We start from the raw sequence: 56,507 nt of genomic DNA, 5'->3' as shown, positions 1-56,507 counted from the left end.
TGAAAGCCTCATTGATGTCATGGGTTATGAACACAATGGTCTTTCCCAGCTTCCTCTGTATGGAGATGAGCTCGAACTGCATGTCCTTCTTTACCAGAGGGTCAAGGGCAGAGAACGGCTCATCCATCAGGATCACCTCTGTATCGCTGGCAAGTGCCCTCGCAATTCCGACCCTCTGCTTCATCCCTCCTGAAAGACTTTCTATGGGCTGGTTTTCAAGACCCTCAAGCCCAACCATGGCAATCATCTCCCTGGCCTTCTTGTCCCTCATCTCCTTTGGAACGTCCTTCATCTCAAGGCCCAGCTCAACGTTTCCGAGAACATCCCGGTGTGAGAGTAGGCCGAAGTTCTGGAATACCATGGACATCTTGCTTCGCCTAAACTCCCTGAGCTCATTTTTTTCAAACTTCGAGATATCCGCGCCTTCATACTTCACCGTACCCTTAGTGGGTCTGTTGAGCAGGTTGAAGCATCTAACCAGTGTCGATTTCCCTGAGCCTGAAAGTCCGATGATCACAAAAATCTCACCTTTCCGGATCTCCATGGATACATCGACAAGGGCCGCTGTCACGCCTGTCTTCTTATATACATCATCCTTCGAGATGCCGTCCTGGAGCATCTTCATTGCCTCAGTCTTGCCTCCGCCATAGAGCTTGTAGAGGTTCTTGACCTCCATCAGTACATCATTCATGCTTCTCGCCTCCCTTTCTCTTTGCCAGTCCCTGTGAGAACCTGTCCAGTATCACCGCGAGGATTACAACAGATGCACCCGAAACGAGACCACGGCCCATTTCGATCCTGTTGACGCTCGTAAGCACTTCCATACCCAGTCCGCTGGCACCGATCATCGATGTCGTTACAACCATTGATACTGCCATCATGATGGTCTGGTTCACTCCGGTCATGATCGCAGGCATTGCCTGAGGTATCTTGACCTTGACGAGGGCCTGCATGTATGTGGCTCCGTAGGCTTTCGCTGCCTCGAGGATCTCTTTGTCTATCTGGTTTATGCCAAGGGTTGTCATCCTTATTATCGGGACGATGGCGTAAATCGTCGTTGCGATTACTGCAGGTGCTTTCCCCAGACCGAAGAACAGCAGTGCCGGAATCAGGTATACGAACACAGGCATGGTCTGCATGGTATCCAGCACAGGCTTTACAAACCGCTCTACCGTCTCGCTGGTTGACACCAGGATTCCTATGGGAAATCCTAGGGCAAGAGATACGATCACTGAGGTTATTACGATGGACAGTGTCTCATTCATCATCTCCCACAGCCCCACAGCACCGATGAACGAGAGCAGAAGTACATAGAGTATCCCCTTGCCAATGCTGCCCGATGACCTCCAGCCAAGGAAGAATACTAGTGTTAGCATGATGAACCATGGAATTGCATCAAGAACGAACTCGATCCCCGATATTACAGAGTTGAGAAAGTTCCTGATCGCTCCGAAGAATCCTTCGGTTGAAGAGGCGAATTGCCTCACAGAGCTGTCGAACTTATCCACATCAAGCGGGAGTCTGAAAGGGAAACCTGCAAAGAAACTCTTTTTTTCTTCTTCCTGATCCTCACCTTCAAGCTTCGCGATGCCGTCGTCGCCTACCCACTCTCGCACAAGCTCTTTGTTCTCTTCGATGAACCAAAGTGCGGCAGTCCTGTAATCAGGCCCTGTGTCCTGCATGTAAGCGAGGGCTTCCGAAGTAAGCTTGCTGGATGTCCTGTACTTCGAAAGGAATGTGATAAGCTCCTTGTTCGCCGGGTCTTTTCCGAAATCATTGCTTGCTGCAATAGTTACATTTACGGCAGGCAGCGCAGTGAGCCCTTGTTCATAGGTGTCAGGATTGAACGGTTCATCCTCTAGAAGGACAAAGTCATATTTCCCCATGAGCCACGTAGGCTCCCAGTAGTATCCAACAACAGGCTCCCCCTTCTCATACGCGCTTGAAAGGGCTGCAGACAGGGCAGCATCAGAGCCAGGCCTGAAGTATATGAAATCCTGGTCGAACCCATATGCTAAAAATTTGTTGTGCATGATCGTGTCTATGGCCCACCCCGGGATCGCTCCATAGATCCTTCCTTTTGAAGGATTCTCCGGATCACGGAAGAGGTCCTTATACTTCAAAAGGTCCTTCACAGTCCTAAGGTCCGGAGCCAGGGGCTCAATCCCTCTTTCCTTGTCACCCTCAATGACGTATCGGGGTACGTAGAAGCCCTGATCATCATCATCAAAATTTGTTCCAAGCTCCATAAGCTTGCCTTTAGCAAGGTCATTCTTGTAGGTGGCGATATTATCTGTCCACACTTCCATATGGACATCGATCTCACCTTTAAGCAATCCTTCATGCAGTATGGGGGTGCTGCCAGCCATCTCAGTCCAGGTATAGCCATATACCTTCTCCGCTATGGTTCCTGCAACAGCATTATGGAATCTGTTGCTGTCCCACCCGGCATCGGCGAAGACAACTTCACCCTTCCTAACCTCATCTGCAGCTGCCACTTTTCCAGAACCCGGCAGTAAAAATCCTGCCAGGAGCACAAAAGCCAGCAGCGCTCCAATTTTTCTTTTCATCATATCCTCCTCATTTTGCGGGGTGTGAAGGCCGAAGCCGCACTGCCCAGTTTACGTTCTCTACCTCCTGCATATAAAAATAGAATGTTGCCATTTAAGCAATCATTCTACCTTTTTCAAGCTATTTTTGCCATTTCATCAATAAATAGAATCAATAATAATATTTTATCATATTTTGTGTCATTAAATGAATTTTCATCAAAATGTTCAACATATGTTTACCTTTCGTTCACCTCATGTTTACATAATGTCCTGGGAAACTGCATTGAAAAAACCCGCCAAAGCACCATCACTCTGCTCAAGCAGGCTCATTTACTCAATCATTATCTGGCTTTCCCTTCCATGCTCATGTACAAATCGCCCTTCTTAAATTCATCAATCAGGAAAAAAGACTCCCACTTGTCATAGTGGAAGTCTTGGAAAGGAAAAAGAGATACTGGCTTTGAGACCAGTATCTCTTTTCTTATTGTGTTGGTGCAGCGGAAGGGATTCGAACCCCCGACCGATCGGTTCGTAGCCGATTACTCTATCCAGCTGAGCTACCGCTGCAAGCCTAATCATAATACCATAATTAGGCGGCAAATTCAATTCTATGAGAAATATTCTTTCAAATTTTTCATCACCAGGTCTATTCTTTCCCGGGTGATGTAGTAGTGGGTGACGAAGCGGAAGAGACCATCGTCATCGCCGTTGATGAGGATTCCCTTGGCTTTCAGGTACTCCACCAGATCCTCCCCCTGGAAATTTTCCCGGTCCACGGTGAAGAACACCATGTTGATTTTGATGGAATCCGTGTGGACGGTGATCCCGGGAATTTTTGCCAGCTCTTCGCCGAAGTAGCGGGCATTTTCATGGTCCTCTTTCAGCCGGTGGCGAAGATTGAGAGCCTCCAGCCCCGCTGCGGCCAAGATTCCGGCCTGGCGCATGCCGCCGCCCAGGACCTTTCGGTTTCTTCTCGCCTTGTCGATGAATTCCTTCGTTCCCACGACCAGGGACCCCACCGGGGCACAGAGGCCTTTGGACAGACAGAAGGAGACGGAGTCCGCGTACTTGGCCAGGTCTTTTCCCTCCACCCCCAGGTAGGCGGCAGCGTTGAAGAGTCGGGCGCCGTCCATATGGATGGGGAGGTGGTACTTGTCGGCCACCTGCCGAAGAGCTTCCAGATTCTCCAGAGAGGCCACGTTTCCCGTGGAATGGGCGGTTTCCACGCAGATCAGTCCTGTGACGGGGACGTGGATATCGTTGGATTTTCGGATGATGCGCTCCACCTCGGCAGGATCCAGTTCGCCCTTTTCATCGGGGACAGTCCGGGTCTGGACATTGGAGATGAGGGCTACAGAACCAGCCTCATGCTGGATGATGTGGCAGTATTCCCCCAGGATGATTTCCTGGCCTCGCTGGGTATGGGTGAGAACGGACACCTGATTGCCAAAGACGCCGGAGGGGACAAAGAGGGCGGCTTCCTTTCCCAGAAGCTTTGCCGCTTCCGCTTCCAGCTGGAGGATGGTGGGGTCATCGCCATAGACGTCGTCCCCCACGGGGGCGGCAGCCATGAGTTCGCGCATTTTCGGGGTGGGATGGGTGACGGTGTCGCTTCGTAGATCAATCATGTTCATGGGCTTAGTCTCCTATCATACGTTTTTGCAGTAGGGTCAGAAAGAGGTTCGCCACCGCCAGTTTGGGGGTGGCCAGGCTCAGGGCTTTAAGAGCCGAAGAATCCAGATTCTTAAAGATGATCCGGTCGGATAGGGGAAGCTTCCGGTCCGCCATCCGCTGGCGGATGGTGAGAAGAACCTCATCCAGAAGGTCCCGGGGAGAAGGATAGATCACCGTGCTGTCCACATGGAGGACTTCTGCGGTGATTTCCAGAGACGCCAGCACCAGGCCGTAGTCCGGATCCGCCGGCGAATCCTTGCGAAAGCCATCCAGGGTCTTTTCCAGAAGGGAAGGAGGAAGGGTCTCCCGCAGGAAACGGATTTCCTCCGCGGAAAGGGCCATGAGAAGGGCTGAGTCCTCCAGGGTTCGAAAGCGGTAGAGGGAGCCGTGGAGCTGCCCCAGGGCTTTCAGGGTATCCAGGTAGCCATAGCGGATGTTTCGGCTGATGGTGTCGGGATCCGGGAATAAAATGGACCCCAGATCATGGCGGGACTCAATCTCCAGCAGGTGGTAAGGTCCGGAGAGATCCTTGCGGGAGCCCGTGGTTTTCAGGTTGACGGCGATGATGTCCCGGTAACCCCGGTCCACCAGGGGTTTCACGGGGATGTTGTCGTAGACGGCACCGTCAATGTAGGCCTCGCCATCGATGACCAGCCGCTGGAAGGAGGGATGGTTGGCGCTGGCGCCCACGTACTCCGCCAGTTTTCCCGCGGGAATGTCCTCCTTAAAGAGCACCACGGGTTCCCGGGTGGTGAGGTTGTAGGTCACGAGGCCCAGATCCACGGGGTTCTTCCGGATGGTTTCCTCGTTGAGGATTTCTTTCAAAAAGCCCAGGAGCTTGTCAAAATCAAAGCCCTTCTTGCGGATCACCTCTGGAATGTTGATGTCCTTGTAGGTGATGAGGGAATCCCGTCCCAGGGAACGCCAGATGGCTTCAATGCCGTCCAGATCCCCCAGAAGATAGGCTGCGGCATTCACCGCCCCGATGGAGGTGCCGGTGATAGCCCCGATGGGGATCTTTAGCTGATCCAGGGCCCGAAGCACCCCAATTTCATAGGCTCCGCGGGCTCCGCCGCCGCCCAGTGCCAATCCGATCATGGTCTTAACCTCCTTTCCCGTGAAGGGAAGTATTTTTTTACGGTTTAATCTTCTCTCGCTTTGGGTTATTCCTTAGGTGTCTTGGGAGGCCAGGGGATGCCGGCCCACAGTTTCTCCGCAGAGCACCCGGGTTTCCACGCCTGATGCAGACTGGGCAAGAATGTCCTGATCCACAGTAAGCTGCCCCTTTTCCACAAAGAGGATCACCGTGGATCCGCCGAACTTGAAGTAACCCTTCTCCTCCCCCCGGTGAATCCGGGTATGGGGAAGGCGGGTCTGGAGGATGGTGCCCACATTGGTGGCCCCCACTTCCACATAGGTCAGCGTGCCGAAATGGTCGCTGACAAAGGGCGTGATGCTTCGCTTGTTCTGGACATAGAGCCGGGGAACCTTCCGAAGGGCCATGGGGTTTACGGAGTAGTACCAGCCGGGAATTTCCTGGGTTTCTTCCGCCATGCCGTCATCCATGTAGTGGAAGCGGTGGTAGTCCTGGGGATTCAGGCGAAACACCAGGGCCGTCCCCCCGTCGTAGCGCCGAGCGGATTCGTCGTCGCCCAAAAGTTCGCCCAGGTCATAGGTCATACCCTTGATCTGGAGCACCTGGTCCGTTTTGAGGTTTGGCAGGGCCAGAAGCCGGGCATCGGCCGGGCTGGGGAAGGCTAGGGGATGGGCGCTGAAAGGACGAGCGCCGGTGTTGAGCTCCCGGATGAAGAAATCATTGAAGTTTTCAAAGTCTGCCATCTTTTTCACGGCCTCCTCCAGGTGGATGCCGTTGTCCCTCACAAAGCCCGGAATGAGTCTTCGGGAGAAGGGGCGGTCCATGAGGTAGCCGTAGAAGGCGGAAAAAGCCTTTCGTCGAAGCAGGTGCCGAAAAGGGGCACCCACGGGGGTCTCATAGAGAAATTTCAGGAATACCGATCCCACGACCTTTTCTTCGTGAACGGCCTGATGCTTTCGGTCATAGATCATGATCATGGGATGCTCTCAGCTCCTTAAAAAATTGTTTCAGCAGGGCTTCCGACGCCGGGTCATAGAGCCAGGTGGTTTCCACATGCTGACTCCGGGGCGGAAGATCGTTGACGGTGAGGGCGCTGCCCAGGGCGCCTTCATGGGGCTCGATGGCGCCGATGACCACTTTGCCGATGCGGGATTTTCGGATGAGAGCCGCGCACATGAGGCAGGGCTCCAGGGTCACATAGAGGGTGCAGCCCGTGAGCCGCCAGCTTCCCCGGTTTTTTGCCGCTTCCTGGATGGCTAAAACCTCCGCATGGGCAGAGGGATCCTGGCGGCGCTCCATGGAATTTTGGCCGCGGCCGATGATCTGGCCCTGCCACACCACCACAGCGCCCACGGGGACCTCATGGCCGGCATAGGCCGCTTTCGCTTCGGCCAGGGCCTCCTGATAAAATTCGCACATGGCGTACCTCCTGGAAATGATGGATTAAAATGTAGATTTCTGGGCTCTTCAGGAAGAAGGGCCAGAAGGGGGAAGAGAGAAGATAGGGAATGAAGATGAAAACGCAGGAACCTTCCGGTTCCTGCGTGAGTTTAGGCCTTGCGGGGTTCCTCGGAGAGGGACATGCGGATTTTCTTGATCCGGTTTTTGTCCACTTCCTCCACGATGAACCGGATGCCGTCGGTGTCGATGATCTCGCCGTTTTCCGGGAAGGTCCCCAGAATGCCGATGAGGTATCCGCCGATGGAGTCAAACTCCTCCGATTCGATGTGGGTGCCGATGTGCTCGTTGAGCTCATCCAGCCGGTAGGATCCGGAAACGATGTATTCATTCTTCTTGATGGCTTGAATGTCTTCTTCCTTGTCGTCGTCGAACTCGTCGTCGATTTCGCCTACGATCTGCTCCAGCAGGTCTTCAATGGTGGCGATGCCCACGGTGCCGCCGTACTCGTCGAGAACGATGGACATATGGGTTCGCTCCCGCTTCAGATCCTTGAACAGCTCAGGGATTTTCTTGAACTCATAGGCAAAATAAGGCTCCCGAAGGTATTTGCGCAGATCAAAGTCTTCCTTTTCCTCCGTGGAGATGAAGAGCAGGTCCTTCACATTGAGGATGCCCACAATGTCGTCGATGTCCTCTTCATAGACGGGGAATCGGGAGAACTGCTCATCCTCGATGATGGCTAAAACTTCCGGCCAGGTGGCGGTCACATCGATGGCGCAGATATCCACCCGCTGGACCATAATGTCCCGAACCTGCAGATCGCCAAACTCGAAAATGTTGAAAAACATCTGCTTTTCTTCCGCTTCGAAGACGCCTTCCTCGCTGCCCACATCCACGAGGGTTTTCAGCTCCTCCTCGGTGATGAGGGGATGATGCTGGTGGATGTCGCCACCCAGGAGCTTGATCAGCCCCGAGGCAATGCTGTAGAAGATGACGATGAAGGGGGTGAGGAGAATCATGGTGAAGTGCACCGGCTTTTGAAAGGCGATGACCAGCTTCTCCGCATACTGGGTGGCAAAGGATTTGGGCGTGATCTCCCCAAAGATGATGAGCACCACCGTCAGGATGGCCGTGGCTAAAGCCGCGGCGTTTTGGCCGTAGCTGCGGATGGCGACCACCGTCGCTAAGGATGCTGCGGTGAGGTTCACGATATTGTTCCCGATGAGAAGCGAACTGATGAGCTTGGAGGGATTCTCCGTTAGCTTCAGAGCTTTCTTGGCCTTTTTATCCCCTTCCTCGGCAAGGTGCCGAAGCTTCAGCTTGTTCACCGCGGTATAGGCGGTTTCAGCTGAGGAAAAGAAAGCGGAAAGAAGGACGAGGAGAACAAGTACAGGGATTTGCCACGAACTGGGGTCCAAAATATCAACTCCTATATTTCACAAGATGGTCTTTGTTGACATCAATTATAGCAAAGATGGGCTAAAATATAAAATAAAATTCTGAACCTTTCGAAGTCCAGGTGCATTTCTGCTAAAATGAGGAATATAGCCCCTGTGGCAGCGGGAGGGAAACAGTATGATCTATATTATCACCGGCCCCTCCGGGGCAGGAAAGACCCTGGTGGGGGAATATCTGAAGAGCAAAGGCCTAAGGGAACTAGTTTCCCACACCACCCGTGCCCCCCGCCCGGGGGAAAAGGATGGGGAGGCTTACCATTTTGTGGACCGGGAGACTTTTCAGTCCACCCCCAAGGTGGAGGAAAGCGAGTATGCGGGAAATCTCTACGGGGTGTCCCGGGCGGAAGTGGACGCCAAGCTATGCCTTGGGGATGTGGTGGCCGTGACGGATTTTCGGGGAGCCCGTTCCTTCAAGAAGCATTTCGGGGACGAGGTGCGGGTGATCTTTGTGGACAGCTCGGTGAAGAACCTTCGCCAGCGGATGAAGAAGCGGGGAGACAGCCCGGAAAATATCCGCCGAAGAATCCTCCACCGACGGAATTCTCGGGAAACTGGTCACAGATTGTTTGCAGATTACATTGTCGATAATAACTCTTCCATAAGAACCTTGTACCGCAAAGTTGATCAGCTGCTGCGCCGCCGATGAAAACGATTATTCCTCACAGGTTCGCAAGTTTTCCGAAGATTCTTCACGGAACTGGCAATGAATGTTCAAGAGGAGTTGGGGGAAAGTTTAATCTTCGTTAACAAACATGGGGAAAAAATCTGCTACCATGGAGCTAATGATGGGAGATGAGAAAAGTATGGCGCAAGGAAAGAAAGCTGTTGGAGCAGTTTTGGGACTGATTCTCTCCGGGGGAACAACGGTTTTTGCCACGGAGGATGTCACGCTACGAAGCAGCGCAGCGGCGATGGAAGCGAATAATCTGTACCGGGAAGCTGGATATGCCGCGGCCGTGACCGTCGTGATTCTTCTTGTTCTCTATATTTTGGTTTTTCATCCGAAATTTAAGCGATATGCGGACTGATTTTAAAGACATTTTTAATAAGTAGCCCGTAAAATAAACCTGAGCAATCGGGTTTATTGTTTTTTGCCCAAAGTTTGGCAAAACCCCTGATGCGGAAGAAAGAACGCAGGTGACAAAGTGGAAGATCGGCTGAGATTTCATCCTAATGAACGAGTGAAGCGGGTCCAGGAGATCCGAAAACGAAATAGACGAAAACGCCGCGTCTGGCTGGGTGTCCTCCTGGTGCTGGTGCTTTCCCTGGGCACGGCCCTGGTGGACCGGGCAGGTTTTTTTGAGCTGTTCTTCAGCACCAAGGTCAGTTATGCCGGGCCCACGGAGTACCAGAATCTGAAATCGGAGACGGGGGAAGTGAGGCGGGCGGACATCGTCACCATGGCCCAGCTTCTCGTAAACCATCCTTATGCCTTCGGTCAGCAGGAGCTCACCCTGGGGATCCCGGAGGGACCCCTAGATGCGGCGGGCTTTGTGGACTGGGTATACTTCAATCTCACAGGAAAGGCCCTCAGTGCGAAAAGTCCCGGCACCGGCCCCCTCACCTCGAGATTATGGGATTCCTCGGAACCGGTGCTGGAAGAGGAGCTGAAGGTGGGCGATCTGGGCTTTACCCAGCTGCCGGAGTCCACCAAGGTGAACCATGTGGGCATCTACATCGGGGAGATTAACGGGAAAAAGGCCTTTATCCATGCCGGGGGCATCGATTTTGCCGCAGAAGGCCTGGAAAACGGACGGATTGTCATTTCCCTCAACAATACCCTGAGGCGGAACAACCAGGATCTGCAGGGAAACAAATTTTCCCCCTCGGCGGAGTCTACGCAGTTTGTGTATTACCGAAGACCGACGATCACCATCGTTGATTAGGAAGAAGGTGGCTTATGTATAAAAAACGCGACACCATGGTGAAAGTGATCACCTGGATTATCCTCCTGTCCATGGTGGGAACCATCGTGGCAGCACTGTTTGTCTGATTCGGAGGGTTCTCCGACCAAGAAGGCGCTGAAGGTCCATTCCCCCAAGGGAAAGGAAACTTCAGCGCCTTCTTGCGTTTATGCCTCGTCGGCGGGATAGGTGAGGCCAATCTGCTGCCGGATGCTGTCCAGGGTCTGGTGAACCCGAAGGGCCAGTTCCCAGGTGTTCACCGTGGAGGCCGGGCGACCTTCGGTGATGACGGAGACAAACTCCTGGATCTCGTAGCTCATGTCCTGGGGGAGGGTATCCGGCCTCAGGACTTCCCGGGTGCCGTCGCGAAGGATCAGGGTGAGCTCTTTGGGATCGCCGATGCGGTCGATGAGGAGGCTCCCCAGTTCGCCCTGGATTTCCGAAGGGACTAAGGACTGGCTGATCTTGGAATAGGCCACGGAGCCTTCCATGTGGGGGTACTGGAAAAGGACGGTGCCGGAACCGTCGATGCCCCCCTGGGGAAGAAGGGTGGCCACGGCCTTCACCGCCAACGGAGGACCAAAGAGATCCAGCACGGGATACACCCCATAGATGCCAATGTCCAGGAGGCCGCCGTTGGAGAACTCCTTATGGAAGGTGTTGACGAACTCCCCTTTTTTATGCCGATCATAGCGGGAGGAGTACTGGCAGTAGGTCATGGCAAACTTGCGGATCTGCCCGATGCGGGGAAGGGTTTCCTTCAGGAGGAGATAGGCGGGCATGGTGAGGGATTTCATGGCTTCCATGAAGACGAGGTTATTTTCCTTTGCCAGCTGCAGCACCTCCTCCAGTTCCCGGGCATTGGAGGCGGCCGCTTTTTCCACCAGGACGTGCTTTCCTGCCTGGAGAAAAAGCTTGGCCTGGGGACCGTGGAGGGAGTTGGGGCTGGCAATGTAGACCGCATCGATATCCGGTGCTTGGGCAAGAGCCGTGAGGTCCGTGTAGAGGGCGATTCCCGGGGCGAGCTTGTCAGCCAGGGTTTTCGCTCTTTCCTCTGTGCGGGAGTACACCGCCTGGAGGGTGCAGCCCTTTACCTGTTTTAGATCTTCAATGAACTTGTCCGTGATGAAGCCTGTTCCCACAGTGGCGAATCGGATCATGGAAAATTCCTCCTTCTCAAGGGTTTCTCTGATGTCATTATACAAGACTTCCAGCCGAAGGGGATAATCTTCTTTGGCGCGAGGCTCTCCCGTTGACCAAGGTGGGCTTTTACGGCTATGCTTAAGCTAAGAAAATTCCAGAGGAAAGGGGCGGATATCATGAAACTCAATCTGGAAGCCTTCTATGCCTCCCATCGGGGCAATGGCGGCGAATACTGGGCCAGTCCCGAAGGGAAATTGGGGCTGGAAAATCCCGTGAGCACCCTCACGGCCCTCCTGACCTTGGGCGAGCTGGGGATTCCCGCCAGCGATCCCCTTGTCCAAGGGGCCCTCACGCTGCTGAAAGAGGCGGTGCTTCCCGACGGCCGGGTGCGCATCGCGCCCCAGGGGAGCATCTATCCTTGCCACCTGGCCCTGGCTGCTGCGTCCTTCGGCCGAAACGGCCAAGGGGAGAGCTCGGAAGCCCTTCGGGTTCGTCAGCGGCTTTTGGCCACCCGCCATGGAGATGGGGGATGGCAGTGCCGAAAGTTTTCCTTTGGCCGGGGGCCGGAAACAGAGCTGTCCAACCCCGGGGTGACCCTCCTGGTCCTGGATGCCTTCAAAGAGAAGCCGGAGGCGAAGGGGGAGCTGGATTCGGCAGTGGAAACGCTTCTCGCCCACTGGACGGTGAAGACCCCCGTGGGGCCCTGCCACTTTGGCATGGGTTCCCGGTTCATGGCCGTGGAGTATCCTTTTCTTCGCTACAATCTCTTTTACTATGTCTATGTGTTGTCCTTCTATCCCTATGCCCGGAAAGATCCCCGGTTTTTCGAAGCCTGGACGGTGCTGAAGGAGAAGCTGGATCCAGAAGGATACCTTCCCTTGGAAGCCCCCCAGAAAAAGCTCCTGAAGCTGGGTATTTATGAGTCGCCGGCGGTGGCGGAGCTTGCCAAAAAGCGGATTCAGCGGATTTTGGAGAATCTGGGATCCCTCGAATAAAGAAGAAACCCGAAGAAATACCAAGGCATTTCTTCGGGCAGAGTATCTAAGGCTGGAGGGATGAGGTGATCAGCTGAAGAAAGGTTTGGCGAAAGGCCTCATCATCGGCGGGGGTCCGTTTTTTCAGCTTGGTGTAGATCCCCTGGGTTTTTCGGAGCTTGCGATTCACATGGCGCCGGTCCAGGAGCGAGAGGATATTGTGGTCACTGAGGATGAGGCCGTTCTGGCTGAGGCACCGGGCTCCCCGGGAAAGAGCCATGGCCGCCAGGCCGTAGTCCTGGGTAATGAGGATATCCCCTTTTTTCAGGGCATTGGCGATGTAGTAATCGGCGGCATCGGGGGAAATGTCCACGGTGACGATCTCCGCATAAGCGTCTTCCACCTCGTGGGCGTAGTTTTTCACCACGGTCACCGGCAGGGAATGTTCTTTGGCGAGGCGGATGGCCAAAGGGACCACCGGGCATCCGTCGGCATCGATGAATATGCGCATAGAAGCTCCTTTTTGGGGGATTTTTCCCCAGGATTATTTGGACCTAAGTTTTCGAAGGATGACGTAGAGGAGAATTCCAAGGAAGGCTGCCACCAGGAATGCCGTGGAGTAGAGATCCATCCAAGTGAGGAGCGCTGCCCAGTTTTGACCAAGAAGAGCCCCGCCGCTGATGAGGAGAGTGTTCCAGAGGAGTGTGCCCAGGGCGGTATAGAGGAGAAAGGGCTGAAAGTCCATGTGGGCCATGCCCGCGGGAAGAGAGATGAGGCTGCGGATCACGGGCATCATGCGGGTGAAAAAGACCGTGCGCTGACCGTAGGTGGAAAACCATCGGTCGGCTTTGTCCAGGTCGGCGGCTTTCAGCCGAAGGAGTCGTCCGTAGCGGTCCAGGAGCATCCCGAGCTTTTCCCGGGAGAGGGCTTTGCCGATGCGGTAAAGGATCACCGCACCCAGAAGGGAGCCCAGGGTAGAGACCAGGATCGTTCCCCAGACGGTCATGGACGTGACCGTGGTCATGAACCCGCCAAAGGTGAGGATCACCTCTGAAGGAATGGGCGGAAAGATATTTTCGAGTAGGATCAGGAAGAAGGTTCCGGCGTAGCCGTAGCTTTCCATGATGCCTGTCATGATGGCTTGCATAGGGTACCTCGCTTTTACTTTTCAATGTCCTGTCATTATCCCGGACGAACATTAAAGAAATGTTAAAGCGAAAATCAAAACGAGGTTAAGGAGGTAGGACATTGCGAAAAGAAGAGAAATGGGGGAAACATTTGGTGGCGTATGCCCTGGGGCTTCCCCGGGCTTTGGCGGATTATCCCTTTGATGAGGAAACGCTGACGGTGAAGGTCATGGGGCGGATTTTTCTTTTGACGAGTCCTGGGTATCCCGTGGAGATCAGCCTGAAGTGTGACCCTTTTCGGTCCCAGGAGCTGCGGGAAATGTTTCCCTTCATCAAGCCCGGATATCACCTCAACAAAAAGCACTGGATCACCGTCACCATCACCGACAAAATGCCCCTGCCGTTCTATGAGGAGCTCATCAGCCATTCCTACACCCTGGTGGTGAAGAAGCTGAAAAAGACGGAACGAGAGGCGCTGGAACTGGAAAAAGAAAGGCCTGTCCCGTAGGACAGGCTGTTTTTTTGACCTTAATAGGCGGGACCCCGCTGATCCAGGAGATTGTTGACTTCTGTCTGCATGAGAGCCATGGAAACGATGCTGAGGCCAAAGATGGCGAGGATGAGGTAGACCACCTGGTCGTTCTTTCCGCCGGCCTGGTAAATCTTGTCCCCCATCTTGTAGTTCCAGATGAGGAAGTAGATTCCGCAGGTGATGAGGCTGAGGATGAGGACCATGCCTCCATCTTCCTCTTCCCGGGCCAGACGGGAAGCGTCGTTGTTCAGGGCGTAGATCCAGTACAGGTTGTAGATTCCGCAGGTGATAATCGAAAGAATAATAGCGGTGACGATGTTTCTTTTCATGAGGACATTCACTCCTTAATCCATTGAATAATAAGGGCAGCGAGGGACTGGTGGTTATAGTTCATGGGTTCCGTGTGGGGAAAATAGAGGGCAAGGCGAAGGACCCAGAGGGCGATGAAGAGGATGCCGATACCCACCAATAGCTTCTGCCAGTTTTTGAGATAAGAAAGGAGAAGCAGGGGCACCAAGGGAAATAAGGGATGAAAGCGGAAGGCTTCTTGAAGATCGCCCTGAAGGAAATGAAGAAAAGCCCGGGTCATGCCGCAGGAGGGGCAGGGGATGCCGAAGAGCTGATAAAAGATGCAGAGGCTTCCCTGGACATAGTAGACAAAAAGAAGGCTGAAGCCCCCCAGAAGAATGAGGATACCCAGCCCTTTTCGGCGTTCCTTCTCCATGGCGTATCCCTCCCTTTCGGATCTGGGTTTTGATTGTCTCGATTATATCATGAGATGGAAAAGATTGATATGTAAAAAACCATATGTGGTGGGTTAAATAGCGGTAAAGAATGCCCTTCATATGGAAAGAAGAGTGCATCGAAAGGGGGACCGCGAGAAAAAGAGGAAAAAGGGATTCCTTTGTCTTCCCCTATAGCTTGGATGGAGCCTTTCTCCTCGGTTGTCCCCACAGGGCTGCGCCCTTTGGGGATTGGGCTGAGGCTCCTGGGGATAACTCTGGGGACGGTGGGGAGAGGCGCTTAGTTTTTGCGGGATGGACAAATCAGGGATTGCAAGATTGAAAAAACAAAAATTCATAAATGATCGTCAAAACCTGAAATTCTCCGTCAAGATTTCGGAGTAACTTCCGATTTTGGAGGGTGAAGAAGTTGATTTTGTTGCGGAATTCACAAGAGGAACCGATGGAAAAGGTAAAAGTGAGCCTGGAAGTCCCGCAAGAACCCCATTATTTTGCGAGAGTGAAAAATGTAAACGACACAAACCGAAAATGCAAGAAATGAAATCAAAAGTTGCAAAAACGTCTTGACCAGGGAGACGAATGTCTTTATAATCAAAAACATTAAAGCCACCACGAAAGAAAAAAGCCAGAATTTAAGGAGGACCATGATGAAAAAGAAACTGATTACCGGAATTGCCACCCTGCTCCTGGGCGTCTCCCTGCTGACCGGATGCGGCAGCAAGTCGGAGAAGTACATGATCGCCACCGATGTGACCTATGCTCCCTTCGAGTTTGAGCAGAATGGGAAATATGTGGGCATCGACATCGAGCTTCTGGAAGCCATTGCCAAGGCCGAAGGGTTCACCTATGAACTGAAGCCCATGGACTTCAGCGGCATCATCCCCGGCGTCCAGGCCAACCAGCTGGATGGCGCCATTGCGGGAATCAGCATCACCGATGAGCGCAAAAAATCCGTGGATTACTCCAATGAGTATTTTGACTCCGGTGTGGCCATCGTGGCAAAAGCCGACAGCACTTTGACCGGCGAGTCCGACCTCCAGGGAAAGACCTTTGCCGTGAAGAAGGGTACGGCTGGTGCCGCCTATGCGGAGAGCATTCTGGCGAAATATGGCGCAAAGATCATCTACTTCAATGACACCCCCAGCATGTTCCAGGCGGTGACCTCCGGAAACGCGGACGTCTGCTTTGAGGATTATCCGGTGGCCATGTACAAGTTCAAGACCGAAACCAATCCCGAGCTGAAAGTCATCGGCGACAAAGTCACCTCCACCCCCTACGGCTTCATCGTGAAGAAGGGGGCCAACGCGGAACTTCTGGCGAAGTTCAATGCGGGTCTTGCCAAGGTCAAAGCCAGCGGCGAGTATGACGCCATCATCGCCAAGTACATCGGAAAGTAACCGTCAAAAATACCGGAATCGAAAAGAGGGAAAACCGTGAACATCATTGAAATCTTCCGCTCCAGCCTTCCCGTGCTTCTGGAAGGCCTCCGGATGACCATCATCATCACCATCAGCTCCCTGCTGCTGGCCATGGTGGTGGGCCTTCTGGTCAGTCTCCTGCGTTTGTCGGGGAAAAAAGCTTTGGACTTCCTGGCCAAAGGCTATATCGATATCATTCGGGGAACCCCGCTGATCATTCAGGCTTTCTTTCTCTATTTCGGACTCCCGGATCTTCTCAATCTTCGAATCAGCAACTTAACGGCAGGCATTATCATCATGACCCTGAACTCCGGCGCCTATATGGCGGAGGTTTTCCGGGGCGGCATCCTCTCCGTGGACAAGGGGCAGACGGAAGCCGCCCGGAGCCTGGGGCTTCCCACAGGCAAAACCATGCGCAAGGTCATACTTCCCCAGGCGGTGAAGAACATGGTGCCCGCCTTCATTAACCAGATGATCATCTCCCTGAAGGATACCTCCCTCCTTTCCGTCATCGGCTTGGGGGAGCTGACCCAGAAAGGGCAGATCATCGTGGCATCCACCTATGACTCCTTCGAGATCTACTTCATCGTCGGCGTCATGTATTTTCTATTGATCAAGCTCCTCTCCCTCCTGGGTGAGGCTGTGGAAAGGAGACTTCGGGTATGATTGAAGTAAGAGATCTGGTCAAGAGATTCGGCAGCCTGGAAGTGCTCAAGGGCATCGATCTTCAGGTGGTTAGCGGCGAGGTGCTGTGCATCATCGGTCCCTCGGGATCGGGAAAGTCCACGCTTCTTCGCTGCCTGAACGGACTGGAGTCCATCAACGGCGGCCACATACTCATCAATGGAAAAGACATCACGGATCCTAAGGAAGACATCAACAAGATCCGGGAAAACATCGGCATGGTATTTCAAAGCTTTAACCTCTTTCCCCATATGAGCGTGCTGGAGAATATCATGCTGGCACCGGTGGAGCTGGGGATCCTATCCAAGGACGAAGCCAAGAAGAAGGCGATGGATCTCCTGGGAAAGGTGGGTCTGGCGGACAAGGCTTCGGTCATGCCCTCGAAACTCTCCGGCGGACAGCAGCAGCGGGTGGCCATTGCAAGGGCACTAGCCATGAATCCCGACATCATGCTCTTTGATGAGCCCACCTCTGCCCTGGACCCCGAAATGGTGGGCGAGGTACTCCAGGTCATGAAGGATTTGGCTCGGGACGGCATGACCATGGTGGTGGTCACCCATGAAATGGGCTTTGCCAAGGAGGTTTCCGACCGGGTAATTTTCATGGACGGCGGGAACATCGTGGAGGAGAACCTTCCGGAACTTCTCTTTTTGGAGCCCAAGGAGCAGCGCACGCGGGACTTCCTCAACAAGATTCTGTAATATTTTTTATCAAAAGACGGGTTTTTCCCGTCTTTTTTGTTGTTGGCGGATATTTCTGGGGGTGAGGCGTGCTATGATGGAAGAGGGGAAGTGTACCCTCGCATGCTTGTATATGATCGGAAATGAAGGATTAACATTTTGAAAACGTATTGACAACGGATGAATCTGCTCATATAATGACAATAACGAGCATAAACAATCACAAATAATCTAAATCGAGCAAGAAAGAGGTTGATTGTCATGTTTGCTGAAGAACGACAGAATCAGATTGCGGCGATGCTCGCCGTCCATTCCAGTATCAAGGTCACCGAGCTTTCGGAAACCTTCCGGGTTTCCGAGTCCACCATCCGGAGAGATCTCCAGGAGATGGAGGAGAAGAATCTTCTCAAGCGCACCCACGGGGGCGCCGTAGGACTCCAGAAGCGGACCTTCGAGCCCAGCTTCAAGGAAAAGCGGGCAGAGTACTTTGAGGATAAAATCCGCATCGGGGAACTGGCGGCGGAACTGGTGAATGAAGGGGACAGTGTCATCCTGGACACTGGAACCACCACCCTGGAGATCGCGAAACGGATCAAAGGAAAGCGGGTCACCGTCATCACCAACGGACTGGATATCGCGGAAGAGCTCAGTGATGTGGAAGGGCTGGAAGTCATCCTCACCGGGGGAACCCTCCGGGGAAAGACCCGGGCCATGGTGGGGTATCTGGCGGAAAACACGCTGCGCAACTTCAAGGCGGACCTGGCCTTCATCGGGACCAACGGAATCTCCGTGGACGATGGGATCACCACGCCAAACCACATTGAAGCCATGACCAAACGGGCCATGATCGCTTCCGCCAACCAGGTCTATGCCGTCTGCGATGCCTCCAAGTTCAATGAAGTGAGCTTTGCGGTGATCCAGCCGGTGCGGGGACTCACCGGGGTCATTACCTCGGGGGAGCTCAGCGAGGACATCATCAAGTCCTTTGATGAGGAAGGCGTGAAAATCATCCGGTAAGGAAGATATGAGGATAACGAATGAAGAGGAGGCGATGGCATGGTCATCACCGTAACCATGAATCCGGCCATGGACAAGACCCTCGTCCTGGATGGATTCACCCTGGGCGAAGTCAATCGGGTCGTCTTGGGTCGAAATGACATCGGGGGAAAAGGAATCAACGTGTCCAAAGTGCTGAAGGAGTTCGGTGAAGATTCGCTGGCCCTGGGATTTCTCGGCGGGATCCTGGAGGAAGTTTTCCTCAAGGAGCTGAAAACCATGGGAATTGGGCAGCGGTTTGTGCCCGTGAAGGGCAGCACCCGAACGAACATCAAGGTGGTGGATCGGGTGAAGGGAACCTTCACCGACATCAATGAACCGGGACCGGTGATTCAGGAAGAGGAGCTAACGGAGTTTCTTCGGCTCTATCGGGAAACGGTGACTTCGGGGGACGTGGTGGTCCTCTCCGGGGGTGTTTCCGAGGGGATTCCGGTGAAGATTTACCGTCTCCTGACGGAAATTGCGAAAGAAAAAGGGGCCCTGGTGGCCCTGGATGCTGAAGGGGAACTCTTCCGGGAAGCCCTGGAGGCAAAACCGGACATGGTGAAGCCCAATGACCGCGAACTGGCGCTCTACCTGGGGAAGGAACACCTGACGGAAGACGAGATTGTCGATGCGGCGAAGGAGCTGGTGGCGAAGGGAATTTCGAAGGTGCTGGTTTCCCGGGGGGAAAAGGGAAGTATCCTGGCCACGGCTGAGGGCATTCTCAAGGCGGAAGGCTTAAAGGTGCTGGTGAAGAGCACGGTGGGGGCAGGCGATTCCATGGTGGCGGCGATCATTTACAGTGTACTGAAGGGATATGGACCGCGGGAAACCCTGGCCATGGCCCAGGCGGCGGGAGCTGCCGCTGTCATGACGGAAGGAACCAAGGCGTGCACCCTGCAGGAGGTTGAAAGTCTTTTGCAGGCGGCGACAGAAAAAATCAAGGAGGAAAAACGATGAATACCAAAGATATGTTTTCCAAAGAGCGCGTGGTCTTCGGACTGAAAGCCCAGTCCAAGGCCGAGGTCATTGACGAACTCATCGATGTGCTGGTGGCCGATGGCAAGATCAAGGACAAGGAGGAGTTCCGCAAGGCGGTTCTTCACCGGGAAGCGGAGTTCTCCACCGGCATCGGCATGGGCATAGCCATTCCCCACGGGAAAAGCGATGCCGTGGCGGAAGCGTCCATCGTCTTCGGACGAAGCGATGCAGGGCTGGACTACGAGAGCATGGACGATCTGCCGGCGCATCTCTTTTTCCTCATCGCCGTTCCCCAGGAGTCCAGTGATCTTCACCTTCGGGCCCTCAGTGAAATTTCCCGGAACCTCATGCATCGGGAAGTGCGGGATCAGCTCATGAGCTGCCAGAACTTTGATGAATTTATCCGTGTTTTCGAATAAGTCCCACTTAAATTTGAGGAGGAATCATTCATGAAAATCGTAGCCGTCACATCCTGTCCCACGGGCATTGCCCACACCTACATGGCCGCGGAGGCGCTGCAGATTGCCGCCAAAGAAATGGGCCATGAGATGAAGGTCGAGACCCAGGGTTCTGTAGGTGCCGAGAACGTGCTCACCGCCGCGGACCTGAAGGAAGCCCATGCCGTCATCCTCGCCATCGACACCAAAATCGACCGTTCCCGTTTTGAGGGAGTACCCATGGTGGAAGCTTCCGTCAAGGATGCCATCAAGGATGCCAAGGGTCTCATCGAACGGGCCCTCGCCGCCAAGGCTCCTGAAGCCGCAGCTGTCACAAAAACACCGGAACCGGAGCGAAAGACCAAGACTGGGGTGTACAAGCACCTCATGACCGGAGTATCCTTCATGATTCCCTTCGTGGTGGCTGGAGGTCTTCTCATCGCCTTCTCCTTTGCCTTTGGCATTCAGGCCTTCAAGGAAGAAGGAACCATTGCTGCAGCGCTGATGAACATCGGAAGCTCAGCCTTTGGGCTCATGGTCCCCATTCTGGCCGGCTACATCGCCTATTCCATTGCAGACCGTCCGGGTCTTGTCCCCGGTATGGTGGGCGGAATCTTGGCCAACAGTCTGGGAACGGGGTTCCTGGGTGGTCTCCTGGCCGGTTTCCTTGCCGGATATCTCGTTCTTCTTCTGAAGCGCGTGATTCGTCTGCCCAAGTCTTTTGAAGGACTCATGCCGGTTCTCATTCTCCCCGTGCTCTCCACTTTAGTCGTGGGCCTGGTGCTCATCTTCATCCTGGGCGGCCCGGTGAAATCCATCAACGATGCCATGCTCGGCTGGCTGAATGGCCTCAGCGGAACCAACGCCGTGGTCCTGGGCGGAATTCTGGGCATCATGATGGCCGCGGACATGGGCGGCCCCATCAATAAGGCAGCCTACACCTTCGGTGCGGCCACCATCGGACAAGGACAGCCCTCCGCCGTCATGGCTGCGGTCATGGCTGCCGGAATGGTTCCCCCACTGGCCATTGCCCTCTCCACGGTTCTGGCCAAGAACAAGTACACCCTGGAAGAGCGGGAAGCCGGAAAAGCCAACTGGGCTCTGGGCGCCTCCTTCATCACTGAAGGCGCCATCCCCTTTGCCGCAGCGGATCCCCTCCGGGTCATTCCTTCCATGATGCTGGGCTCAGCCACAGCAGGGGCTCTCTCCATGCTCTTCGGCGCAACACTGGCGGTTCCCCATGGCGGAATCTTCGTTCTTCCCATCCCCAATGCCGTGGGCAATCTCCCCATGTACATCCTGGCCATCCTCATCGGCTCTGCCGTAGGCGGTGTGGTTCTCACCCTGCTGAAAAAGAAAACGGCGTAATTTCAGACAAAATTCCTTGGGGCACCTGCGGGTGCCCTTTTTGTGGGATCCAATTCGGTGGATTTTAACCAGCAGAGTGTCAGGAGGGTAATATCACAGTTCTAAGTGTGAAGTATCGGTGGAGCAGTTCAGGGGAAACCTGGGAAAGTGTAGGGAACAGGTTGAATCTAATGAACGCAAAGTCTTATCCCAGGTGTCGTTTGGAATAGTCATGAGTTTAATCCATGAAGTGCAAAATATTTATGTCGGCTAGTATTAACATTTTCCGATATCTATATTATAATGATGACAGACATACGGTATTCGGTACATGATATCACTATCAGGTGCAACAGAGGGTGGCGTATTGTCAATCCATAACGGAAGGAGAACAACCATGAAAAACAAGGAAGACAAGACCAAGATCCTCTTCACCATGCCTGTGGATTTAAAAGAAGAACTGTCCAAGGAAGCCGAGAAGGACTTCAGATCCCTGAACAACTACATCCTTTGGGTTCTGCTGAACAGGAACAATAAATAAGTGACCTTTGCCGGGAAGATTCCCGGATGAGATGCCTGGAGCTTCGCCATGATGCGAAGCCCCAGGCATTTTTTTTGTTCTAAAAAATGAGACTCCTCCAGGTCATGAAATCCGCGGCTCGTTCCTTAACAAACTCTTAATATTTTGATTCTCAAAATAACACGGCGTATAATGAGGGTATTCATTTTTGGAGGAAGATATTGTGGGAAAACTGGAAAGTCTGAAAATCGGGAACCTGGAAGCACGGGTTCCGATCATACAAGGAGGCATGGGGATTGGCATTTCGCTGTCCGGCCTGGCTTCCGCCGTGGCCAATGCAGGAGGCATCGGGATTATCTCGGGGGTACAGATCGGGTTCAAAGAGCCGGATTTTGTAAAGAACAACCTGGAGGCCAATCGTCGGGCTCTGCGCAAGGAAATAAGGCGTGCTCGGGAGTTGGCGCCGGAGGGTGTGCTGGGGGTAAATCTCCTGGCGGCCATGACGACCTACGATGAGCTGATTCTCACCGCCATTGAGGAGGGCATTGACCTCATCATCACCGGGGCGGGACTTCCCCTGGATCTGCCTAAGCTGGTCCAGGGCACCAGGACCAAAGTGGCTCCGGTGGTCTCCTCCGGGAAAGCCGCTGCGGTGATATCCAAAGCCTATGATCGGCGCCATGGCGTCGCAGCGGATCTCTTCATTGTGGAGGGACCGGAGGCTGGCGGTCATCTGGGCTTCAAGAAAGAACAGGTCCTGTCGGGGGAAACGCCAAAGCTGGAAGACCTGGTGGTGGAAGTGCTGGAGGCAGTGAAGCCCTACGAGGAAAAGTACGGCCGAAAAATCCCTGTGGTGGCTGCGGGCGGAATTTTCACCGGTGAGGATATTGCACGATTTATCTCCCTGGGCGCCGCCGGGGTACAGATGGGTACCCGGTTTGTGGCCACGGAAGAGTGTGATGCAGATCTTTCCTTTAAAGAAGCCTATGTGGCGTCAAGGAAAGAAGACATCCGCATCGTCCAGAGCCCCGTGGGCATGCCCGGCCGGGCCATTGCCAACGCCTTCACGGAGCGCATGGATGAAGGGAAGATTCCGGTGAAGCGCTGCTACAACTGCCTCGTTCCCTGTGATCCCCGGACCACGCCCTACTGCATCTCCGATGCCCTCATGCATTCTGCCACGGGGGAAACGGGACTTCTCTTTGCGGGAAGCAATGCCTGGAGAGTGGAGGAGATCGTACCGGTGGCCAAGCTCATGGATGAGCTGACCCGGGACGCTGAAAATCTGCTGTAAATTGAAGAAGGTTCTCCGCTTGGAGAACCTCTTTTTATTGCGTTTGCTAGAAAGTCTGATTTTTATAGCTCAACAGATGTCGGTTCCGAAGTACCAGGATGGACTGGAGGGTCATGAGAAGACCACAGACCAGGAGGAGCTGTTCAATGGTCACCCGGTCCGATAAGGGGCCGAAAATCAGCATGCCCAGGGGCATCATGGCGGCGGAGGCATTAACGAGGCTGAACACCCGGCCCAGCTTCTCCTCAGGCACCACCTCCTGGAGAAGAGTGGTGATGGGGGTATGGTAATAGGGAATGACAAGACCCATGACGGCGATGAAGGCCAGGTAAAGCCAGAAGGTTGTGGCCAGCCCCATGCCCGAGGTGAGGATTCCCAAAAGGAGCAGGGCCACGCCGAAGGTCCGGGTCCGGTTTTTGAAGCCGGGCCACAGGGCGATGAGAAATCCCCCCAGAATATGACCGCCGAAGAAGGATACCTCGTTGAGGGTCAGGCGCCAGTATTCTTCCCCATAGCTTCGGGCCACTAAAAGCGGCGTCAGCATAGCCACGGGGGAGACAAGGAAGTAGACGGAAAGGCGGGATAAGATGAGGGAAAGGATGAAGCGGTTTTTGCCCACATAGCGAAGGCCCTGGAGGAGGTCTTCCCGGTAGCTGACGGTCTGCTTTTCCCGGGCTTTGACATGGGCGGAGACCTTCAGCCGGAGAAGGAGAAACACGGCCGTGAGGGCGGTGAGGACATCCAGAAAGAAGACCAGGGACAGGCCGGCATAACTGAGCAGGAGAGCGCTTAAGGGAGGGGCCAAAAGGAGCATGACGGACTCTACGCCCAGGTTGATGCCATTGACCTTCATGAGTTTGTCCTTGGGGACGATCTGGGGGAGAAGCGCACTGACCGCAGGGGTCTGGATCCCGGTGAACAGGGAGCGGATGAAGGAAACGGCAAAGATGGCCGTGTAGCTCTCATGGCCCTGCCAGAAGAGTACCGCCAGGCCGAAAGTAGCTGAGGCGATGGCCAGATCGGCGATCATGATGAGATACTTCCGGGGAAACCGGTCGGCCCAGACGCCGGCAAAGATCCCCACCATGAGCTGGGGGAGAAAGCCGAAGAGGGTGGAGATCATGAGCATGATGCCGGAGTTGGTGGACAGGGTGATGTACCATAAGATGGCATAGGATACTAAAGATGAGCCAAAGAGGGAAATGGCCTGACTGGAAAGGAAGAGGATCGTGTCTTTTTTCCAGGAGGGGGAGGGGGTTGTCTCCATAACTTTTCGCTCCTTAGGGACGAAAAAGGATCCGGCAAGCGGATCCTTTCGATTCGGGGTATGCTTACCACGTATTGTTGCGGTATTTTTTCACATAGTTGACCTGACGGGCCATCATGTAGAGCTTTCGCTTGAAGTGATGGTCATTTTTATAGAAGAGGGGATTGCCCCACTTTCCTTCCCGGATCAGCGTGCGGATTTCCCCATTGATCTGGGGGTTTTCCACAAAGTTCTTCAGGACATACTTGGGAACTACGGTGAAGAGGAAGTCTTCCTTCAGGTAGGTCAGGGGTTTGGTCTTTCCGTAGATGAGATCATCCACCAGGTAGCGGGCCATGTTGTGGCCGCAGAAGGTGACATAGTAGCTGGAACGGCCCTGACGGATATTCACCTCGAAGACCTTGAACTTTCCGTCCCGCTCGTCGTACTTCAGATCGAAGTTGGCGAAGCCCACGTAGTGGAGATCTTCCAGGAAATTCACGAGCTTGGTCATCATCTCTTCATTGAAGCGGGTGATGAGGGCGGTGTAGTTGCCGATGGCCGTCACCGTATGCTCCTGGAGAACCACCTGGGCATAGGTGATGAGCTGGGCTTTTCCCTGCTGGTCGGCATAGTAAACGGCATCCCACATGTAGGAATCATCGCCGGGGATGTAGTCCTGGATGATGAGATCCTCCCGGTACCCGCTGGCGGTGATCTTCTGGATGACCTCGTTGACTTCTTCCAGGCTTCCCAAACGGTAAACCTTCTGGGCGCCTTCAAAGGGATGCTTGTAGTATTCCACGCCGTTGCTGGGCTTTAGAATCACGGGATAGCGCATCTCCTCAGCAAAGGGCGCTGTGTCCTTGCAGGAGTGGTAGAAGGTCGCGGGGGTATCGATGCCGTGGTCCTTGCAGAGCTCATAGAAGTTTTTCTTCACATAGAGCTGGTTCATGAGGTCTTCCGTGATATAGTTCATGAGGTAGCGGGTCTTCAGAAGCTCCTGGTTCTGAATGATGAGCCGGACGTAGGGATCATTGGTGCCCACCAGGATCAGTTTCTTTCCGGGTTTTTCGTGACGCTGGGCCACGTCCAGAAGAATGCGGGCAAAGGCGGAGGGTTCGTTGAGATCCTTATGGATCTCCAGAGCGCCGATGATGGAGCTCAGTTCCGTGAAGGGCAGCATGACGCGGCCCACGACGACGGGTTTGATGCCGTATTCCTCATGAAAGGAAATGGCCATATTGTAAGCATTAATATCGGTTCCGATGATGACGGGGATGAAGGGATGTTCCATAATGAACCTCATTTCGTTGTTTTTCAGGGTTGATTCTTTATTCATTATGGTAGATTTTTCCCCGGATGGCAAGTGGGCCAGGGGAAAAGCCGGAGGTCAGGCAGAAGGGAGGGCGGGGTTACTCCGTAAAACCTCTTCCCTTTGCCCCTGTGCAAACATTTTCGGGATTCTTTGTTAAATCCTAGTGAGGACAGGGGTTTTTTGCTATAATTTTTTATGAGGTGTGAGAAGATGATCTATAAGAAGATGATAACCGGTCTCCTGAGCCTGGCGGTGCTCTTGTCATCAGCCCAAGGCTTGGCAGTCTATGCAACAGAAACAATCGTGGAGACTCCTTCCGTGGAAACCCCTGCCGGGGAAGCGGCAGCCGTGGACCTTCCGTTGAGTATCCCCAATCCGCCCCAGGTGCCGTCCCTTCTTTCTGAAGGGGTTGTGGTCATGGATGCCCAAAGCGGATTGATCTTGTATGAGAAAAACGGATTCCAGCAGTATATGCCAGCGTCCACCACAAAGATGATGACGGCGCTCCTGACCATGGATCACCTGAAACTGGATCAGATGATCACCATTGGCCCCAATCCTCCCTTTGCCGAGGGAGCATCCATGGGCTTTAAGGAAGGGGAGATTGTCTCCGTCCAGGATCTTTTGTATTCCCTGCTTCTCCATTCCGCCAATGATGCGGCCTTGGCCCTGGCGGAAGCCATATCGGGCACGAAAGAAGAGTTTGCCAAGCTCATGAATGAAAAGGCCCGGGAGCTGGGATGCCTGAACACGAATTTTGCCAATCCGTCGGGACTGACGGATCCCAACCATAAAACCACGCCCTATGATCTTTCCCTCATCGCCCGGGCGGTGTCGGAAAACCCCACCCTGGTGGCCATCGACCATGTGTATTCCTATAAGCTGTCCACCACGAACCTGGAACCGGAGCTGAACCGATGGGCGACGAATAAGAACGCCCTCCTGACCAAGGGGCATAAGCTCTACTATGAGCCCACGGTGGTGGCGAAGACCGGATGGACGCCGGAAGCGGGCTATTCCCATACGGCGGTGGCCGAAAAAGACGGGAAGCGTTTTGTGGTGACCGTCATGCGGGCAGCCAACCAGACCAACTATTGGGAAGAGACGAGACTTCTCTTCGAGTGGGCCTTTGCAACATTCTCTGTCCAGAAGGTCTATGCCGCAGGTCAGGTGATGAAGCAGATTCCCCTGAAGAAACAGCAGGTGCTGAACCTGGTGGCAGAGAAAGATTTTTACTATGCCACCGCCAATGGTGCGGCGGCCTCCGGATTTGAACTGCATTATGATCAGGAGATTGACCTGAAGGAAAATGTGGTAAAAGGCGAGAAGGTGGGCGAAGTGTCCGTGATGCTGGGCGGCCAGAAAGTCGGCAGGGTGAACCTTCTGGCGGATCAGGATGTGGATGTGGAGTCTGAAGTTCTTTCCGAAGAAGCCAACAAGCCTGGTGGAGTCTGGGGAGCCCGGTTGAAGGTCCTGGGGAAAGTTCTCCTGGGGATTGTAGGGGCATTTGCCCTCCTCATCCTTGTGGTTCGGACCATCAACCTTCGCCGAAGAAAGAAGAGACGGATGCAGAAGCTCTATTCCAACCGGAATTTTCCCAAGAACAACCGATAGATGTCCTGTGGAACGCCCCAGGGGGGCGTTCTCGTTTTTCCATTGAAAGGAGTTATAAACTATGCATTCTCCAACGGCCATCATCCCCCATGGGGAATTTGTCATCGTGGATATTGAAACCACGGGGTTTTCCTGCGAGAAATGCAGCATCCTCCAGATCAGCGCCCTGAAAGTCAGGGGCGGCGAGATTGTGGAGGAGTACAGCACCTATATTCTTCAGGACCGACCCATTCCCTACTTTATCACCAAGCTCACAGGAATTACGGACCGGCATGTGCGAAAAGGGATCCCTTTAGCCCAGGCGCTGGAAGGGTATCTTCGTTTCCTGGGGGATTTGCCCATGGTGGGGCATAATGTCTCCTTTGACTACGGGTTTCTTCAGCATTATGCAAGGCAAACCCTGGGAAGGTCCATTCCCAACATGCTCATCGATACGGTTCGCCTGGCCAAGGGCAAAGTACGCCAGGTGGAAAACTACAAACTGGGGACCCTGGCGGACTATTTCCAGATCGCCCGGGAAGGACAACATATGGCCGATGTGGACACCCGCATTACCTATGAGCTGATCAAGGCCCTGTCCCGTGATGAGGATTGCTGAGCAGTCCCTGTCGTTAGTTAGAAGAATCCTTAATGCAAAAGAGACAGGAAATAACCGGAGGGGATCCTCCGGTTATTTTCATGCTGAAGCACTTCATAGAGAGGGAGAGCCAAAGGCTTGGATAAAATCCAAAAAAAATCCCCGCAAAATGCGGGGAAAAAGTGCGGGATGATGAGCCGGATTACTCGGGTTTTGTTTCCGTAGTCCGGTTAGCCAGGACCCAGAGCATGTAGCTGTTCAGGGAACGGGCCTGCTCTTTGCCTTCCAGCTGGAGTTCTTTCTTCAGTGTTTCAGGGATTGTCAGTAGAATTTTGTAGGTGCTTCCTGGTTTTTTTGCCATTTTTTCTACCTTCCATTACTATATTTTTGCCTGAAATGAACCTATGATATCACTAATATTATAGCATAAGTAAAACATTGAGATCCAATAGAAATCTCTTTTGAATAAAAATATGTTAAAAAGCCATTATTTCAGTTGAAAAGTGAAAAACTTTAATTTTAAGTAAGATAGAAACGATAAAAAAAGATGTATTAATAATCGTATTTTAGATTCTATATTGCTTCTGACGTTGAGTTAGATTTGTGGTTGAAGAATTGCATTTTTCAAAAAAGAATGGTAAAGTAATCACAAAGCAAATATAATTAAAATATCAAAAATATAATATTATATAAATACAAATTGTAATAAGCAATATACGGTTATCTCGTAACTTTAATACATAATGAATGATTCTGTGAGTGTAAATACCTTAAATAATATGACACTCCATTATCACCAAATGAAAACAAATTTAAAATTAAAATGAAAGGATGGTAAGTATGGTAAATACATTTTAATTACTCTAAGAATAAATCATTCATGATCGTTAATTGGCTTCAAGAATATTTGATAAGTACTCTTATAAGTAAAAAGTGATATTCTATATATTTCTTGCCGTAATGTAGTTTTCATTTTGCAAGTATATTAGATTCAATGATATTAATGAAATGCGGGGTTAAGTTTATGAAAAAAACTATTAGTATAATTGTCGCATGTATCATGATTATTCTTGTTGTTGGATGCAGTAAAGATACAACAGATCGAACGGGTCAAGTCAAGACCCCTTCCACCTCAAGTGCCCAGGAGGGAAACGACTACCTAGAAGTTATCGAGTTGTTCGAGAAGAATGGTTTTACGAACATAAAAGTTGAGAAAGTTGAAGATTTAATCACTGGATGGCTTACAAAAGACGGAGAGGTAGAATCAGTATCTATTGGAGGAGATGTAAAATACTCAGAGGGAGAATGGTTCCCTATGGATATTGAAGTTATCATTTCCTATCATACCTTTCCTAGGCAAAACTCTGATGCAGAAACGCCTTCTGAGGAACCCGGAAAAGAAGACCCAAGTACTGAAGAGGCTTTAGCGGAAGCGTTGGAAGCTGTTTTTCCTGTAGTTAATGCTCAAAGAGCAGCTGTTGTTTTGTTTACTAACTATTTCGCTACAGATGTTTTCGCACCCGATGGAAATACATATGATGTCACCAAGTTTCATCGTTATGAGGATACTTCTGGAAATTTCTACAAATATTACTTAAGGGTAATATATACTGGTGATTGGACACCGAAGGATAAGCAAAGTTGGCATGTGGAAAAAATTATGTTGGAGCATAGTTTTGGAAATGAGCTTATTGCTTCGCTCGATGTGACCTATGATGGAGTGAACATGATCATCTCCAATATTTCTGGGACTTTTGGGAAGAATGTCGATTTAAGTGAAATTGAAACATCATCAAATGCTTCAATCTTTACTACAGTGAGTCCTGAGATGATAAAAAACGACCGTGCTCAGACAAAAATAGATTCTCATCATGATTGGGTGAATGGGCAGTTCGGAATTTTCGATGGCTCACATAAGAATCTTGTTAAACTGATCAAGAAAAATCTTAATGATGAGAGTTCTTTCGATCATATTGAGACTTCATTCGTGGAGATTTCCGAAGAGGCAATCCGTGATGATTTGAATCAAAGACTAAAAGCAACAAACATTGATGCAACAGTCGAAATTGGCGATTTGTGGATTGAAACGCAGTTTTCAGCGAAAAATGCATTTAATGCAACGGTTAAAAAAACAGCGTATGGTATAGCCTCCTTCACGAACGATACGGTGACATTGGTTTCGATCAATTAGCTAATTTATTCTGATGGAAGAAGTAAGGCATCACTATTCACACAAATCATGATTTGATATCTTTAAATTAATGTTTTGATTTTGCATATTAAATATAAAGGTCTGGGATACTCACACAGGAGAATCCCAGACCTTTCAACATTAAAGTAATCGAAAACTGATCAAAATTAGTAATTAAAGATGATTACTTATGAAATCAGTAAAGTTAATGGTACCCTCAGCGGGAATCGAACCCACAACTAGCCCTTAGGAGGGGCTTGTTATATCCATTTAACTATGAAGGCTTGGACACTAGTTATTATAGTATTATCAAGGACTCAAGTCAATGAGGTGCTTGGGGAGGGAAGGCATTGGAGGTAGAAAAGGAAAGAATAAAAAGAGGCTCCCTTTACAGGAAGCCTCCAAGGACTAAACAATAGATCCAATCTGGTTTTTTGCTCTTCGCTTGGTGATGACGATCATGATGATGCCGAAGAGGATCGCGGCTAGGGAAATGAGCTGCGCCTGGCGCATGCCCATGAACATGAGGCTGTCGGTGCGCATGCCTTCAATGAAGTAGCGGCCGATGGAGTACACGATCATATAGGCATAAAGGGTGACGCCTTCCTCGTTCTTTCTTCGCTTTCCGAAGATGTACATGAGGATGATAAATCCCAGGACATTCCACAGGGACTCATAGAGGAAGGTGGGATGGTAATAGGTTCCCTTGATGAGCATGCCCTTTTGAATAAACTCCGGGAACCGCTTAATGAATTCTTCAGAGACCGGTCCGCCGTGGGCTTCCTGGTTCATGAAGTTGCCCCAGCGACCGATGGCCTGGGCCAGGATGATGGAGGGAGCTGCAGCATCCGCCATGGAAAGAACTTCCTTCACGGTCTTCTTCTTCACGAACTTATAGATGACGACCCCGACAGCGGCACCGATGAGTCCCCCGTGGATGGCCAGCCCCCCGTTTCGGAAGTTGAGGACATCCGCCAGCGTCTTGTAGTTCTCCAGTTCGTAGAGGACATAGTAGAGACGGGCACCAATGAGGGCTAAGGGGAAGGCGTAGAGGAAGGCGTCGGTGATGTCATCAAAACTGATGGTGCCTCCGCTTCTTCTGCAGTTGATATAGACAATGCCAAAGGCCACGAGGACACCCAGAGTGATGAGTACGCCATACCACATGACATCTATGCCAAACAAATTAAATGCTACGGGATTCATAGAACACCTCTTTTCTGCTTTTAAATTATTATACCACAGCACCTTACAAGAACCATAATACTCCGAGGGAGACAGGGGAATGAATCATGTTCGGGGAAGTGTTTCAGCAGAATTTCCTTGTCATAAGGTTCGAAAGCTGTTGATTTTCATAAGGTATCGAAGTTAATAGAATCTATTTTTTTTGATATTATTTTTTGGTTTTTAGTACTAATTTCACTCGTGATATGGATAAGCGATGGCTTATTTGCCGGAACCGAATTCGGATAAAGGAACCCCAACGGCCATAATCCGCCATGGGCGGGGGCTGGAACTGTTCAGATCCGTTGGGATTTGCTATACTGAAGACAAGATCAAATGGTGTGGAAGCGGAGGCGATGACATGAAACGAACATGGACTTTGGGAATGGCAGTGCTCATTGGCATAATGCTGCTTACCGGATGCTCCGGCAGTGCTAAGGAGATGGAGAAACTCCAGGCCGATAATAGCGCATTGCAGGAACAGGTGGATGTGCTCACCGGACAGCTCACGGCGCTGGAGGACAAGCTCGCCACCGTGACCAGCGAGCGGGATGTCTATGAACAGCAGCTCATCCGTCTGGGTTTTGTTCCCGGAGAAGATCCCGATACCCCCGTGCCCGGGGAGGATGAGGAAACCCTGCCGGTCTTTGGCTCCAATGAGGAAGGGGTCACGTCCCAGATTTCCACCGTGGTGGTGAAAACCGACGAGCCGCTCCTCACCAAGATGAATCTCCTAGGGGCGGAGCTCAGTGCCAAGTTCTTCGGCGGACTTCCCATGGAAGCCACGAAGATCAACACCGTGGAAGGAAAAGAGATCCTCATCGTAAATCTTAAGGAAACGGATACGGGGAAAACCTGGACCTATGACTACTTCCAAGGCTCCACGGGAGGACTGGAAACCATCATGGCCCTCAGCGAGACCTTCCTCCAGCGGGAATACGGCGGCCGATGGGTGGATGGCGTACAGTTTTTACTCAACGGCGAACCCATTGAATTTGAACATGTGGAAGCCCTCAGCGAAATCTTTTACCGGTAAGTAAGCACTCCAAGATCAGGTGTAAGCCTGGTCTTTTTTTTATCTTTGTGACTTAGCGTTAATGGAGTCCTGGCTGTCAAGGTGAATGGGGCGAATAGTAGGAAAGTCTAGCATTTATAAATACAGATGAAAAAGCTTTATCATCGAAGTCTTGGAAAGCAAAATTGCAAATAGTGTCTGAGAAATTGGTAAAGAGTATCAGGTGGATTAATTTCGTGATTCAGATAGAACATTAATGAAGTTACAGGTGAAGTGTCTTCGATCAATAGTACTCAAGCCTTTATTTTCAGCTGTCATCGGAGAACTTCGTTTTTCTTGCAGGGGTTGGAGAAGTTTGGATTTCCAAAATATGGCAGAGGTCCGATGCCGGGATCACTATCGACGTTTATCGTTGGCTCCATGCTAGGAGTCAAAAAACTTAGCGGAATTGCCTATCTTGTGCCTTATCTCCGAGGTACTGCGGATGCTCCTGGTGCTCCGGGCCGACGGCAAAGGACAGAGCGATCCCAGCGCCATTGCCAAGCACGATGAGTAGGTCTTCGGAATCCACATTTGTAAAGCGTAATCTCTTTTTCACAAAACTCCTCCCATACAAAAAGGCCGCATCAACGGATGCGGTCCTTTTTGTATGGGAGGAGTTTTTCGTTTCCTTATTCACCCTTCTTCAGCTGCCGGCGGATAAAGTACACCGTGGCCGGAAGCATGGAAATGAGGAAAATGAGAAGAATCAGGTAGTGGAACTTTCCCTGGAAGCCTGACATCTGGCCGAAGAAGAAGCCCACTGAGACATAGAGGCCGGTCCAGAAAGCATTGCCCAGGAGCAGGAAGGGGGAAATGTGGCGAAAATCAGCCTGGGTAAATCCTGCGGTGAAGGGAGTCAGGGCCCGGGCCACGGGAACAAAGCGGGAGCCCAGGAAAAGGCGCCGGCCGTTGTGGTCAAAAAAACCCTGGACCTTCTCGAAGTTTTCCTTGTTGATGAACTTAAAGAGCGTCCGGTCTTCAAACCGGCTGCTTCGGTATTTGCGGCCAAAGTACCGGCCGATGTGGAAATTCAGGGAGTCTCCGGCCACCGTGGCCAGGAAAAAGCCCAGAAGAAGAACGAATAGGCTGAGATCCCCCGTGGCGGCAAAGGCTCCGGCCCCCACCAGGAGGGAATCTCCGGGAAGGATGGCCATGACGACGGCCCCCGTCTCCAGAAAGATGATGAGGAAGAGGATGGCGTAGACCCCGAAGCCGTACTGGCCGATGAGATCGGCGATGTGGACATCCAAATGGGTGAGAAAGTCGATGATCTGCGTAAGGTCCATAATGCTCTCCTTTTGTGGTTTCTCCTTTCATTGTAGGGCAAAATTCTTGGAAAGACAGTGGATAATCATGAAGCCATTCTGTAATTTCCATGAATTGTCCTTAAGAATTGCGGGAGCTTCACCCGCCATGGGCTTTTCCGGTGGGGGATATTCGGATATCCCCTCAGCCAGGGGGTTACAAAACCAAAGGTGATCTGATATGCTTATCTTGAGTGAATAAAAAGGTTTACATGCATAAATGCCATATTAAAATGAAATATTTTATTAAGATACATAAATCTTTATAAATATAAGTTCATTATTTCTGACCTCGGGTCAGGGGGCGGATTGGTGGCAAGCCTTCGTATGGAACCTGCATAAGTGAAGGAGGAACTTACATGGAGAAGATTCGGGTTATTCAATGGGGTTTGGGCAATATGGGCAAAGGCATGGTGGACATGCTTCTGACCAAGGAAGGCGTAGAAGTGGTGGGGGGCATCGAGCGGAGGCTGGAAAAGCCCATGGACCTGGGGGTTTACCTGGGACGGGAAAAAATGGGCATCCCGGTGAGTGCCAATCCCCAGGAGATCGTGGAGAGGACCGAACCCGATGTCTGCATCCTGGCCATTCATTCCTTCGTCCGGGGCGTGGTGGAGGAAATTTCCTTCCTGGTGAGCCGGGGAATCCAGGTCATCACCATTGCCGAGGAGATGGCCTATCCCTTTGTCACAGAGCCGAAGCTCAGCCGGGAAATCGATGAGCTGGCCAAGGTCCACGGGGTCACGGTCCTGGGCACGGGAGTCAACCCGGGCTTTATCCTGGATACTCTCATTATCCAGCTTTCCCTAGGTGTCCGCCGGGTGGACTCCATCCGGGCCCGCCGGGTCAATGACCTGTCCCCCTTCGGGAAGACGGTCATGGAGGAGCAGGGCGTGGGTCGCACCGTGGAAGAATTCACCCAAGGGGTGAAAGACGGAACCATCTATGGCCATGTGGGCTTTTTGCAGTCCATCCCCATGGTGGCGAAGGCCCTGGGGCTTTCCTACGATGAAATCGTCCAGACCCGGGAACCCATCGTGTCCAAGGTCCGCCGGGAAACCCCGGAAGTGGTGGTGGAAGCGGGAAATGTGGCGGGATGCAACCATACGGCCGTGGCCCTTAAGGACGGAAAACCCGTCATCACCCTGGAGCATCCCCAGCAGGTCCGTCCGGACCTGGAGGGCATCGGCACCGGGGACTACATTGAGATTTTTGGCGACCCCAACCTGTCCATGGTCATTACGCCGGAAGTGCCCGGGGGCATCGGCACCATCGCAGCGGCGGTGAACGTCATTCCTCTGGTGCTCCAGGCTGCCCCGGGCCTGAAAACCATGGCGGATCTTCCCGTGGCCCACGCCATCATGGACGATTTCCGAAACCATATTTAGGAGGCAGATACGATGGTGAAGTCAGACACCTGGGTGGAAATCCGGGAAATTATCTTAAGGCCCGAGGAGCGGACGGGAAACCTTCCGCCGGAAACCCAAAGGGTCCCTCTGGAGATGCGGCTGAAGGGCTTTCTTTTAAAAGAGGCACGGCTGGGGGAGCAGGTGGAGATTAGAACCCTCACGGGTCGAAGGGTGACGGGAACCCTTACCCGGGAAAACCCCACTTATGACTATGGCTACGGCAAAGAATTCATCCCGGAGCTTCTGGAGATCGGGATTACCCTCAGGGCCCTCTTGGAGGATGAACATGCATAAGGATATGAGCTATGGGGCCGTCATGGGCCGAAAAAATGAAATCATGAAAAAAGCCCTGGGCATGGACTATGCCCGGTATGAGGAAACTCCTCTGGCCTTCGACTATGAAGCCATGATGAAGGACGTGGGTATTACGCTGGAGGAAGCGGTGGTGATTCAGCGGGAAGCCGCCGTGGGAAACACCCCCCTCATTGAGGCGAAAAACCTCACGGCCCTGGCCCGAAAGCTCTCCCCGGAAGGCTACGGCGCCCAGATCCTCATCAAGGACGAGGCGGCGAATCCTTCGGGAAGCTTCAAGGACCGGCGGGCATCCTTAGCCGTGCATATGGCCAAAAAACTGGGCTACAAAGGCGTGGTCACCGCCACCTCCGGAAACTACGGCGCCGCCGTGGCGTCCCAGGCGGCGAGGTACGGCCTCCAGTGCATCGTGGTCCAGGAATGCTATGACAGTCGAGGCGAAGGACAGCCGGAGATACTGGAGAAGCAGCGAAAATGCGAAGCTCTGGGCGCTGAGGTCATTCAGCTCACCGTGGGGCCGGAGCTCTTCTACACCTTTTTAAAGATTTTGGAAGAGACGGAATATTTCAATGCCTCCCTCTACTCCGCTTACGGCATCCGCGGGGTGGAAACCCTGGGGCTGGAAATCGCCGAGGAAGTCCGAAGACGCTACGGCAAGGATCCCGACGTGGTCCTAGCCACCCACGCCGGGGGCGGAAACCTCACGGGCACGGCCCGGGGCCTCCAGGCCGCGGGGGCCTGGAACACCAAGGTGGTGGGCGTCAGCGTGGATCTTTCCGGCCTCCACATGGCCTCGGATGTGGATTTCAATAAGAAGTCCTTCACCACGGGCCATACGGGCTTCGGAATTCCCTTTGCCGCGTACCCCGACCGCTCCGATGTGCCCCGAAGCGCCGCCCGGGCCCTTCGGTACATGGACGAGTACTACCTGGTGAAGCAGGGAGAAGTGTTCTACATGACGGAAGCCCTGGCCCAGCTGGAAGGCATGGAGCGGGGACCGGCGGGGAATACCTCGCTAACCGCAGCTTTTGCCCTGGCCCGGACCTTGAAGTCCACGGACATTCTTGTGGTCCAGGAGACGGAGTACACCGGGGCGGGAAAACACCCGCTGGCTCAGCTGGCCTTTGCCCGGGATCACGGGATCACCGTGGGTTTTGGAAATCCCGAGGAGGAAATTCCCGGAAAATCCATTATTCTTCCGGCATCGCCGGAACTCATCGGCCTTCGGCCCCAGGATCTGGAGAGCCTGCGCCGCTCCCTCATCAAAAACCTGGTGACCCAGCGGCAGGTCACCCAAGTGACGGCCCGGGACCTGGAATTTTTACAGGAAGAGACCCGGGGTAGCGAAGAATTTGTCGTGAAGACCCTCGAAGAACTGGGGATACCCGTTTGTGCGGAGGATGCAAAGAGAGGATAAAAGGATGGCACAGAAACGAAACGACGATTATGAAATCCGAAGAGAACATTTAAAGGGACTCAGCGATGAGGAGCTGAAGGCCCGCTTCTTTGCCCTGGCGGAGGAGATCGTGGCCCCCTTGGTCACCCTGTCCCAGGAAAATACAACGCCTTCTGTGGAGCGGTCTGTGCTCCTTCGCATGGGCTTTTCCAGCCTGGAGGCAAAAGTCCTCACGGACTTTTGTCTGGATCGGGGACTTCTTAACCGGGGTGCTGGTCATGTGGTCCTGCGGGTGGCCCAGGAGCTGGGGCGCTCCTATCGGGACGTGGGCCGGGAAATGGCCGAGGGACAGCATGGGGACCTGGCGGTCCGGCTGTTTCTGGGAGGGGGAAAGTGATGCTGAAGAAGGATGAAAAACTAAACATCGAAGGGATTTTGAAGGATCTGGACCAGTACCGCCCCCGAAGACGGGGATGGCACTGGCGGGAAAAGGTGGAGAACCTTCAGCTGGGGCCCTTCACCTATCGGGAAATGAGCGAGTCTTTGGTCCAAAGCCAGAGCCTGCCCTCGGCAAAATATTTCGGGGGCATTGATCCCCAGCCCCGGCCGGTGATTACCACGGAAATCGCCTCGGGACGCTTCGAAGACGATATTCGGCGCATGCGCATGGCGGCCTGGCATGGCGCGGACCACATCATGGTCATCCGTACCGCGGGCCAGAGCCACTATGACGGGCTCATCGAAGGAACTCCCCAGGGCATCGGCGGCATTCCCATTACGCGCAAGCAGGTCCGGGCCCAGCGCAAGGCCCTGGATCTCATCGAGGATGAGGTGGGAAGGCCCATTAACTTCCACTCCTATGTCTCTGGGGTGGCGGGACCGGAAATCGCCGTCATGTTCGTGGAGGAAGGGGTCAATGGGGCCCATCAGGATCCCCAGTACAATATCCTCTACCGCAACATCAACATGGTGCGCTCCTTTGTGGATGCGGGCTATGCCAAGGCTGTCATGGCCCTGGGAGGGCTAGCCCAGATCGACGGCGCCCACAATGCCAACGCCACAGCCCGGGAGGCCTGGAAGGTTCTGCCGGAGCTCATGGTGCAGCATGCGCTAAACTCCGTGTTCTCCGTGAAGGCGGGGATCAAAAAGGAGAACATCTGCCTCAGCACCGTGCCGCCTACAGCGCCGCCGGCGCCCTCCATGCGGCTGGATCTGCCCTATGCCGTGGCCCTGCGGGAGTTCTTCAGCGAATACCGCATGCGGGCCCAGCAGAATACGAAGTATATGGAGTCGGACACCCGGGAAGCCACAGTAACCCATGTCCTCAATCTCCTCATCTCGGAGCTCACGGGGGCGGACATCCAGTCCACCATCACCCCCGATGAGGGACGCAACGTGCCCTGGCACTACAACAACATTGCCGCCGTCAGCACGGCGAAGCAGGCCTTCCAGGGCCTGGACGGGCTCCTGGATATGGTGGAGCTGAAGAAAGACGGCCCCCTTCGGGAAAAGGTCCGGGAGATTCAGGAACGGGCGGTGCTCTTCCTGGAGGAAATCTTAGAAGTGGGCGGCTATTTCCAGGCGGTGGAACAGGGCTTCTTTGTGGACTCCGGCTATTATCCGGAGCGCAACGGCGACGGCATCGTCCGGAAGATCGCCGGGGGTCTCGGCGAAGGGACGGTCTACCCCAAGGCGGCGGACTACTTCGCCCCCGTCAGCGGCTTTTTCGGCGTAAACCATGTGCCGGAGGAGTGGGCCCATCCTGAGGACGCCATCGGCGGAGACACCTTCACCGTCCCGGAGAAGATTGTCTACATTGACGAACTGGATCCTGAGGATCAGGTGGCGGTGCGGCTGAAGGAAACAGCCCCGTATCGAGAAAGAGAACATATCAAGCCTGAGGTGGAATGGGCGGGAGACGGCGTGATCCTCCAAACCATGATGCTTCCCGTGGATGAGCGGACAGCGGAAGCGGCCGCCGTGGAAATCGGAAAGCGCATGGGTCTTCTCGATGTGGAAGTGGTCCACAAGCAGGTGATGCAGGCGGCGGAAGGAACCTTAGTGGAGATCAAGGGAAGGTTAGCCTTTGACGTCGATGCCAATACCCTGACCCTGGCGCCAAAAGCGGAACTTCTCTCCGAAGAGGAAATCCGGGCGGACATTGCCCAGCGCCCCTTAAAGATTGTAGCGGGAACCCTGGGCCATGACGAACACTCCGTGGGCCTTCGTGAGATCATCGACATCAAGCACGGCGGCATTGAGAAGTACGGGGTGGAGTGTCTCTATCTCGGCACCTCCGTTCCCGTGGAGAAGCTGGTGGATGCGGCCATTGAATCCCATGCGGAGGCTATCCTAGCCAGCACCATCATCAGCCACGACAACATCCACTACAAGAACCTGAAGAAGCTGGCGGATATTGCGGCGGAAAAAGGGGTTCGGGACAAGCTCATCCTCATCGGCGGAGGCACCCAGATCATCGCGGATCTGGCGGTGAAATCCGGGGTGGACATGGGCTTTGGCCGGGGAACCAAGGGGGCCCATGTGGCCACCTATCTGGTGAAGGAACGCCGTGCCCGGCGGGAAAAGGAATGAGAACGAATCTGGAAAGGGGGAAAGCGGGATGAACATTGATGTCTTAGTGGCGGAAATTGGAAGCACCACCACCGTGGTCAATGCCTTTGGAGGACTCCATGGGCAGCAGCCCGCTTTTCTCGGCCAGGGCCAGGGGGTGACCACAGCCCTCCAGGGGGATGTTCGGGTGGGCCTTCGGGAAGCCATGGCGGATCTTCAGCAAAAGTTAGGGTTAGAGACCTTGGAGTATGAGGAGTTTCTGGCCACCTCCAGCGCAGCGGGGGGCCTTCGGATGACCGTCCACGGTCTGGTGCTGGATATGACGGTGAAAGCCTCCCGGGAAGCGGCCCTGGGGGCTGGGGCGGTGATCAAGCTGGTGACGGCAGGAAGGCTGAAGGCCTCGGATTTGAAGAAAATTGAGAGGATCCGTCCCAATATGATCATGATTGCCGGGGGGCTCGATTACGGCGAACGGGAAACAGCCCTGGAAAATGCGGAAAAAATACGGAGCCTGGAGCTTCCGCTGCCGGTGATCTATGCCGGCAATGTGGAAAACCAGGAGGAGATCCGGGAGATCTTTTCCGGAAGTCCCATGGAGCTCTATGTGACGGACAATGTCTACCCCCGGGTGGATGTGCTCCAGGTGGAGCCCGCCCGGAAGATCATCCAGGCGGTGTTTGAAAAACATATTGTCCATGCCCAGGGCATGGAGCATGTGTATGATCTGGTCTCCGGTTCGGTGATGCCTACCCCGGGCGCGGTGATGGAAAGCGCGAAAATCCTGAAAGAGGTGCTGGGGGATGTCCTCATCCTTGACGTGGGGGGCGCCACCACGGATGTTCATTCTGTCACTGCGGGATCCGAGGAGATCAACCGGATCCTCCTGGCTCCGGAGCCCGAGGCCAAGCGCACAGTGGAAGGGGATCTGGGGATCTATGTGAACCGGATGAACCTGGCGGAGCGTATCGGCGAGGAAACCTTAAGGAAGGAGCTAGGGCTGGGCTTTGGTGAGGTGGAAGAGCTGCCCCCGGTGCCCCAAAAACCGGAGGAGATCGCGCTGGCCCTTCGCCTCACGGAGGAAGCGGTGAAGACCTCTTTGGAACGGCATGCGGGAAATCTTCGGAATCTCTACGGCGAATCGGCGGGAAGAAAGCGGGTGGCGGAAGGCAAGGATCTCACGGAGGTGAAGTTCATCATCGGTACCGGCGGAGCCCTCACCCGGCTTCCGGGTGCAGCGTACATTTTGGAAAAAATCCAGACCATGGGCCGGGGGGAGCGGCTGTATCCCCAAAAGGAAGCGAAAGTGCTCCTGGACCGGAACTATCTTCTGGCCTCCCTGGGGGTGCTGTCCCGGCACTATCCCGAGGCGGCCAAAAGGCTCATGCTGGAGAGTATCGGACTTTGGAATGAGGAGGGAGTAGATCATGTATCCCTTGATTGAAATTCATCTGGATAAAATCGAGAACAATTCCCGGAAGGTCCATGAGATCTTCAAGCAAGCGGGAATATCCATCATGGCGGTGACCAAGGGTTTCAGTGCGGAGCCTAGAATCGCCGAAGCCATGCTCCGGGGGGGCGCGGAGTTCATCGCCGATGCCCGCATCCGGAACCTGAAGCGGTTGGCGCATCTGCCGGTGAAGAAGGTGCTTCTTCGCCTGCCCATGAAGAGCGAAATCGAGGATGTGCTGTCCTACTGTGACTACAGCCTCAATTCGGAACTGGACACCCTACGGGAGATCGGCAAGGCAGCATCCCGCCGCCAGATGGTCCATCAGGTCATCATCATGGTGGATCTGGGGGATTACCGGGAAGGGATTCGATACCACAAGGTGGAGGAATTCATCAAAGAGGCCGTGACCATTCCGGGGATCCGGATCAAGGGCTTCGGGGTAAATCTCACCTGCTTTGGCGGCGTCATTCCGGAGCAGACAACGCTCCTTCGCCTGGTGGACATCGCCATGCGGATGAAGGAGAAGTATGATCTCGATGTGGAGATCATCTCCGGGGGCAGCTCCTCCAGCGTGTATCTCATTGAAGAGGAAAACGGGTTTCCTCCCGGCGTGAACAACCTGCGCCTGGGCGAGGTGATTCTTCTAGGCAAGGAAACGGCCTTTGGAGAGCATTTTGACGGGCTGGAGGAGGATGCCTTCATTCTCAAGGCCCAGATCATCGAGCTGAAGGAAAAGCCCTCGGTGCCCCACGGGCGCATCGGCCGAGATGCCTTCGGAAACATCCCCCGCCACGAGGACCGAGGGATTATCCAGCGGGCCATTCTGGCCCTGGGCAAGCAGGACGTGGATCCTTCGGGGATCATTCCCGTGAACCCCAAGCTCAGCATTTTGGGGGCCAGTTCCGATCATCTGATCCTGGATGTATCCCGGGAAGAGGACATCTATGCCGTGGGGGACATCATCAGCTTCTATGTGAAATACGGCGGCATGCTCAACGCCATGACCTCCCCCTATGTGGAGAAGGTCTTCATCGAGGAGAGCGAAGGCGGCGGCAGCGATGACCCGGAGGAGGAGCTGGCGCTGGCGGCGGATCTGTAGTGGAAACGTCCCGGGCAGAATGCGAATCTGGAAATAATTCAGGGCACAATTCAGGAGAGTGAAAATGGTTACAGGGGAAAATTTCGACTTCAGCCAGAGAGAGGGGGTTTCCCGGCCTTGGGGCGGGAGGATCCGGGAAAGGGAGCCGAAAATCCTGTTGTCCAAGCATTTCGGAGATGACATAATGGAATTAATTCAAGCCGAATAAAATGATGTGAGGAGAGATACTATGACAAGAATTTTCAATTTTTCCGCTGGTCCCTCCATGCTCCCCGTACCGGTACTGGAACGGGCAGCCGCCGAAATGCTCGACTATGAGGGATCCGGCATGTCCGTCATGGAAATGAGCCACCGCAGTAAGGTCTATGACAAGATCATCAAGGATACGGAGGCCAAGCTCCGGGAAGTCATGGGCATTCCGGAGAACTACAAGGTCCTCTTCCTCCAGGGCGGCGCGACGCTGCAGTTTGCCATGGTTCCCATGAATCTTCTGGTGAAGAGCGGAAAAGCGGACTACGTCGTTTCCGGCAGCTTCTCCGGCAAGGCCTACAAGGAAGCTCAGAAGTACGGCAAAATCAGTCTCGCCGGCACCAGCAAGGCAGACAACTTCAACCACATTCCGAAACAGGAAGAGTTAACCCTGGATCCGGAAGCGGACTATGTGCACATCTGCCACAACAACACCATCTACGGCACCACCTTTAAGTACATTCCCGAGACGGGCAATGTACCCCTCGTGTCGGACATGTCCTCCTGCATTCTGTCGGAGCCTGTGGATGTGTCCAAGTTCGGCCTCATCTATGCCGGTGCCCAGAAGAACATGGGCCCTGCCGGTCTCACCGTGGTGATCATCCGGGAGGATCTGGTGGGAGAGCCCCAGCCCCTGACCCCGGTGATGATGAACTACCAGGAAATGGTGGCCAATGACTCCATGTACAACACCCCACCCACCTACGCCATCTACATCCTAGGCCTGGTTCTGGACTGGGTGAAGGACATGGGCGGTCTGGAAGGGCTGAAGGCGAACAATGAGAAGAAAGCCAACCTGCTCTATGATTACCTGGATTCCAGCAAAATCTTCAAGACCACCGTGCTGAAGGAAGACCGCTCCATGATGAACGTCACCTTCCGCACCGAGACTCCGGAGCTGGATGACGCCTTTGTCAAGGAAGCCACGGCCAAGGGATTCTCCAACCTCAAGGGTCACCGGGCGGTGGGCGGCATGCGTGCCTCCATCTACAACGCCATGCCCGTGGAAGGAGTTCAGGCCCTGGTGGATTTCATGAAGGAATTTGAAGCCAAGCACAGCGAAGTATAAAGGGATAAGGGAGGTCAATATGAAAAGAATTCTTGCGGCTGACGGCATGGAGCAAAGCGCCATCGCCAGACTTACCCAGGCAGGCTTTGAGGTGGTGGATGCCCACTACGAACTGCCGGAGCTTTCGGAAAAAATCAAGGAGTTTGATGTCATCGTGGTCCGTTCGGCCACGAAGGTCCGGGAACCCCTCATTGATGAGGCGGTGAAGGGCGGACGGCTGAAGCTCATCATCCGCGGCGGCGTCGGCGTGGACAACATCGACGTGAAATACGCCGAGGAGAAGGGGATCCGGGTGCGCAACACCCCCAACGCCTCCAGCGCTTCCGTGGCGGAACTGGCCATCGGCCATATGTTCAACATCGCCCGATTCATCCACAGCGCCAATGTGACCATGCGTCAGGGTCAGTGGAACAAGAAGCACTACAACGGCATTGAGCTTTCCGGCAAAACCCTAGGTCTCATCGGCTTCGGACGCATTGCCAAGGAAGTGGCCAAGCGGGCGGCAGCTTTGGGCATGACGGTGATCTACACCAACCGCAGCGGTCCCCATCCCGAGAATGAGCCCTATACCTATGTGACCTTGGAAGAGCTTTTCCAGAAGGCGGATTTCATATCTCTCCATATGCCTAAGCTGGCTGACCGTCCGCACCTCATCGGCAAAGAGGAAATCGAGAAGATGAAGGATGGGGTGTACCTCATCAACACCGCCCGGGGCGGACTCATCGATGAAGAAGCTCTTTGCGATGCCCTGGACAGCGGAAAAGTCTCCGCAGCGGCCATCGACGTCTTCAAGGAAGAACCCACGAAGAACGAGCGGCTGTACACCCATGACAAGATTTCCATGACGCCCCACATCGGTGCCTCCACGGATGAGGCCCAGGAGCGCATCGGGGAAGAGATCGTCAATATTATTCTGGAGTTTTTCGCCTGAGGAGGAAGAAAATGGCAGTAATCAAACCCTTTTGCGCGGTACGCCCCACGCCGGAACTGGCGGACAAAGTGGCTGCGCTTCCCTATGATGTCATGAATTCCGAGGAAGCTCGGGAAATGGTCAAGGACAATCCCTACTCCTTCCTTCACGTGGACAAGGCAGAGATCGATCTGGAACCGGGAGTCGATCTCTATGATCCAATGGTTTACGCCAAGGCTAGGGAGAACCTTCTCCGCTTCATCGAAGAGGGCACCCTCATCCGGGAGCCGAAAAAAGCCTTCTATATCTATACCCTCGTCATGGACGGCCATCCCCAGACGGGACTGGTTTCCCTGGCTTCTGTGGACGACTACCTGAATAACGTGGTGAAAAAGCATGAGTTTACCCGGGCGGACAAGGAAGCAGACCGGATCCGCCACGTGGAAGTGACCAATTTCCATACGGGACCGATTTTCCTCACCTATGTGCCAAAAGACAGCATCACAAAGCTTCTGGAGGAGTATCAGAAGAACCATACCCCCCTTTACGACTTCATCGCCGAGGACGGTGTGGGCCATAAGGCCTGGTCCATTCTGGATGAGGATGTCATCCAGAGACTGGAAGAAGAGTTTAGCCAGGTAGAGTCCCTCTACATTGCCGACGGGCATCACCGGGCAGCCTCCGCGGTGCGGGTGGGCGAGAAAAAGCGAAAAGAAAACCCCGGCTATACGGGTGATGAAGAGTTCAACCACTTCCTGGCGGTGATTTTCCCCAGCAATGAGCTGCGGATCATGGACTACAACCGGGTGGTGAAAGACCTCAACGGGAAATCGGAGAAAGAGTTCATCCAAGCCGTGGAAGAAAACTTCACCGTGACGCCGGCGTCCCAGCCTGGACCCTATAAACCCCAGAAGAAGCATGAGTTCGGCATGTATCTGGAAGACCGCTGGTATGTTCTGGAGGCGAAACCCCATATCGTCTTTGACGAGGATCCCTTAAAGCGCATCGACTGCAAGATTCTCCAGGACAATCTGCTCCATCCCATCTTAGGCATTGAGGATCCCCGCACGGACAAGCGCATCGACTTCATCGGCGGAATCCGCGGACTGAAAGAACTGGAGACCCGGGTAAAGAAGAACATGAAGGTGGCCTTTTCACTGTATCCCACCCTCATTGAGGATCTCATCGCCATCTCCGATGCGGGCATGGTCATGCCACCCAAATCCACATGGTTTGAGCCGAAGCTTCGCAGCGGACTGTTCCTTCACGATCTGGAATAACAAAGTGAAGCAGCGGGGCTGGAGAGTTTTCTCCAGCCCCGATTTCAATGGGTTAATGGAAAATGTATATTACTAACGTTATGTTTGGATGATCGGATCGCTCCTCAGTCAATGTTTGTTTCGAAGAAGGAAGGGTGGATAACATATCTCTGGCGGGATACGTTATCCACCCTTCTTTCTTCGAAATTCAGGACCTCTTCTTTGCTGATCTGGAGGTCCTGACGGGCCTCGGAATGCGCCGGTTTATACTCCTTCTGGACACGCTGCAATAGATCCGGTTTTTCAGAGAGACAACGTGGCCGGTATGGGGAGCCATCGCCACAATGAAGGATCGGAATGATTGATGCAGGTTTTCCAATGAACAGGCTTGATGTATAAAAATAACAAGATAGGCAAAACTATTCTTTGAGAGGAAGAACTAAAGAATTCAAAGAAAAAACTGAAAGCAACACGGATGCCCTATGGACAGCAATAAAAAGGGCGTTTATAATACAGACAAGAAGATAAAACAATATTCATATAATTCAGCATACATTAATAAGGAGGGGTCCAATTGAGAAAAAAATTTACAAGTCTCATCCTAATGCTATTATTTTCACTGAATTTTTTCCCAATCCGTGTTCAAGCTTTACCAGGAGAAACGACCCTAGGCTATGCATGGAGAGCGTATAGCGGAGTGGGAAATCCTACAGGACTAATATCAATAAGTATTCCGGATGGCACTCAAACGCTTATCAAAGCAGATGATGGAACAGTAAACGGATTCATGGCAGGGGGAGATTTCGTTGGTGACCAGCTGTTCATGATTGACTTTGCCGGAAACTTTTTCGAAGTCGATTATGTTACAGGGACAGTAAGACTTGTGGGAAACACGGGAATGACCACCACTGGATTTGCTTTCGATACCATCGATAATAAGGCCTATGTACTGACAGGCTCAGCGCTTTATTCGATCAATCTGGAGACAGCTGCGGTAGCACAGCTCTTTTCACTTGGCGATGGCAGTAATCTTTTTATCGACTGTGCATTTAATGCCGCTGGAGAGCTTTATGCCACAGATATCGGCACAGACCAGCTGTTTAAGGTGAACAAGAACACCGGAGAACTGACAGTCGTTGGACTACTGGGTGTGGATATCAATTTTGCTCAGGGCCTCTCCTTTGACCGTGATAATAATATTCTTTATGGAACTTTATATCAAAATGGCGGCACTTCTGGGGTTTACGAACTGAATACCACCACAGGAGCCGCGACAAAGCTCTCCGATTTTTCGGATGAGATCGATGGCTTTGCCATTCCTTATGAGGCTTTCGGGGTAAAGTTCTATGACGAAGATGTGTTACTCAAGCACACTTTTGTTCTTTCAGATACTCAGGCGGTGACCAAACCTGCAGACCCGGTGAAAGAGGAAATGATTTTCACGGGTTGGAACACCATCGCAGATGGCACTGGAGAACACTTTGCTCCAGCTGATGACATTTATGTCACGGAAGACACCGTTCTCTATGCCCAGTACAAGGCAAAAGAGTACAAGGTTGCCTATGACGGCAATGGAGCTACAAGTGGAACAGCTCCTGCAGATGAAACACTTTATCTGAAAGGCGATACTGCAGCAATCCTGGACAATACCTTCCTGAATCCCGGATATTATTTTGCCGGCTGGAACACAGAAGCCAATGGAACGGGAACAAGTTTTAAGCCAGGAGACACTTATACTTTTGGAAGCGAAGACCTGACGCTCTATGCACAGTGGACGCTCTCCGATTACACCATCACCTATGATGGAAATGGACATACTGAAGGAATAGCTCCTGTAGATGGGACCATGTACCACATGGAGGATGAAGCAAATGTTCTTACTGGAACGATGACAAAACTAGGGTTCACCTTCGATCACTGGAATACCAAAAAAGATAACACCGGAGATTCCTATCTTCCTGGAGATCTTCTTCCCATCGGAACTGAGAATGTCGTGCTTTATGCGCAATGGACACCCGTGCAGTATAAGGTATCCTTTAATAGCAACGGCAGCACAGCAGGAACACTTCCTGCAGATCAGGAACATGTCATGGGCGATGAAGTGGTTCTTCCACAAAATACGCTCCTTCGTGCCGGATACCGTTTTACGGGATGGAATACCAAGGCAGATGGAAAGGGAATAGCTTATGAACCTGGAGATAAATTTATACTAGGTGCAGAAAATTTGGTGCTTTATGCCCAGTGGGAAGAAGAAAACTATACCGTAACGTATGATGTAGGCGGTGCGAAAGGAACAGCACCTGTAGACAGCAAAACTTATGTGCTGGGCGAAAGCGTTACGGTCCTAGGCCATACCTTAACGAAAGACGGCTATCAGTTTGCAGGATGGAATACCGAGAAAGACGGTTCCGGCAAGCTCTATCAAACCGGCAATACCTTTGCCATAACGGAAGGGAATCTGGTACTTTATGCCCAGTGGACCCAGGTTCTTCCTAAAGCCGGCTCCAGCTCCAACTTCTTGATCTTCGGTTTCGGATTTTTGTTCATTCTGGCAGGTGCGGTGACTCTGGTGAAGAGAAAAGAAAGTCTGTAAGGCAAACTTTCTGAACAAAGGCGCTACCATTCAGAAGTGAGGTAAACACAATACATAGAACCATCCCGGAGTCGCACTCATTTTTGAAGTAAGTGCAGCCTTCGGGATGTTCTTTGTCATATAGACATCTCCAGGGTATATATTAGATCTTTTGATCTTTTGATTGATCTTTGATCTTTTGATTTTGCGGAATTTCTTAAAATGGAGTTGACGAATCAGAGGTTTTCCTATAAAATTAACTGTGTTGCCCGCCAAGTATTGGTAGGCCCATATGTGGAGAGGTGTCCGAGTGGTCGAAGGAGCACGCCTGGAAAGCGTGTATTGGGGAAACTCAATCATGGGTTCAAATCCCATCCTCTCCGCCATTACCGTGCTAGATGGGGAGTTAGCGGTGCCCTGTAACCTGCAATCCGCTGCAGCAGGATTGAATTCCTAGCCGAGACATTGGCTTTTGAGGTCTGACCCTCAAAAGTGACGTTGATAAGTGGGTCCCACGCAACGGATGTCTATGAACCTCGTCAGGACCGGAAGGTAGCAGCGATAAATAGAATGTTTCGTGTGCCGTGGCCAACCTATTTTGAGTTTACTCTTTGGGTAACGTTCGGAGGCCATTGTCAGAGTTAGGTGCACGGTATCTCAGTAAGATCATCCCAGTCGAAAGACTGGGACTTTTTTTATGTTCAGGGATGATTTTTCTCCCGCAGGAACTATAATGGAGTTGAAATCTACGAAAAATGAGGTGGGTCTATGCTGTCATTGAATTCCTGCATTGGGGAATACACCCGTCAGCTGCAGTCCGGGGAGCTTCAGCGGGCACATCGGGAAATTCTCCTGTTTCTGGGGGATCTGCGAAAAGGTCTTTCAGCAAAGCGGCCGGGGGATGCTTTCAGCCGGATTTATCCCGGAGTGATGGATCTCTCCTTCTTCACCTTTGCTCCACCGGAGCTGGAATCTTTGGGACTGAAAATCGTGGTGGCCTATTTTCATCCTCAAGGAGCCTTCGAAGTATGGCTTTCCGCCCGGAACCGAAGCATCGCTGAAACCTATGGGGCAACCTTTCGTGCTCGGGTAGCCAGTCGCATGGCCATCACCCACGATGAGGAAAACCTCGACGCCCTCCTGGAGCACCGGGTGACGGAAACTCCGGATTTTGAAGCGCCGGAACTTCTCAAGGAGATTCTGGAAGAAAGTGTGGATAAGTTCACCATGGCTGTGGAAGAGTCTCTTCGGGAAAAGTAAACCATGGGCATTCACGAAATAAAGAAACCTAATGAAAGGAAAAGCGCACCCCATTTCTGGACTCGATGGTTCCAGAAATGGGGTGCGCTTTTTTTTCGTATTGCTTCGACAAGCCTAGGAAATATATGGTCGACCTTGTTGGAGATGTATAAGTCTCGAGGCAAATAAGGGCTGCATATTCACCAAACGAGCGTCTCGGGTCATCGCGGGATCCCGGGGGGACTTATCCCTGCCGGGACATCAGGTCCATGAACTGGTGCATTTTTCTGCCCAGGGTATACTTTTTCTGGCTATTCTTCTCCAGATAACCTGATTCCGTCATGGTTTTTAGAAGACGTTCCACCGTGCTGGTGGAGAGTTCCGTTCGTTCTGCGATTTGGGTCAGCGTGAGGCTTCGATGCTCTTCGCAAAAGCAGCTGAGGATTTGGAGTCCTCTTTCCAGGGAACGGACGCCGGAGCTAACGACAGGTTTATCAGGGGTAGTCATGGTTATCATCCTTTCTATGTACAATGCCGGGATTCAGGAGAATGGGAACGCCAGAGCCTAGAAGCTGTTTAACATCATTCCCATCCATTGCGGTGAAAGGGAGGACGATACTTATGGATTGCCAGGATTTCGAGACTGGAGTTTGGAAGAAGAATGCGTGAATCATGCCTTCTTCAGAGATCCTGGGAAGAATCATTTTCTTTCCGCTATTTTACCATACAGGATAACGAGTGGGAACTAAGGGCTGATAAATGGGCAGAAGAGCAGAAGATAAACACAGGACCTAAGCATCAGAATATCATGCAAAATCCCCCAAGTTGACCTTCCGGTCCTTGAGGGATGATCTCAGCTTTGGATTAGGTGGTGGGGGCAGGCAGACCGTTGAGCTCATACTTGCAGAGCCTAGAGATCTTGTAGAGATAGCTGCCGATGCGCTCCATGACGGGAAGCATCTCTAAATAGATGAGGCTGGCCTCGATGGAGCACTGGCCGTTTTCCAGGCGCCGCACGTGGTTCTCGGAGTACTTGGCCGTGAGGGTATCCATGGCCAGATCCAGGGTTTTCACCTCATTGTGGCAGTCCTCGCCGTAGCTTTCCAGATTGCAGCGGGTGAGGCGGATCATTTCGTCCAGGTGCTTTCCCAGGTCCTTTAGCTCCGCCAGGGCTTCCGGGGTGAAGAGGAGCTCCCGCTCCGCCCGGGAAATCTGCAGGGTGTAGAGGTGGCTGGTGTGCTCGGCGATGCGTTCCAGATAGCTGGCAGCTTTAATGATCCCGGGGAGCATGGTGGAGTCCTGGGCCGTGAGGGCATTCTGGGAGAGCTGCACCATGTAGTTCGTGAGATCCCGCTGCAGGTGATTCATGGTGGAGAGGTTTCCCCGAATGAGAGGAGCCGCATCTTTGCCGTTGGCCGCCAGATCCTCCAGCGTCCTCTTCAGCATGTCCCCATCGGTGATGAGGGCGCGCCGAACCTCTTTTCGGGCCGCATCCAGGGCGGCGGACGGAGTGTCCAGAAGAAGGGGATCGATGTAGACTTCCCGCTGGAGCTGGGGGGCCTTGCGGTCCTTGACGATGGTCGTGAGGAGCTTCACGAAATAATTATTCATGGGCAGGAAGACCAGCGCCACGATGATGTTGAAGAGGGTATGGGAGTTGGCGATCTGGAGCTGAATGTCGGTGCTGCCCTGGGTTACCTGGGTGAAGTATTCGATGAATCGGGTGAAGAGGGGCAAAAAGGGAAGGACGAGGAGGACGCCGATGATATTATGCAGCGCATGGCCCCAGGCTGTGCGCTTGGCGTTGGTGTTCCCCCGGGTGCTGGCCAGAAGCGCCGTCACGGAGGTGCCGATGTTGTCGCCGAACATGAGGGCGATGGCGGAGGTGAGGTTGAGAAGCCCGGCGCTGCCCAGGAGCATGACGATGCCCACGGTGGCGGCGCTGCTGTGGACCAGGGCGGTGGTGACGATCCCGAGGAGAATGCCGATGAAGATATTGGAGGCATAGTGTTCAAAGAAGCCCCGGATGGTGGCATTTTCCTGCATGAAGGGGATGCCCTGGTTTAAGATGGTGAGCCCCAGGAGCATGAAGCCGATGCCCATGACGGCCTGGCCGATATTTTTAAATTTATCCTGATTGAAGAAGGTATGGAGAACAAAGCCTGCGGCAATGATGGGCAGGGCGAGCTTGACCAGGTTGAAGCTGAAGCTTAAGGCCATGAACTGGGCGGTGATCGTGGTGCCGATGTTGGCGCCGTAGATGATGCCGATGGCCTGGGGGAGCTCCAGGATGCCGGAGTTCACAAAGCCCACGCTGAGGACGGAGATGGCGGTGCTGCTTTGGACCAACGCCGTGAGGAAGATGCCCACGAGGAAGGCCTTCCAAAGCTTACCCGTGACCTTTTGAAGAAACTTTTTCATCATGCTGCCGCTCATGCGTTCGAGACCGTCTCCCATGAGGTCCACGCCGTACATGAGGAGGGCGGTACCGCCGAAGATGCCGAAAATAAATTGACTCATGTTTCCCATCACCCTTATTCGATATTCGTTTTGTATCTTGTCAATCTCTTAACATAACCATAACACTAAGAGGTTCCCTTCACAATTCGATTTCTTTATGATGGGGAAGATTTTTCGTTCCCCTTGGCTGGAGGAACCTTTCGGCGGAATATCCGCCACAAATTATGAAATTTTGGGCGGTTCTCATGTATAATGGAAAGGTAAGTAAGGAAAAAAAGAGGTGGTGTTTTCATGGCATATACGGCATTGTACCGGGAATGGCGGCCCAAGGTGTTCAGTGATGTGATCGGACAGGAGCATATCACGACCACGCTGATCAATGAGATCAAGGCCGGCCGCATCGGTCACGCCTATCTCTTCAGCGGCACCCGGGGCACCGGGAAGACCACCTGCGCGAAGATCATGGCCAAAGCCCTGAACTGTCTTCGTCCGGTGGAGGGAGAACCCTGCAACGAATGCGACATGTGCCGAAAAATCGATTCGGGCATGTCCCTGGATGTGGTGGAGCAGGATGCGGCCACCAACAATAAGGTAGATGATATCCGGGATCTGGTGGATGAGGTGCAGTACCCGCCCCATGAGGGGAAGTACAAGGTGTACATCCTCGATGAGGTCCATATGCTGTCCACCGGTGCGGTGAATGCCTTTTTAAAAACCCTGGAGGAACCGCCGGAGCATGTGGTGTTCATTCTGGCCACCACGGATCCCCAGAAGCTCCCCGTGACGATTCTCTCCCGCTGCCAGCGCTTTGATTTCAAGCGGATCAGCTATAAGGAGATCGCCCGAAGGCTTCGACGAATCTGCGAGCAAAAAGGAATTTTTGCCGAGGACAAGAGCCTGGAGCTCATCGCGAGGATCTCCGACGGGGCCATGCGTGATGCCCTGAGCATCATGGATCAGGCCATAAGCATGGGCGAGGGAAAGCTGGACTACGGCGATATCCTCGATATGCTGGGGCTTTCCGGCCAGGAGAATCTCTTCCGGCTCTCGGAAGCCATGCTGGCCAAGGACGTGAAGGAATCCATCCGCATCCTCGATGAAGTGGTGGATGGCGGAAAGGATCCCTATAGCTTTACCAAGGATCTCATCACCCATTTCCGGAATATTCTCGTGGCAAAGATCATGCCCAATCCCGAGGAAGTGGTGGACCTATCCAAGGAAGACATTGAGATCATCCGGCGGCAGGGGGACATGGCGTCCAATGAAGTCATCACCCGAATCATCCGCATGCTGCAGCGGGCGGAGGAACAGGCAAAGTTTTCCAAGCAGTCCCGGATCTATCTGGAGCTGGCGATTATCAGCCTGACGAAGAGCGAGCTGGACTCCTCCAAGGAGGCCATGCTGGGCAGACTCTCCGCCATTGAGGATTACCTGCGCCGAGGCGTTGTACCGGCGGGGGCTAAACCTTCAGCAGAGGCGGCCCCGGCTCGGGGAAGTGCGCCGGCGAAGGCTGTCCCGGAAAGTCCCCAGGGGAATCCCCATGAGGAGCTCACCCGGGGCGAGGAGCTCAAGGTGGTGAAGAACGCGGTGAAGATCGAAGAAGAGGTCTTCAACGACAACTGCACCGTGACGCTGGATCTCGTGAAGCGCAACTGGAAGGAAATCATGGAGGCCCTGAAGGCAAGACGCCAGATGATCATCCAGGCATCTGTCATTGTGGGCGCTCCCGTGAAATGCGATCGGGGCGTCATCGAGGTGCGCTTCGGCAAGGAGTATGCCTTCAGCAAGAAGCGGCTGGAGAAGAAGGAAAACCGGGAGATTCTGGAGGATGCGGCGGCGTCCATTCTCGGGGAAAAGGTCCGCTTCCGCTTTGTGGTGGAAGGGGAGAAGGCCGAGGAAACCCCTGGAGAGGATCCGGGCAGCTTCGATGCCAAGCTCCGGGAATTCGGCATCGATATTGTTGACGAATAAAGGATCCATCGGTAAAATGCAGATAGTGAATGAACAATCTATGGAGGGATAAAATTATGGCAAAAGGATTCCCAGGAATGGGCGGAGGAAATATGAACAACCTGCTGAAGCAGGCGCAGAAGATGCAGAAGGAGATGGAAAAGAACCAGAAGGAGCTGGAGACCAAGGTCTACGAAGCCACCGCTGGCGGCGGAGCCATCACGGTAAAGATCAACGGCAAGAAGAAGCTGGAAGAAGTGAAGATCAACCCCGATGTGGTGGATCCGGAAGATGTGGAAATGCTGGAGGATCTGGTCCTATCCGCAGTGAATGCAGCCATGCAGATGGCGGACGAAGAGGCCGAGAAGGTCATGGGAAAACTGACCGGAGGCATGGCGGGCCTGTTCTAATGAGGTGAAAGAATGGATTTCTATCCAGTAGCAATCGAGAAGCTCATCGAGGAATTCGCGAAGCTTCCAAGTATCGGGAATAAGACCGCGCAGCGGCTGACCCTGCATATTCTGAACCTTCCGGAAGAGGAGGTCCGAGGATTTGCCGAAGCGCTGATCAAAGCCCGGGGGACCATCAAGTACTGTCAGGTCTGCGGGAACTATACGGAGAAAGACCCCTGCGCTATCTGCGGGAATCCCAGCCGGGATCACCACACCATCTGTGTGGTGGAGCAGCCCAAGGACATCATGGCCATTGAGCGGGTGCGGGATTTCAACGGCGTCTACCATGTGCTCCACGGGAATATTTCCCCCATGGCCGGGCGAGGCCCGGAGGACATCAAGATCAAGGAGCTCGTCCGAAGAATGTCTGGCGAGATCAAGGAAGTCATTGTGGCCACCAATTCCACCATTGAGGGGGAAGCCACGGCCATGTATATTTCCAGAATCCTGAAACCTTTAGAGGTCAAGGTGACCCGTATTGCCTCGGGTATGCCCGTGGGCAGTGATCTGGAGTATGCCGACGAGATTACATTAAGTAAAAGCTTCGAGGGGCGAAAAGAGATCCTCTAAGGAAATAAAAATTTTCGCAATCAGAGAGACAGCAGAATGGAAAAGAGTGAAGTTCACTGAGCTTCACTCTTTTTAGTTCCCTTTTTTGCTTTTTGACATCATGGGAATTGGGTCTCTCTTCTGGGTTTTCTTCCCCAACCCGGGGTTAAGAAGGAGTAAATGGGGGATAGTATTGTGGACAACCCCCAGCGGGATGTGGGCAGTTTCCAAGGAGATGTTAGGAGATATGCAAGATTTTTCGCTTACCCGGCGATGAACAGCCCATCAAAAACTTCGGAGGCAGTTTTACCGGTTCCGATGATGGTGTCCTTCTCATCCAGGGCGAACCAGCCAATTTCTCCAGCGGTATTCATGACAGAGACCCATTTCGCGTTGTCGCATTCCTTGAGGGTCACCACATCGCCTTTTTTGAGGGTGATCCCGTCAGTGGAATCGGTCCTGGACTTTTTCAGGGTGAGATCGGTAAGCATCGTCACTTGGTGGTTCATGGGGTACAGATCTTTCTTGATTTCGGTTAAGGATTGCCCGTCTTCGAGCTGATACTCAGCTTCGTAGTTCCAGGTCATGAGAAAGAAGCTGGTCTTCAGCGTTTTCACGATACCGGAACCATCCACGGAGACCTTGCCCAGACCCTCGGTGGGGTTGCCATTCACATAGCGTTTTCCGTAGAAGCCCGGGATTGTTCCGATGACTTCAAGGACTGTCCCGTCATATCGGATGAAGGTGGTGGCAGGATCTTCGCTTTCGCCATACTCACTGACGGCGATTTCGCGATAGCGGTCGGTTTTATCCAGATCTACGATGTTGAACCTTGGCTCGAAGGAAGCGGAGTAACCGCGAACTTCCAAGGTTCCGATGATCAGCTCATACCCCTCATAAAGATCGGGAAGGGCATCCGGCGTGACAAAGTCTCGGGCGATGAGGACTATCTCTTCTTCCTGTCCGTCACTGTTAAGATCGAATTTCTTTGTGATCTGCAGGAGATTCACTGTCATGGCATTCATGTCGGATTTGATGTTGTCATAGGACATCTTGTCTGGCGTTTCCAGGGGTGCCAGGGTGTACTCTTCCGCAGGGGTTTCGACTTCTGTTTCCACGTTGGTTTCTACGGGAGTCTCCGTGGGTTCGATGATGGGGGTCTCGGTGCTGGGTTCTTTGGGAGGTACAGTGGCACAGCTAAAGAGCAGAAAACTTGAGGCGACGACAGAGACGAGACAAGGCCAATATTTCCTTTTCATTGTCATGCCTCTCCTTTTTTATGGTTCTCTATGTCAGCTATATCGTGGCACCAGATCATGTCGAAGAGAATACAAATCTCTAACATATTCGTTAACTTTTAGATAACCTATTTCAGCATCCCGGTATTGCGAGAAATATCTTGAATGTCAGGGAAGAATCGGAGTCTCTAATGAGCATAAAAGGACCATCACTCACCAGCATTAAGTCAGCGAATATGTGATTCGAGGAGGGGGATATGTTCGAAGGCTTAGTGTAGAATTTTTGTTGGACGAAAAAAGAGAATAGCTCTAACCGTGTTATGATTAAAGTTGCACCAATAACACTTCACGGAAGGAGCTATCCTCATGAACATTATAACGGACATCATCGAAAAAATCATTACCCTTACGAACTCATTAGAAGATAAAATCCAGGAGGGTGTAGGATTGACGGGGTTGGTGGATTGCACCAAGGCTGTCACCGACGACATCGGCAGACTCCTCCTGGCAGAGAACGTGAGGACCATCGAGCAGTCCATGCAAAACAGCGAAGAACGAAAGGCGGAATGGGTTGTTCAGGCCCGAGGGCGGGAAAAGACGATTTCCACCCTGCTTGGGGATCTGCAGTATGAGCGGACCTACTATAAGCACCGGGTCACCGGTGAGTTCAATTATCTGACGGATGAGTTGCTCGGACTGGAACCCCATCAGCGGATCGATACCGGGCTTCAAGCCGATATGCTGACCAAAGCCAAGGAAATGTCCTATGAGCAAGTGGTGCAAAGCTATG

54 protein-coding genes, 3 tRNA genes and 1 other RNA gene (1 of these 58 running past the window's edge) are annotated in these 56,507 nt (G+C 53.0%); 36 read left to right on the top strand and 22 right to left on the bottom strand.

Translation table 11 applies throughout. The features are described from left to right. The 8 genes from KCG48_RS11030 to KCG48_RS10995 form a co-directional block, all read right to left on the bottom strand. Nucleotides 1-691 carry the 5' portion of a quaternary amine ABC transporter ATP-binding protein gene (locus KCG48_RS11030; protein WP_211802269.1) on the bottom strand. Its footprint begins 485 nt before the window's first position, so only the first 691 of its 1,176 coding nucleotides appear in the window; it begins with the start codon at nt 689-691; the stop codon falls past the left edge of the window. Further along, nucleotides 684-2,573, bottom strand: a complete 1,890-nt coding sequence (locus tag KCG48_RS11025) for a glycine betaine ABC transporter substrate-binding protein (protein WP_230977105.1) — start codon at nt 2,571-2,573, stop codon at nt 684-686. The genes KCG48_RS11030 and KCG48_RS11025 overlap by 8 nt, the downstream gene beginning before the upstream one ends. A 469-nt stretch (nt 2,574-3,042) precedes the next feature. Continuing rightward, nucleotides 3,043-3,119, bottom strand: a tRNA-Arg gene (locus KCG48_RS11020). A 41-nt stretch (nt 3,120-3,160) separates the two neighbouring features. Continuing rightward, complete coding sequence (gene ltaE / locus KCG48_RS11015; protein ID WP_211802268.1) at nt 3,161-4,186, bottom strand: low-specificity L-threonine aldolase; 1,026 nt, start codon at nt 4,184-4,186, stop codon at nt 3,161-3,163. A 4-nt stretch (nt 4,187-4,190) separates the two neighbouring features. After that, nucleotides 4,191-5,324: a patatin-like phospholipase family protein gene (locus tag KCG48_RS11010; RefSeq protein WP_211802267.1), complete on the bottom strand. Its 1,134-nt coding sequence runs from the start codon at nt 5,322-5,324 to the stop codon at nt 4,191-4,193. A 72-nt stretch (nt 5,325-5,396) separates the two neighbouring features. Then, nucleotides 5,397-6,299, bottom strand: coding sequence for an archaetidylserine decarboxylase (gene asd / locus KCG48_RS11005; protein WP_211802266.1), 903 nt, complete (start codon nt 6,297-6,299; stop codon nt 5,397-5,399). Then, nucleotides 6,283-6,741 carry a nucleoside deaminase gene (locus tag KCG48_RS11000; protein ID WP_211802265.1) on the bottom strand — a complete coding sequence of 153 codons (459 nt, stop codon included), beginning with the start codon at nt 6,739-6,741 and terminating at the stop codon, nt 6,283-6,285. Before KCG48_RS11000 ends, asd begins: the two co-directional genes overlap by 17 nt. 131 nt (nt 6,742-6,872) lie before the next feature. Continuing rightward, complete coding sequence (locus tag KCG48_RS10995) at nt 6,873-8,141, bottom strand: hemolysin family protein (protein ID WP_211802264.1); 1,269 nt, start codon at nt 8,139-8,141, stop codon at nt 6,873-6,875. A 157-nt stretch (nt 8,142-8,298) separates the two neighbouring features. On the opposite strand from KCG48_RS10995, the gene KCG48_RS10990 reads away from it, so the two are divergent. The 3 genes from KCG48_RS10990 (at nt 8,299) to KCG48_RS10980 (ending at nt 10,066) form a co-directional block, all read left to right on the top strand. Then, nucleotides 8,299-8,826 carry a guanylate kinase gene (locus tag KCG48_RS10990; protein WP_211802263.1) on the top strand — a complete coding sequence of 176 codons (528 nt, stop codon included), beginning with the start codon at nt 8,299-8,301 and terminating at the stop codon, nt 8,824-8,826. A gap of 106 nt (nt 8,827-8,932) precedes the next feature. Next, complete coding sequence (locus KCG48_RS10985) at nt 8,933-9,208, top strand: hypothetical protein (protein ID WP_211802262.1); 276 nt, start codon at nt 8,933-8,935, stop codon at nt 9,206-9,208. Between the two features lie 153 nt (nt 9,209-9,361). Continuing rightward, nucleotides 9,362-10,066 carry an NlpC/P60 family protein gene (locus tag KCG48_RS10980; RefSeq protein WP_211802261.1) on the top strand — a complete coding sequence of 235 codons (705 nt, stop codon included), beginning with the start codon at nt 9,362-9,364 and terminating at the stop codon, nt 10,064-10,066. Nucleotides 10,067-10,251: 185 nt separating this feature from the next. Here KCG48_RS10980 and KCG48_RS10975 read toward each other — a convergent pair whose 3' ends face one another. After that, entirely contained in the window at nt 10,252-11,244 is a 993-nt protein-coding gene (locus tag KCG48_RS10975) for a Gfo/Idh/MocA family protein (protein WP_211802260.1), read from the bottom strand. Nucleotides 11,245-11,403: 159 nt separating this feature from the next. On the opposite strand from KCG48_RS10975, the gene KCG48_RS10970 reads away from it, so the two are divergent. Then, nucleotides 11,404-12,222 (top strand): prenyltransferase/squalene oxidase repeat-containing protein, encoded by an 819-nt coding sequence (locus KCG48_RS10970; protein WP_211802259.1) that lies wholly within the window; start codon nt 11,404-11,406, stop codon nt 12,220-12,222. Nucleotides 12,223-12,268: 46 nt separating this feature from the next. On the opposite strand, the gene KCG48_RS10965 is transcribed toward KCG48_RS10970, so the two are convergent. Both KCG48_RS10965 and KCG48_RS10960 read right to left on the bottom strand, forming a co-directional pair. Further along, complete coding sequence (locus tag KCG48_RS10965) at nt 12,269-12,712, bottom strand: YaiI/YqxD family protein (RefSeq protein ID WP_211802258.1); 444 nt, start codon at nt 12,710-12,712, stop codon at nt 12,269-12,271. 33 nt (nt 12,713-12,745) lie between these two features. Then, nucleotides 12,746-13,348: a DedA family protein gene (locus tag KCG48_RS10960; protein WP_211802257.1), complete on the bottom strand. Its 603-nt coding sequence runs from the start codon at nt 13,346-13,348 to the stop codon at nt 12,746-12,748. Between the two features lie 101 nt (nt 13,349-13,449). Here KCG48_RS10960 and KCG48_RS10955 point away from each other — a divergent pair, with 101 nt between their 5' ends. Continuing rightward, a complete protein-coding gene (locus KCG48_RS10955) occupies nt 13,450-13,836 on the top strand; it encodes an MmcQ/YjbR family DNA-binding protein (protein ID WP_211802256.1) in 387 nt (128 codons plus the stop codon). 20 nt (nt 13,837-13,856) lie between these two features. Here KCG48_RS10955 and KCG48_RS10950 read toward each other — a convergent pair whose 3' ends face one another. Then, on the bottom strand, nt 13,857-14,189 hold the full coding sequence (locus tag KCG48_RS10950) for a DUF4234 domain-containing protein (protein WP_211802255.1): 333 nt from the start codon (nt 14,187-14,189) through the stop codon (nt 13,857-13,859). 8 nt (nt 14,190-14,197) lie between these two features. After that, complete coding sequence (locus tag KCG48_RS10945; protein WP_211802254.1) at nt 14,198-14,584, bottom strand: DUF2752 domain-containing protein; 387 nt, start codon at nt 14,582-14,584, stop codon at nt 14,198-14,200. 663 nt (nt 14,585-15,247) lie between these two features. Here KCG48_RS10945 and KCG48_RS10940 point away from each other — a divergent pair. The 9 genes from KCG48_RS10940 to KCG48_RS10905 all read left to right on the top strand — a co-directional run bounded on the left by KCG48_RS10940 (nt 15,248) and on the right by KCG48_RS10905 (nt 23,002). Continuing rightward, a complete protein-coding gene (locus tag KCG48_RS10940) occupies nt 15,248-16,000 on the top strand; it encodes a transporter substrate-binding domain-containing protein (RefSeq protein ID WP_211802253.1) in 753 nt (250 codons plus the stop codon). Between the two features lie 36 nt (nt 16,001-16,036). After that, nucleotides 16,037-16,687, top strand: coding sequence for an amino acid ABC transporter permease (locus KCG48_RS10935; RefSeq protein WP_211802252.1), 651 nt, complete (start codon nt 16,037-16,039; stop codon nt 16,685-16,687). Then, nucleotides 16,684-17,406 (top strand): amino acid ABC transporter ATP-binding protein, encoded by a 723-nt coding sequence (locus KCG48_RS10930; RefSeq protein ID WP_211802251.1) that lies wholly within the window; start codon nt 16,684-16,686, stop codon nt 17,404-17,406. The genes KCG48_RS10935 and KCG48_RS10930 overlap by 4 nt, the downstream gene beginning before the upstream one ends. Nucleotides 17,407-17,646: 240 nt before the next feature. Beyond that, a complete protein-coding gene (locus KCG48_RS10925) occupies nt 17,647-18,402 on the top strand; it encodes a DeoR/GlpR family DNA-binding transcription regulator (RefSeq protein ID WP_211802250.1) in 756 nt (251 codons plus the stop codon). A gap of 39 nt (nt 18,403-18,441) precedes the next feature. Beyond that, complete coding sequence (pfkB, locus tag KCG48_RS10920) at nt 18,442-19,383, top strand: 1-phosphofructokinase (RefSeq protein WP_211802249.1); 942 nt, start codon at nt 18,442-18,444, stop codon at nt 19,381-19,383. After that, nucleotides 19,380-19,823, top strand: coding sequence for a PTS sugar transporter subunit IIA (locus KCG48_RS14790; protein ID WP_230977104.1), 444 nt, complete (start codon nt 19,380-19,382; stop codon nt 19,821-19,823). The genes pfkB and KCG48_RS14790 overlap by 4 nt, the downstream gene beginning before the upstream one ends. 30 nt (nt 19,824-19,853) lie before the next feature. Beyond that, on the top strand, nt 19,854-21,209 hold the full coding sequence (locus tag KCG48_RS10915) for a PTS fructose transporter subunit IIC (RefSeq protein ID WP_230977103.1): 1,356 nt from the start codon (nt 19,854-19,856) through the stop codon (nt 21,207-21,209). Nucleotides 21,210-21,585: 376 nt separating this feature from the next. Continuing rightward, entirely contained in the window at nt 21,586-21,729 is a 144-nt protein-coding gene (locus tag KCG48_RS10910; protein ID WP_211802248.1) for a hypothetical protein, read from the top strand. Nucleotides 21,730-21,931: 202 nt separating this feature from the next. Continuing rightward, nucleotides 21,932-23,002 (top strand): NAD(P)H-dependent flavin oxidoreductase, encoded by a 1,071-nt coding sequence (locus tag KCG48_RS10905; RefSeq protein WP_331000394.1) that lies wholly within the window; start codon nt 21,932-21,934, stop codon nt 23,000-23,002. A 46-nt stretch (nt 23,003-23,048) separates the two neighbouring features. Here the strand turns inward: KCG48_RS10905 and KCG48_RS10900 are convergent, their stop codons facing one another. Next, on the bottom strand, nt 23,049-24,269 hold the full coding sequence (locus KCG48_RS10900) for an MFS transporter (protein WP_211802247.1): 1,221 nt from the start codon (nt 24,267-24,269) through the stop codon (nt 23,049-23,051). A gap of 64 nt (nt 24,270-24,333) precedes the next feature. Then, nucleotides 24,334-25,545 (bottom strand): carboxylate--amine ligase, encoded by a 1,212-nt coding sequence (locus KCG48_RS10895; RefSeq protein WP_211802246.1) that lies wholly within the window; start codon nt 25,543-25,545, stop codon nt 24,334-24,336. A 231-nt stretch (nt 25,546-25,776) separates the two neighbouring features. Between KCG48_RS10895 and KCG48_RS10890 the strand changes: the two genes are divergently transcribed. Continuing rightward, complete coding sequence (locus KCG48_RS10890) at nt 25,777-27,180, top strand: D-alanyl-D-alanine carboxypeptidase family protein (protein WP_211802245.1); 1,404 nt, start codon at nt 25,777-25,779, stop codon at nt 27,178-27,180. A 61-nt stretch (nt 27,181-27,241) separates the two neighbouring features. Continuing rightward, on the top strand, nt 27,242-27,778 hold the full coding sequence (locus KCG48_RS10885) for a 3'-5' exonuclease (RefSeq protein ID WP_211802244.1): 537 nt from the start codon (nt 27,242-27,244) through the stop codon (nt 27,776-27,778). A 181-nt stretch (nt 27,779-27,959) separates the two neighbouring features. Here KCG48_RS10885 and KCG48_RS10880 read toward each other — a convergent pair whose 3' ends face one another. After that, a complete protein-coding gene (locus tag KCG48_RS10880) occupies nt 27,960-28,118 on the bottom strand; it encodes a hypothetical protein (RefSeq protein WP_211802243.1) in 159 nt (52 codons plus the stop codon). Nucleotides 28,119-28,781: 663 nt separating this feature from the next. On the opposite strand from KCG48_RS10880, the gene KCG48_RS10875 reads away from it, so the two are divergent. Further along, nucleotides 28,782-29,948, top strand: a complete 1,167-nt coding sequence (locus KCG48_RS10875) for a hypothetical protein (protein WP_211802242.1) — start codon at nt 28,782-28,784, stop codon at nt 29,946-29,948. A 209-nt stretch (nt 29,949-30,157) separates the two neighbouring features. Here KCG48_RS10875 and KCG48_RS10870 read toward each other — a convergent pair. After that, nucleotides 30,158-30,232: transfer RNA gene (locus KCG48_RS10870), tRNA-Arg, on the bottom strand. Nucleotides 30,233-30,356: 124 nt separating this feature from the next. Continuing rightward, a complete protein-coding gene (lgt, locus tag KCG48_RS10865) occupies nt 30,357-31,154 on the bottom strand; it encodes a prolipoprotein diacylglyceryl transferase (protein WP_211802241.1) in 798 nt (265 codons plus the stop codon). Nucleotides 31,155-31,533: 379 nt separating this feature from the next. Between lgt and KCG48_RS10860 the strand changes: the two genes are divergently transcribed. Further along, nucleotides 31,534-32,208 (top strand): hypothetical protein, encoded by a 675-nt coding sequence (locus tag KCG48_RS10860; RefSeq protein WP_211802240.1) that lies wholly within the window; start codon nt 31,534-31,536, stop codon nt 32,206-32,208. 650 nt (nt 32,209-32,858) lie between these two features. Here KCG48_RS10860 and KCG48_RS10855 read toward each other — a convergent pair. Further along, nucleotides 32,859-33,515 (bottom strand): VTT domain-containing protein, encoded by a 657-nt coding sequence (locus tag KCG48_RS10855; RefSeq protein ID WP_211802239.1) that lies wholly within the window; start codon nt 33,513-33,515, stop codon nt 32,859-32,861. A gap of 377 nt (nt 33,516-33,892) precedes the next feature. Here KCG48_RS10855 and ord point away from each other — a divergent pair, with 377 nt between their 5' ends. From ord to KCG48_RS10785, 14 genes are all read left to right on the top strand, one after another. Beyond that, nucleotides 33,893-34,921, top strand: a complete 1,029-nt coding sequence (ord, locus tag KCG48_RS10850; RefSeq protein ID WP_211802238.1) for a 2,4-diaminopentanoate dehydrogenase — start codon at nt 33,893-33,895, stop codon at nt 34,919-34,921. A 12-nt stretch (nt 34,922-34,933) separates the two neighbouring features. Then, nucleotides 34,934-35,236, top strand: coding sequence for a 2-amino-4-oxopentanoate thiolase subunit OrtA (gene ortA, locus KCG48_RS10845; protein WP_211802237.1), 303 nt, complete (start codon nt 34,934-34,936; stop codon nt 35,234-35,236). Further along, nucleotides 35,229-36,671 carry a 2-amino-4-oxopentanoate thiolase subunit OrtB gene (ortB, locus tag KCG48_RS10840; RefSeq protein ID WP_211802236.1) on the top strand — a complete coding sequence of 481 codons (1,443 nt, stop codon included), beginning with the start codon at nt 35,229-35,231 and terminating at the stop codon, nt 36,669-36,671. The genes ortA and ortB overlap by 8 nt, the downstream gene beginning before the upstream one ends. Nucleotides 36,672-36,675: 4 nt before the next feature. Then, on the top strand, nt 36,676-37,047 hold the full coding sequence (locus KCG48_RS10835) for an ornithine aminomutase subunit alpha (protein WP_211802235.1): 372 nt from the start codon (nt 36,676-36,678) through the stop codon (nt 37,045-37,047). After that, a complete protein-coding gene (gene oraE, locus KCG48_RS10830; RefSeq protein ID WP_211802234.1) occupies nt 37,047-39,242 on the top strand; it encodes a D-ornithine 4,5-aminomutase subunit OraE in 2,196 nt (731 codons plus the stop codon). Before KCG48_RS10835 ends, oraE begins: the two co-directional genes overlap by 1 nt. Before the next feature lie 28 nt (nt 39,243-39,270). After that, complete coding sequence (locus KCG48_RS10825) at nt 39,271-40,662, top strand: GlmL-related ornithine degradation protein (protein WP_211802233.1); 1,392 nt, start codon at nt 39,271-39,273, stop codon at nt 40,660-40,662. Next, complete coding sequence (locus KCG48_RS10820) at nt 40,646-41,770, top strand: alanine/ornithine racemase family PLP-dependent enzyme (RefSeq protein ID WP_211802232.1); 1,125 nt, start codon at nt 40,646-40,648, stop codon at nt 41,768-41,770. Before KCG48_RS10825 ends, KCG48_RS10820 begins: the two co-directional genes overlap by 17 nt. A gap of 229 nt (nt 41,771-41,999) precedes the next feature. Further along, nucleotides 42,000-43,088, top strand: a complete 1,089-nt coding sequence (serC, locus tag KCG48_RS10815) for a 3-phosphoserine/phosphohydroxythreonine transaminase (protein WP_211802231.1) — start codon at nt 42,000-42,002, stop codon at nt 43,086-43,088. A gap of 19 nt (nt 43,089-43,107) precedes the next feature. After that, the gene (locus KCG48_RS10810; protein WP_211802230.1) at nt 43,108-44,019 is read left to right on the top strand and encodes a D-2-hydroxyacid dehydrogenase; all 912 of its coding nucleotides are present in this window, start codon (nt 43,108-43,110) and stop codon (nt 44,017-44,019) included. A gap of 11 nt (nt 44,020-44,030) precedes the next feature. After that, nucleotides 44,031-45,278 carry a DUF1015 domain-containing protein gene (locus KCG48_RS10805; RefSeq protein ID WP_211802229.1) on the top strand — a complete coding sequence of 416 codons (1,248 nt, stop codon included), beginning with the start codon at nt 44,031-44,033 and terminating at the stop codon, nt 45,276-45,278. Between the two features lie 553 nt (nt 45,279-45,831). After that, the gene (locus KCG48_RS10800; protein ID WP_211802228.1) at nt 45,832-47,850 is read left to right on the top strand and encodes an InlB B-repeat-containing protein; all 2,019 of its coding nucleotides are present in this window, start codon (nt 45,832-45,834) and stop codon (nt 47,848-47,850) included. Between the two features lie 275 nt (nt 47,851-48,125). After that, a tRNA-Ser gene (locus KCG48_RS10795) sits at nt 48,126-48,215 on the top strand. A 3-nt stretch (nt 48,216-48,218) separates the two neighbouring features. After that, an RNA gene (gene ffs / locus KCG48_RS10790) (signal recognition particle sRNA large type) lies at nt 48,219-48,482 on the top strand. A 115-nt stretch (nt 48,483-48,597) separates the two neighbouring features. Next, nucleotides 48,598-49,089: a DUF7000 family protein gene (locus KCG48_RS10785; RefSeq protein ID WP_211802227.1), complete on the top strand. Its 492-nt coding sequence runs from the start codon at nt 48,598-48,600 to the stop codon at nt 49,087-49,089. A 223-nt stretch (nt 49,090-49,312) separates the two neighbouring features. Here the strand turns inward: KCG48_RS10785 and KCG48_RS10780 are convergent, their stop codons facing one another. Together KCG48_RS10780 and KCG48_RS10775 are read right to left on the bottom strand one after the other, a co-directional pair. Beyond that, nucleotides 49,313-49,576 (bottom strand): helix-turn-helix domain-containing protein, encoded by a 264-nt coding sequence (locus tag KCG48_RS10780; protein ID WP_211802226.1) that lies wholly within the window; start codon nt 49,574-49,576, stop codon nt 49,313-49,315. A gap of 356 nt (nt 49,577-49,932) precedes the next feature. Beyond that, complete coding sequence (locus KCG48_RS10775; protein WP_211802225.1) at nt 49,933-51,588, bottom strand: Na/Pi cotransporter family protein; 1,656 nt, start codon at nt 51,586-51,588, stop codon at nt 49,933-49,935. Nucleotides 51,589-51,819: 231 nt separating this feature from the next. Here KCG48_RS10775 and dnaX point away from each other — a divergent pair, with 231 nt between their 5' ends. The 3 genes from dnaX to recR are packed head-to-tail and all read left to right on the top strand — an operon-like array spanning nt 51,820 to nt 54,500. Then, the gene (dnaX, locus tag KCG48_RS10770; protein WP_211802224.1) at nt 51,820-53,499 is read left to right on the top strand and encodes a DNA polymerase III subunit gamma/tau; all 1,680 of its coding nucleotides are present in this window, start codon (nt 51,820-51,822) and stop codon (nt 53,497-53,499) included. A gap of 56 nt (nt 53,500-53,555) precedes the next feature. After that, nucleotides 53,556-53,888 carry a YbaB/EbfC family nucleoid-associated protein gene (locus KCG48_RS10765; RefSeq protein WP_211802223.1) on the top strand — a complete coding sequence of 111 codons (333 nt, stop codon included), beginning with the start codon at nt 53,556-53,558 and terminating at the stop codon, nt 53,886-53,888. A 12-nt stretch (nt 53,889-53,900) separates the two neighbouring features. Then, the gene (gene recR, locus KCG48_RS10760; RefSeq protein WP_211802222.1) at nt 53,901-54,500 is read left to right on the top strand and encodes a recombination mediator RecR; all 600 of its coding nucleotides are present in this window, start codon (nt 53,901-53,903) and stop codon (nt 54,498-54,500) included. Nucleotides 54,501-54,742: 242 nt separating this feature from the next. Here recR and KCG48_RS10755 read toward each other — a convergent pair whose 3' ends face one another. Continuing rightward, the gene (locus tag KCG48_RS10755) at nt 54,743-55,738 is read right to left on the bottom strand and encodes an SH3 domain-containing protein (RefSeq protein ID WP_211802221.1); all 996 of its coding nucleotides are present in this window, start codon (nt 55,736-55,738) and stop codon (nt 54,743-54,745) included. A gap of 345 nt (nt 55,739-56,083) precedes the next feature. On the opposite strand from KCG48_RS10755, the gene KCG48_RS10750 reads away from it, so the two are divergent. Then, nucleotides 56,084-56,507, top strand: a 424-nt coding sequence (locus KCG48_RS10750) for a UPF0236 family transposase-like protein (RefSeq protein ID WP_211802220.1), incomplete at its 3' end; no start/stop codon positions are given.

It is taken from the genome of Proteiniclasticum sediminis (assembly GCF_018128025.1).
Taxonomy (GTDB): Bacteria; Bacillota; Clostridia; order Clostridiales; family Clostridiaceae; genus Proteiniclasticum; species Proteiniclasticum sediminis.
Note: the sequence above shows the minus strand (reverse complement) of the source record. Positions and strands in the feature narration are given on the sequence as shown.

What these genes read in the sequence shown, in the direction of transcription:
- KCG48_RS10945 (WP_211802254.1), bottom strand. Translation starts at nt 14,584, where the DNA reads ATGGAGAAGGAACGCCGAAAAGGGCTGGGTATCCTCATTCTTCTGGGG.
- KCG48_RS10960 (WP_211802257.1), bottom strand. Translation starts at nt 13,348, where the DNA reads ATGCAAGCCATCATGACAGGCATCATGGAAAGCTACGGCTACGCCGGA.
- KCG48_RS11000 (WP_211802265.1), bottom strand. Translation starts at nt 6,741, where the DNA reads ATGTGCGAATTTTATCAGGAGGCCCTGGCCGAAGCGAAAGCGGCCTAT.
- KCG48_RS10785 (WP_211802227.1), top strand. Translation starts at nt 48,598, where the DNA reads ATGCTGTCATTGAATTCCTGCATTGGGGAATACACCCGTCAGCTGCAG.
- KCG48_RS10985 (WP_211802262.1), top strand. Translation starts at nt 8,933, where the DNA reads ATGGGGAAAAAATCTGCTACCATGGAGCTAATGATGGGAGATGAGAAA.
- KCG48_RS10780 (WP_211802226.1), bottom strand. Translation starts at nt 49,576, where the DNA reads ATGACTACCCCTGATAAACCTGTCGTTAGCTCCGGCGTCCGTTCCCTG.
- KCG48_RS10775 (WP_211802225.1), bottom strand. Translation starts at nt 51,588, where the DNA reads ATGAGTCAATTTATTTTCGGCATCTTCGGCGGTACCGCCCTCCTCATG.
- pfkB (WP_211802249.1), top strand. Translation starts at nt 18,442, where the DNA reads ATGGTCATCACCGTAACCATGAATCCGGCCATGGACAAGACCCTCGTC.
- ortA (WP_211802237.1), top strand. Translation starts at nt 34,934, where the DNA reads ATGGTGAAGTCAGACACCTGGGTGGAAATCCGGGAAATTATCTTAAGG.
- serC (WP_211802231.1), top strand. Translation starts at nt 42,000, where the DNA reads ATGACAAGAATTTTCAATTTTTCCGCTGGTCCCTCCATGCTCCCCGTA.
- KCG48_RS10825 (WP_211802233.1), top strand. Translation starts at nt 39,271, where the DNA reads ATGAACATTGATGTCTTAGTGGCGGAAATTGGAAGCACCACCACCGTG.
- KCG48_RS10765 (WP_211802223.1), top strand. Translation starts at nt 53,556, where the DNA reads ATGGCAAAAGGATTCCCAGGAATGGGCGGAGGAAATATGAACAACCTG.
- KCG48_RS10975 (WP_211802260.1), bottom strand. Translation starts at nt 11,244, where the DNA reads ATGATCCGATTCGCCACTGTGGGAACAGGCTTCATCACGGACAAGTTC.
- KCG48_RS10900 (WP_211802247.1), bottom strand. Translation starts at nt 24,269, where the DNA reads ATGGAGACAACCCCCTCCCCCTCCTGGAAAAAAGACACGATCCTCTTC.
- KCG48_RS10875 (WP_211802242.1), top strand. Translation starts at nt 28,782, where the DNA reads ATGAAAAAAACTATTAGTATAATTGTCGCATGTATCATGATTATTCTT.
- KCG48_RS10860 (WP_211802240.1), top strand. Translation starts at nt 31,534, where the DNA reads ATGAAACGAACATGGACTTTGGGAATGGCAGTGCTCATTGGCATAATG.
- KCG48_RS10755 (WP_211802221.1), bottom strand. Translation starts at nt 55,738, where the DNA reads ATGAAAAGGAAATATTGGCCTTGTCTCGTCTCTGTCGTCGCCTCAAGT.
- KCG48_RS10810 (WP_211802230.1), top strand. Translation starts at nt 43,108, where the DNA reads ATGAAAAGAATTCTTGCGGCTGACGGCATGGAGCAAAGCGCCATCGCC.
- KCG48_RS10910 (WP_211802248.1), top strand. Translation starts at nt 21,586, where the DNA reads ATGAAAAACAAGGAAGACAAGACCAAGATCCTCTTCACCATGCCTGTG.
- KCG48_RS10805 (WP_211802229.1), top strand. Translation starts at nt 44,031, where the DNA reads ATGGCAGTAATCAAACCCTTTTGCGCGGTACGCCCCACGCCGGAACTG.
- oraE (WP_211802234.1), top strand. Translation starts at nt 37,047, where the DNA reads ATGCTGAAGAAGGATGAAAAACTAAACATCGAAGGGATTTTGAAGGAT.
- KCG48_RS10965 (WP_211802258.1), bottom strand. Translation starts at nt 12,712, where the DNA reads ATGCGCATATTCATCGATGCCGACGGATGCCCGGTGGTCCCTTTGGCC.
- KCG48_RS10940 (WP_211802253.1), top strand. Translation starts at nt 15,248, where the DNA reads ATGATGAAAAAGAAACTGATTACCGGAATTGCCACCCTGCTCCTGGGC.
- recR (WP_211802222.1), top strand. Translation starts at nt 53,901, where the DNA reads ATGGATTTCTATCCAGTAGCAATCGAGAAGCTCATCGAGGAATTCGCG.
- ortB (WP_211802236.1), top strand. Translation starts at nt 35,229, where the DNA reads ATGCATAAGGATATGAGCTATGGGGCCGTCATGGGCCGAAAAAATGAA.
- ord (WP_211802238.1), top strand. Translation starts at nt 33,893, where the DNA reads ATGGAGAAGATTCGGGTTATTCAATGGGGTTTGGGCAATATGGGCAAA.
- ltaE (WP_211802268.1), bottom strand. Translation starts at nt 4,186, where the DNA reads ATGAACATGATTGATCTACGAAGCGACACCGTCACCCATCCCACCCCG.
- KCG48_RS10915 (WP_230977103.1), top strand. Translation starts at nt 19,854, where the DNA reads ATGAAAATCGTAGCCGTCACATCCTGTCCCACGGGCATTGCCCACACC.
- KCG48_RS10990 (WP_211802263.1), top strand. Translation starts at nt 8,299, where the DNA reads ATGATCTATATTATCACCGGCCCCTCCGGGGCAGGAAAGACCCTGGTG.
- asd (WP_211802266.1), bottom strand. Translation starts at nt 6,299, where the DNA reads ATGATCATGATCTATGACCGAAAGCATCAGGCCGTTCACGAAGAAAAG.
- KCG48_RS10835 (WP_211802235.1), top strand. Translation starts at nt 36,676, where the DNA reads ATGGCACAGAAACGAAACGACGATTATGAAATCCGAAGAGAACATTTA.
- KCG48_RS10895 (WP_211802246.1), bottom strand. Translation starts at nt 25,545, where the DNA reads ATGGAACATCCCTTCATCCCCGTCATCATCGGAACCGATATTAATGCT.
- KCG48_RS11010 (WP_211802267.1), bottom strand. Translation starts at nt 5,324, where the DNA reads ATGATCGGATTGGCACTGGGCGGCGGCGGAGCCCGCGGAGCCTATGAA.
- dnaX (WP_211802224.1), top strand. Translation starts at nt 51,820, where the DNA reads ATGGCATATACGGCATTGTACCGGGAATGGCGGCCCAAGGTGTTCAGT.
- KCG48_RS10885 (WP_211802244.1), top strand. Translation starts at nt 27,242, where the DNA reads ATGCATTCTCCAACGGCCATCATCCCCCATGGGGAATTTGTCATCGTG.
- KCG48_RS14790 (WP_230977104.1), top strand. Translation starts at nt 19,380, where the DNA reads ATGAATACCAAAGATATGTTTTCCAAAGAGCGCGTGGTCTTCGGACTG.
- KCG48_RS10970 (WP_211802259.1), top strand. Translation starts at nt 11,404, where the DNA reads ATGAAACTCAATCTGGAAGCCTTCTATGCCTCCCATCGGGGCAATGGC.
- KCG48_RS10880 (WP_211802243.1), bottom strand. Translation starts at nt 28,118, where the DNA reads ATGGCAAAAAAACCAGGAAGCACCTACAAAATTCTACTGACAATCCCT.
- KCG48_RS11025 (WP_230977105.1), bottom strand. Translation starts at nt 2,573, where the DNA reads ATGATGAAAAGAAAAATTGGAGCGCTGCTGGCTTTTGTGCTCCTGGCA.
- KCG48_RS10930 (WP_211802251.1), top strand. Translation starts at nt 16,684, where the DNA reads ATGATTGAAGTAAGAGATCTGGTCAAGAGATTCGGCAGCCTGGAAGTG.
- KCG48_RS10950 (WP_211802255.1), bottom strand. Translation starts at nt 14,189, where the DNA reads ATGAAAAGAAACATCGTCACCGCTATTATTCTTTCGATTATCACCTGC.
- KCG48_RS10855 (WP_211802239.1), bottom strand. Translation starts at nt 33,515, where the DNA reads ATGGACCTTACGCAGATCATCGACTTTCTCACCCATTTGGATGTCCAC.
- KCG48_RS10890 (WP_211802245.1), top strand. Translation starts at nt 25,777, where the DNA reads ATGATCTATAAGAAGATGATAACCGGTCTCCTGAGCCTGGCGGTGCTC.
- KCG48_RS10820 (WP_211802232.1), top strand. Translation starts at nt 40,646, where the DNA reads ATGTATCCCTTGATTGAAATTCATCTGGATAAAATCGAGAACAATTCC.
- KCG48_RS10925 (WP_211802250.1), top strand. Translation starts at nt 17,647, where the DNA reads ATGTTTGCTGAAGAACGACAGAATCAGATTGCGGCGATGCTCGCCGTC.
- lgt (WP_211802241.1), bottom strand. Translation starts at nt 31,154, where the DNA reads ATGAATCCCGTAGCATTTAATTTGTTTGGCATAGATGTCATGTGGTAT.